This window comes from Kerstersia similis, from assembly GCF_965139615.1.
Classification (GTDB): domain Bacteria; phylum Pseudomonadota; class Gammaproteobacteria; order Burkholderiales; family Burkholderiaceae_B; genus Kerstersia; species Kerstersia similis.
The window spans coordinates 110,663-152,045 of record NZ_CBCSIQ010000006.1 but is presented as its reverse complement, the minus strand read 5'-3'; the positions used below and the strand labels follow the sequence as shown (position 1 = coordinate 152,045).

The window sequence follows — 41,383 nt, the reverse complement described above, 5'->3', positions numbered from 1 at the left end:
GGTCTTGCCGGGGGCGGGCGGCGATATTGCGGCGCTGATGGCCTATGACCATGCGCGCCGCGTCGTGAAAAACCCGGAAGTGCCGTTTGGCCAGGGCGCCTACGAAGGTATCGTGGCGCCGGAAACGGCGAACAACTCGGCCGTGCCTGCAGCCTACATCCCCATGCTGACCTTGGGCATTCCCGGCGACGCCGTGACCGCCATCATCATCGGCGCCTTGTATATCCACGGCCTCAAGCCGGGCCCCATGCTGATGATCGAAACACCGCACCTGTTCTGGTTCACGGTGGGCAGTCTGGTGCTGGCCAATATCTTTCTGCTGATTTTCGGTCTGTCCGGTATCAAGCTCTTCGCCAAGGTGGTGGAAACGCCCAAGCGCATCCTGCTGCCTATCATCCTGGTGTTGTCGGTCGTTGGCGCATACTCGATCAACAACAATCCGATGGATGTGTACTGGATGCTGGGTTTTGGCGTTCTGGGCTATTTCCTGAAGATCTATGGTTTCCAGGTGGGGCCGGTGATTCTGGGCATGGTGCTGGGGCCGTTGATGGATCGCTCCTATCGTCAGGCCATGTTGTCGGCGGGTGAAAATCCGGGCGAATTCCTGATGGGCTTCGTGACTTCGCCGCTCTCGGCGGGGATTACCTTGGCGCTTCTTTTCACCATCGTGTCGCAGACGCAGTGGTGGAAGCGGCGCCGCAGCGGCCATCGTCCGCAACCGGCCTGAGCGCCCGGCCGGGCCACTGCCGCCGGTGTCGGGGCGGCAGTGGCGTCCTTGCCACGCTCGACGCGTCCGGCAAGGGGCTTGCCTTGTGAGGATATCCACACGCCTGCTAAGATATCCACATGCAGCAGCCGCCCATTGCCTATAAGCGCAATCTTGGCGGCTGTGTGGTTTCTGGCTGTGTGGTCTTTGCTCCCGGCTTTCATCTTTTCCTTTTGCTCCGTCCGGTTCCCGTGTCTGCGCTTGCGGTTCGCCGCTCTACGATCTCGTTGAAACATCGTTATGCCGGTCGTGGCAGGTTCACGCCCGGCGTTGTTGCGCAAACCCGTTGGTGGCCTCTGGATCCCCAGGAACTGGCTTTCCGTTCCCTTTTTGCCCGTGCCAAACCCGGCTGATAGGCCGCGTGTTTCCTGCGGCGCTGTCGTTCAGGCGCCGCTCTTCTGATTCGCTGCCGCTGGCCTGCCAGCCGGATCCGGCCGCGTGTTTCCGCAAGCACATCTATGGCTGCCGCTGCCGACAGACGCGGCTGGCCAGCACGGGCATCATGCAACTCACCAAGAATTTCGTTAAGGCCAAGCAACCTTGCGCTGCTGGCTACCGCTGGTTCATTCGCGATCACAATGGGCAAGGGGAATACCAGCAATTGCTGGATGCATTGGTCGCTGCCAACCGCATCGAGGATGCTTGCTGGCTGCTGGATCAGTTCGGCCCCATAGACGCTATCCGCCAGGTGGATGCGGTGGAGGCCAATGCGATGATTTTCGCGGGCGAGCTGGTGGTGCGGCAGGGTATCGAGGTCGATGCGATCGTGCGTACCGGACGCAGCATCCGTACACAAGGCAGTATCCGGGCGGATATCGTCCAGGCCGGGGGCGATGTGAGCGCGGAGGGCGGGATTCGCTGCACGGGAGATTTGCGTGCTGGCGGCGATGTGCTGGCAGGTTGGGGGCTGGATGTGGGCGGCAAGCTCCAGTGTGGCGGACAACTACGTGCGCAGTGGGATCTTGTCGTGGTCGGCGAGGCCCAGGTAGGCGGCAATCTGCATGTCGGGGCGAATCTGGAGGCCCAGGCCAGTCTGGTGTGCCAGCAAGGCGTCAAGGTCGGGGGCAGCATTGCCGTAGCGGGTTCCCTGAAAATCACCCGTGGCCTGATTGCCGGTGGCGGCGTCGTCATCGAGGATTACCTGGATTCGGGTTGGGGCATCAAGGCGGGTGACGATATCCGTGCGGGCAGCGCGATCCGGGCGGGCGAAGGCATAGAAACGCCCGGGTTGCTGGAGGCCGGCGAGGGTCACGGCGTGTATGCCGGGCTGGGCGTGCGTTTCGATGCCTGGGAGGTATCGGCGCGTGTGCAGGCCCGGCAGCGCCCCGCTGAATTGATCAGCGGCTATTGGGTGGAGCTGGCGGAGGCCTGAGCGCCATACCGGCGCCGGGTCAGAGTTCGGCTCGCCTGGCGGCCCAGCGCACATAGCCCCGCGCCCGCAAGGTGCAGGCCGGGCAACTGCCGCAACCGTAGCCCCAGCAATGCAGGGTGTCGCGCGTTCCCAGATAGCAGGTGTGGGACGCTTCGCGTATGGTCTCCACCAGGGTATCGCCGCCCAGCCGCCAGGCCAGTTCCCAGATTTCGGTCTTATCCAGCCACATCAGTGGGGTTTCGATGGTGAGCTGGCGATCTATTCCCAGGCTGAGCGCGACTTGCAGGGCCTTCATGGTGTTGTCGCGGCAATCCGGGTAGCCGGAGTAATCGGCTTCGGTCATGCCGCCAATCAATACATTCAGGTCGCGCCGGTAGGCCAGGGCGGCAGCGAATGTCAGGAATACCAGGTTACGGCCGGGAACGAAGGTATTCGGCAGGCCATCAGCCTGCATGGTAATGGCGACATCGTCGGTCATGGCGGTCGCGCCCAGGTGCCGGAAAGCATCCACGGGCAGGAGATGATCGTCCGCCAGGCGGCCCGCCCATTCCGGTTTCATGCCGGCGACCAGCGTTCGCAGGCGTGTGCGGCAGTCCAGCTCGACGCGGTGGCGCTGCCCGTAGTCAAAGCCCAGGGTCTCCACTCTCCCATAGCGGTTCAGCGCCCATGCCAGGCAAGTGGCTGAATCCTGACCCCCGGAAAAAAGAACCAGCGCACGTTTTTCCCTGAGTGGGATCATGGTATTCATCCTATGTTTTTATTCACATTTTTTAGTCTATTTTAGCTGAAACTGTTTTTGCGGATGGCATTTCCAGGATCGCAGGGCAGCTGGCGGGCGTCGCATCTCGCAGTGGCTGGGCGGGGGGCGCTGACAGCGCTGCGCGGGTTTTGCGCTTCGTGGTGTAATGGCCCTGTTTTCCAGGCAGGAGTGGCCCAGGGCACGCTGGCGGGGAAAACCAACCAGAGGACATCGGCAGTACGCCCGGTGCGGCTGCCAGGCTGCCGTCGTGGGGCAGCCGCTGTCCTGGGCAGGTTCCATCAAGGCGACGTACATGGTTCTTTATATTCTCAAACGGCTCTTGCAGGCCATACCGACGCTGCTGCTGGTCATTACGCTGTCCTTCTTCCTGATGCGGCTGGCACCGGGCGGGCCTTTCGATAGCGAAATTCAGGCGCCGCCGGAAATCGAGGCCAATCTGAAGGCGGCCTATCATCTGGACCAGCCGCTACTGACGCAGTATTTCATCTATTTGGGCAATCTGGCCCAGGGTGATCTCGGGCCCTCTTTCAAGTACCGTGACCGCAGTGTCAATGACCTGATTGCGACCGGTTTTCCGGTCAGTGCGCGGCTGGGGCTCTGGGCCATGGCGCTGGCGTTGCTGATCGGCGTGCCGCTGGGGATCTGGGCAGCCATGCGGCATAACCGCGCAACCGACCATGCGGTCATGGGTGTGGCGCTGGCGGGCATTGCCATTCCGAATTTCGTTGTGGCGCCGGTGCTGGCGCTGCTGTTCAGCGTGACGTTGGGGTGGTTGCCGGCCGGCGGCTGGGGCGATGGCCAGTGGCGCTACATCCTCTTGCCGGTCGTGGCGCTGGCGATACCGCAGGTGGCGTACATTGCCCGGCTGATGCGTGGCAGCATGATAGAAACCATGAGCAGTCCGCATATCCGCACGGCGCGGGCCAAGGGGCTGTCTGCGCTTGAAGTGGTGCTGCATCATGCCTTGCGACCGGCATTGACGCCGCTGCTGTCCTATCTGGGGCCGGCCATGGTGGGCATCGTTACCGGGTCGGTGGTGATCGAGCAGATTTTCGGCCTGCCTGGTATCGGGCGCTATTTTGTTCAGGCGGCCTTGAGCCGCGATTACACGCTGGTGATGGGCGTCGTGGTGTTCTACGGCGTCCTCATCGTGGTGTTCAACCTGTTGGTGGATTTGCTGTATGGCTGGCTCAATCCGCAAATACGCTACGAGGACTGACGGACATGATGGCCAATGATTCCGCACGCCGGGAGGGCGTGCTGCCACCGGCGCCACCGGGCCGCAGTCTGGCGTACGACGCCTGGCGGCGCTTGCGCGCCAACCGCGCAGCCATGGTGAGTCTGACGCTGCTGGCCGTCATCGCGTTGAGCTGTCTGCTGGGGCCCTGGCTGACGGGCTGGCAGCTCGATGAGGTGGATTGGTCGGCGTTCCGGGCGCCGCCATCCTGGGAGAGCGGCCATCTGGCAGGCACCGACGCCAATGGACGGGATTTGCTGACGCGGACTTTCTATGGCGGGCAGGTGTCCTTATCGGTGGCTCTGGTGGCCAGCGTCGTGGCGCTGGTCGTCGGGGTGCTGTATGGCGCGGTGGCGGGTTTTGCTGGTGGCCGCGTGGATACGCTGATGATGCGTTTTGTCGATATCCTGTATTCGCTGCCCTTCCTGTTTTTGGTCATTCTGATGATGGTCGTGTTCGGCCGCAATATCCTGTTGATCTACGTTGCCATTGGCGCGGTGGAGTGGCTGGATATGGCGCGTATCGTGCGCGGCCAGACCCTGGCGCTCAAACGTCGGGAGTTTGTCGAAGCGGCGCAGGCACTGGGGGTGCGCAGCCGCGATATCGTGCTGCGCCATATCATTCCCAACTTGCTCGGCCCGGTCATGATCTACCTGACGCTGACGGTGCCCAAGGTCATCCTGCTGGAAAGCTTTTTGTCGTTCCTGGGCCTGGGTGTGCAGGAGCCGTTGACCAGCTGGGGGGCGCTGATCAGTGAAGGCAAGGACATGATGGCGCGTGCGCCCTGGATGCTGCTGGTGCCGTCCGCCTTCCTGACGACGACGCTGTTCTGCCTCAATTTTCTCGGGGATGGCCTGCGCGACGCGCTGGACCCTCGCAGCCGCTGATGGAGCCGGGAGCAACGATGATGAACCGGAACCATGAGCATGCCGGGCGGAGCGGGCAGGTTGCCGCCGATGAGGTCTTGATGCGTGTGCGCGGGCTGGGCGTGACGTTCAGCACGGCAGATGGCCCGGTGCAGGCCGTGCGTTCCGTTGGCTTTGATTTGCGCGCGGGCCGGACGCTGGCGCTGGTCGGCGAGTCCGGGTCAGGCAAGTCCGTGACGGCCTATGCGCTGATGCGTTTGCTGCCGGATAGCGCGGTGGTGACGGGGCGTATCGAGTACCAGGGCGAGCTGTTGCTGAAATTGCCGGAAAAACGGATGCGGCAATTGCGTGGCAACGAAATCGCCATGGTGTTCCAGGAGCCCATGACGGCGCTTAACCCGATGATGCGCATCGGCCTGCAGATCCGTGAATCGTTGTACCGGCATACGGTTTTGCGGGGGCGGGCGGCTCGTGACAAGGTGATCGAACTGCTGCGCCAGGTTGGCATTCCGGAGCCGGAACGGCGCTACCGCAGCTACCCCCATGAGTTGTCCGGAGGCCAGCGCCAGCGCGTGGTGATTGCCATGGCGCTGGCCTGTAGCCCCAAGGTACTGGTGGCCGATGAGCCGACCACGGCGCTCGATGTCACGGTACAGGCCCAGATTCTGGCCTTGCTGCGCGATTTGCAGCAACGTCTGGGGCTGGCGGTGCTGCTGATTACGCATGACTTGGGCATGGTGCGTCATGTGGCCGACACCGTGTGCGTCATGCGCGGTGGCGAGATGGTCGAACAGGGGCCATGCGCGCAGGTGTTTGCCCGGCCGCGCGAGGCATACACGCGCATGCTGCTGGCAGCCGAGCCGCGCGGCACCAAGCCCCCGGTGGCTGCGGATGCGCCGGTGCTGCTGGCGGCGCGCGATGTCGAAGTGAGTTTTCCCGTCCGGCGCAGCGTATGGCGCCGCCCGGAGCGATTCGTGGCCGTGCACGGCGTCAGTCTGGATGTGCGCCGGGGGGAAACCGTCGGTATTGTGGGCGAATCCGGTTCCGGTAAATCGACGCTGGGGCGGGCGTTGCTGAACCTGTTGCCGGCGCAGGGCAGCCGGCGTTTTGATGACCTGGATCTGACGCACCTGGGCCCGGCGGCCATGCGGCCCTTGCGCCGGCGCATGCAAATCGTGTTCCAGGATCCGTTCGGCGCTTTGTCGCCGCGCATGACGGTGGGCGATATTATCGGCGAGGGCTTGCGCGTGCATGAGCCACAGCTGGGGCGTGGCGAGCGGGAAAGCCTCATTGCCCAGGCCATGGCGGATGTGAGCCTGGATCCGGGCATGCGCAATCGTTATCCCCATGAGTTTTCCGGTGGGCAGCGCCAGCGCATCGCCATCGCCCGGGCGGTGATTCTGCGGCCGGAATTCCTGCTGCTGGATGAACCGACGTCGGCGCTGGATCGCTCCGTGCAGGCGGGCGTGCTGGATTTGCTGCGTGACCTGCAGCAGCGCTATCAGATGTCCTATCTGTTCATCAGTCATGATCTGGCCGTGGTGCGTGCCATGGCCGATACCTTGCTGGTCATGCATGCTGGCGAGGTCGTCGAGCAGGGGCCGGCGCAGGCCATCTTTGCGGCGCCAGCCCACCCTTACACGCAAGCCTTGCTGGCTGCAGCCTTCTGGCGTGACGGCGGCCATCATCCGGTACCAGACCCGGCACCAGACCGTTTACCCGAGCATGAGGCATAGAGAGAGATGGAGTGTCGTTCTGATTGCGGCGCCTGTTGCACCGCGCCGTCCATTACCAGCCCGATTCCCGGCATGCCGCAAGGCAAGCCTGCGGGCGTCCGCTGTATCCAGCTGGATGAGCATGAACGCTGCCGGATCTTCGGGCAGCCGGGCCGTCCGGAGGTCTGCGCGTCGCTGTCGCCCAGCGCCCAAATGTGTGGCACTTCACGCGAATCTGCCATGCAATGGCTCAGCTGGCTGGAAAACGAAACCAGGCCGTCCTGTACGGCCTGAATGGCGGCAGTTGCTGGCTGGCTGCATGATAAATAACTGAAAAACCTGGGGAATACATATTCCTGCCAGTGTTGGCTGGCTGGCGCATCTTTCTTCCATCTAGGTGTTTCCGATAGGAGGAATGACGCGATTTTCCGTCAAATATCGCTTCCCAAACCCGGTGGGCCTGATTAACCTATTAACAACATCAAAAAACAGCCGGTTGCCTTCGGATACAGAAGCGCGCAAGCCGGTACAGGAGACAAAAATCATGCGTAAGCCATTCACTATGCAGGCGGCTGCGGCCGCGATTTTCCTGAGTCTGCCCATGCTTGCGAGCGCGCAGGTCAAAGTGGGCGTCACGGTATCGAGCACCGGCCCGGCCGCATCGCTGGGGATTCCCGAACGCAATACCGTGGCGCTGCTGCCCAAGGAAGTGGCTGGCCAGAAAATTGAATGGATTGTGCTGGACGATGCCACCGACACCACGCAGTCGGTGAAGAACTCGCGCAAGCTGGTGTCCGAAGACAAGGTGGATGTGCTGGTGGGCACGTCGGTCACGCCGGGCTCGTTGGCCATGGTCGATGTGGCGGCTGAATCTCAGGTGCCGATGATCAGTGTGGCCGCAAGCGCCAAGATCGTCGAACCGCAGGACGACAAGCGCCGCTGGGTTTTCAAGACCCCGCAGAACGATGCGCTGATGGCTGAGGCTCTGGCTGATGCCATGGTGAAGGCGAACGTCAAAACGTTGGGCTTCATCGGCTTTGCCGATGCCTACGGCGATGGCTGGCTGGATGTGATGAAGCAGGCGGCTGAAGCCAAGGGGATCAAGCTGACGGCGGTCGAGAAATATGGCCGTACCGATACCAGTGTGACGGGCCAGGTGCTCAAGCTGGTTGGCGCCCGCCCGGATGCCATCCTGATTGCAGGTGCCGGCACGCCGTCGGCGCTGCCGCAGAAGGAACTGCGCACGCGCAACTACGGTGGTCAGATCTACCAGACGCACGGCGCCGCCAATAACGATGTGCTGCGTGTGTGCGGCAAGGATTGCGACGGCATGCTGCTGCCCAGCGGCCCGCTGCTGGTGGCAGCGCAATTGCCCGATAGCAATCCGGTCAAGCAGACGGCGCTGGCCTATACCCAAGCGTATGAGCAGGCGCATGGCGCCGGCACCACCAACACCTTTGGCGGCCATATGTGGGATGCCGGCCAGTTGATCGTCGCTGCCGTGCCCGAAGCGCTCAAGAGCGGTGCCAAGCCGGGTACCCCTGAGTTCCGTGCCGCCCTGCGCGATGCGCTGGAAAACATCAAGGATCTGCCGGTTTCCCAGGGCGTCTTCAATATGTCGCCCACCGATCACGCCGGCTTTGACGAGCGCGCACGCGTGATCGTCAAGGTGGAAGACGGCAAGTGGGTTTACCAGCCGGATCTGTAAGGCAGCAAGCGTCCGGGCCGGGTGTCCTGGCTGGCCGATAAGGCGCCAGACGCCGGCCGGGCGCGTCGTTTTCACGGGGGTCGGGATAGATCCGGCCGCCGGGCTTCACAAGGTGGTTCTAGATGGATTCCACAATTGCGCTGATCCTGCTGCAGGATGGCATTGTTAACGGCGCTATCTATGCCCTGTTGGGCATGGCGCTGGTTCTGGTGTTCGCGGTCACCCGCGTCATTTTCATTCCCCAAGGCGAATTCGTGGCATTCGGCGCGCTGACGCTGGCCATGCTGGGTGACGGCCGCGTGCCGGGCACCGCCTATCTGCTGCCCTTGCTGGGCGGCCTGGCCTTTATCCTGGAAGTGCTGCGCGCCATACGCACCAGCAACTATGCCGGGTTGGGGCGTTCTGCTGTCACTTTCCTGGCTGTGCCGCTGCTGCTGCTGTGGCTCACGCTCAATTATGTGGCGCCTGACAACTCGTTGTGGCTGAACATGCTGCTGACGCTGGTGCTGGTCACGCCCATGGGCTCCATGATCTATCGCATCGTCTATCAGCCGCTGGCAGAAGCTTCTGTGCTGGTGCTGCTGATCGTGTCCGTGGCGGTGCACTTCGCATTGACCGGCCTGGCGCTGGTGTTCTTTGGCGCCGAGGGCTGGCGTACACCGGCGTTCGTCAACGGTGTGGTGGATCTTGGCTTCACCACCGTATCGGCGCAAAGCCTGTTCGTTGTCGGCACCTGCGCGGTGCTCATCGTGGCGCTGTGGCTGTTTTTCGGCAAGACGCTGTATGGCCGCGCGCTGCGTGCCACGGCTGTCAATCGCCGTGGCGCCCGTTTGGTGGGCATCAGCACGAATATGTCGGGTAGCCTGACCTTCACGCTGGCCGTTGCCATCGGGGCGATGTCGGGCATGCTGATTGCGCCCATCACCACGGTGTACTACGACACCGGGTTCCTGATTGGCCTGAAGGGTTTCGTCGGCGCCATCATCGGCGGCCTGGCCAGCTATCCGGTGGCTGCCGCCGGTTCCTTGCTGGTGGGCGTGCTGGAAGCATTCTCGTCATTCTGGGCCAGTGCCTACAAGGAGGTAATCGTATTTACGCTGATCATCCCGGTACTGGTTTGGCGTTCGCTTTCCAGCCACCACACGGATGATGAGGAGTAAGGCCATGAATCGAGTTCTTCTTGCCATCTTCCTCGTGGTGCTGGCGGCGCTGCCCATGCTGGGCGCGACCCCGGAGTTCTGGATTACCCAGCTCAATTACATTGGCCTGGCCAGCCTGGTCGTGCTGGGGCTGGTGCTGCTGACGGGCGTAGGCGGCCTGACGTCTTTCGGACAGGCGGCCTTTGTCGGGATCGGCGCCTACACCACGGCTTTGCTGACCGTGACCTACGACTGGTCGCCCTGGCTGACGCTGCCTGTCGGCCTGGTGCTGACAGCGGCCATCGCCTGGCTGCTGGGCGCAATCACCCTGCGTCTCTCGGGGCACTTCCTGCCGCTGGGCACGATCGCCTGGGGCCTGTCGCTGTACTTCCTGTTCGGCAACATCGACGCGCTGGGCAAGCATGACGGCATTGCCGGTATCGAGCCCATCAGCCTGTTCGGCGTTTCGCTGGCCAATGGGCGCTACATGTACTACCTGATCTGGGTGGTCGTGCTGCTGGCGCTGTGGGCCACGCGCAACCTGCTGTCCTCGCGGCCGGGCCGTGCCATCCGGGCGCTGAAAAGCGGCGCCGGCATGGCGGAGTCCATGGGGGTGAATACCGCAGGCTACAAGGTCGTGATTTTTGTCTGGGCCGCTCTGCTGGCTTGCATCTCGGGTTGGCTCTACGCCCATATGCAGCGCGCAGTCAGCCCCAGTCCCTTCGGCCTGAACTACGGTATCGAGTATCTGTTCATGGCAGTGATCGGGGGCGCAGGCTATGTCTGGGGGGCCATTCTGGGCTCGGCCGTGATTCTGTTGCTGCGCGATCAACTGCAGAACTGGTTGCCGCGTCTGCTGGACACCACCGTCAACTTCGAGATGATCGTTTTTGGCGTCCTGATGATCCTGATGCTGCAATATGCCCGCGATGGCCTGTGGCCCATCCTGGCAGGATGGTGGGGGCAGATCACCGGTGCGGCGCGTTCGCGGCGTCAGCTGGCGCCGCCGCCGCAAGCCGCGCGGCTGCCGCAGCGCGACAAGCCCAAGGCTGGCGAAGTGGTGCTGGAGGTGGATGCCATCCGCAAGCAGTTCGGCGGCCTGGTGGCGGTCAACGACATCAGCTTTACGGTGCGGGCAGGGGAGATCATGGGTTTGATCGGCCCCAATGGCGCCGGCAAGAGTACGACTTTCAACCTGATCAGTGGCGTTTTGCCGCTGACGCGTGGCGAAGTGCGTTTCATGGGGGAGCGCATCGACAGCAAACCGGCGCGCACCATCGCCCGCATGGGCGTTGGCCGTACCTTCCAGCACGTGCAGTTGCTGCCGGGCATGACCGTACTGGAAAACGTCGCCTTGGGGGCGCACCTGCGCTCGGATGTCAGCGTGATGGCAGGTGCTTTGCATACCGACCGCGAACGCGAAGCCCAGTTGCTGCATGAGGCGGCCGAACAGCTCAAGCGCGTGGGGCTGGGCGATTACCTCTATGAACAGGCCGGCAATCTGGCGCTGGGCCAGCAACGTATCCTGGAAATCGCCCGGGCGCTGGCCTGCGATCCGGTCTTGCTGCTGCTCGACGAGCCGGCGGCAGGCCTGCGCTACAAGGAAAAGCAGGAGCTGGCCCAGGTGCTGGAAAATCTGCGCAGCGAGGGCATGAGCATTCTGCTGGTGGAACACGATATGGACTTTGTGATGCGGCTGACCGATCACCTGGTAGTGATGGATTTCGGTACCAAGCTGGCTGAAGGCCTGCCGGCGGATGTACAGCAGAACCCGGCGGTGCTGGAAGCCTACCTGGGTGGCATTGATGATGATTTGCCCGAGGAAATCCAGGGTGCGCAGGCTGCAGGAGGTGTGCAATGAGTACCGCGCCCATTCTTGAAGTCAGCGACCTCTCGGCCCGCTATGGCAAGGTAGGCGCCCTGGCGGGGGCGACGCTGAGCGTACCGCGGGGCAGCATTGTGACCGTGATCGGCGCCAATGGCGCTGGCAAGTCAACCATGCTCAATGCCGTCATGGGGGCACTGCCGCAGACCGGCCATGCGGCCGGTGTGGTGCGCTACGACGGCAAAGATGTGTCAGGCTGGCAGGTCGAGCGTCGTGTGGCAGCCGGCATGTCGCTGGTGCCGGAACGGCGCGAGCTGTTTGGCAGCATGTCGGTGGAGGATAACCTGTTGCTGGGCGGTTTCCGGCGCTATCGCGCGCGTGAGGCTGGCTGGCGCGGCACGCTCGATGAGGTGTTCGAGCTGTTTCCGCGTCTGCGCGAACGCCGTGCGCAGCAGGCCGGAACCCTGTCGGGCGGCGAGCGTCAGATGCTGGCCGTGGGCCGTGCGTTGATGGCGCGGCCTGCGCTGCTGATGCTGGACGAACCCAGCCTGGGCCTGGCGCCGCGCATTGTGCGCGAAATCTTCCACATCATCGCCCGTTTGCGTGAAACCGGTGTGGCGATTCTTCTGGTCGAGCAAAATGCCCGGGCCGCCCTGCAGGTGGCCGATTACGGCTATGTGCTGGAAACCGGCGAAATCAGCCTGCACGGGCCTGCGCGTGAACTGGCCAATGATCCGCGGGTGATAGAAAGCTATCTGGGCCTGGGACGCGAACGCAAGGAATAGCTGTTCTTCAGCAGCAAACGAGCCGGTGTGCCTGGGCGCAGGCACACCGGCTTTTTTGTCTGGCTGGAATTCCAGTTATAAAGAAGACTGGTATAGATAGTCGGAAATTGTATTGGCCCGCCTGCGCCATTCATGTATTAATCGACGCTTGTCCTGTGCGGCGCTACCAGCCCGGGCCCGTGTCTAACACTCTGCGATCACGAGGTGACTGATGAAACGTTTTTCCCTTGCCGCCATGTCGCTGGCGCTTGCGGCACTGGCCGCGCCCTTGCAGGCTCAAACCCTGAAAGTCGGTATCATCGGCGACCCCGCGTCGCTCAGCCCCACGCGCATTACCGGCGGCGTCTGGGAAGAGGACGTGCTGCGTGACCTGTTTGCCGGCCTGGTGGAAGTGTCGGCCGACGGCAAGGTCGTGCCAGGTGTCGCAACGGCCTGGACCTTGTCCGACGACGGCAAAACATACACGTTTGACCTGCGCGATTCCAAGTGGTCGGATGGCACGCCTTTGACGGCGGATGACTTCGTCTATTCCTGGCGCTATGTGCTGGACCCGCAGAATGCCGTCAGCACCGCGCACCGTTTGTATCCCATTGCCAATGCCGAAGCCATTGCCAAGGGCGAACAAAAGCCGGAAGCGCTGGGCGTGCGTTCGCTCGATGGCGGCAAGAAACTGGAAGTGACGCTCAAGGAGCCGTCCACCTATTTCCTCAGCACACTGGTCCTGCCGGTGTTCTATCCCTTGCCGCGCCAGGCCATCGAGAAGCATGGCAAGAATTGGAGCGAGGTCGATAACATCGTCGTCAACGGCCCCTTCGTGCCGACGCGCTGGATCACCGGCAGCGAACTCAATACCAAGAAGAACCCGAATTACTATGACGCGGCCGAGGTCAAGATCGACGGCGTGACCTTCTTCCCCATCGAGGATCGCGATAGCGGCATTACGCGTTTTCGCGCCGGGGATCTTGATGTGCTGCGCGACTACCCGGCTTCGCAGTATGAGTTCCTGAAGACCGAACTGCCGGCCGCTACCCGCCTGTCGCCGCGCCTGGGCAGTTACTACCTGTCCTTCAACCTGCGCGACGGGCATCCCACCAGCGACCCGCGTGTGCGGGAAGCGCTTAGTCTGGCGATCAACCGCGACGTCATTGCCCAGCAATTGCTGGAGAATGCTGTCCTGCCGCTGAACTCCTTCCTGCCCACCGGGCTGGACAACTACGAGCCGCAATATGAACAGGTACTGGCGCAACCGTACCCGGAACGGCTCAAGCGTGCCACGGAGCTATTGCGCCAGGCCGGCTACGGGCCGGGCAAACCGCTCAAGCTGGGCTTGAGCTTCAACAGCGGCAGCGAGCACCAGCGCATTGCCGTGGCAGTGGCCGCACAGTGGAAGCCATTGGGGGTGCAGGCAGAGCTGAACAACGCCGAGGCCAATGTGCATTACGCCAACCTGCGCGCCGGCAGCTACGACGTCGGCCGCGCCGCCTGGCTGTCGAGCTATGACGACCCGCAGAACTTCCTGCAGTTGCTGTACACGCCGACCAATAACTACGGCGCATACAGCGATGCGGAATTCAACAAGCTGTATGAGCAGGCCAACCTGGAAAGCGACCCGGCCCGCCGCCGCGGCTTGCTGCAGCAGGCCGAAGCCCGCCTGGCGAAAGCCTGGCCCGTTGCCCCGATCTATGAATATGCATCGCGCAATCTGGTCAATCCGAAGCTGAAGGGCTGGGAAGACAACGCGCTGGATATCCACCCGTCGCGCACGGTGTCGTTCCAGTAACGGATGGTCGGCCGGGGTGTTGCCCGGCCGCACTAAAGCCCCATGGGCAGCGAGGCAGGGCTTGCTGGCGGGTGAACTCATTCACTAAAATGAGGTTCATTTTCATTCTTGATACTTGCCGCAGGGCGGGTGTCCTCCGCTACGCCATGCCCGCTCCCGCTCCATCGCCTGCGCACGCCCTTTATAGCGACCATCATGGTTGGCTGCATGCCTGGTTGCGCAAGAAACTTGGCAGTTCCCCGGATGCGGCGGATCTGGCGCATGATACGTTTGTCCGCATCCTGGCGCGTGAGCAGATCGCTGGCATGCGTGAACCGCGTGCCTTCTTGATGACTGTCGCCCAGGGGCTTTTGTCCAACCTGCGGCGGCGGCGCAAGGTGGAGCAGGCGTATCTTGATGCCTTGGCCGCGCTGCCGGTGCCGAGCCACCCGGACCCTGAAGCCTGCGCGCTGGTACTGGAAGCCCTGCTGGAAATAGACCGTCTGCTCGATGGCCTGCCGCATCGTGCACGGCAGGTCTTCCTGATGGCGCAGGTCGATGGCATGACACAGGCGGCTATTGCCGAGGAACTGGGGATATCGCTGCCTACGGTACGGCGTGATCTGGTTCGCGCCATTGCCCATTGCAGTTTTGCGGACTAGTCATGACTGATATTCCAGCCAGCGTTCGCATGCAGGCCGCCCAATGGCTGGTTGACCTTCAGGATCCTGACAGCCCGCCAGCCGTGCGCGAAGCCTGGCAGCAGTGGCTGAATGCCCATCCTGACCATGCCTTGGCATGGAGCAAGGTGGAGGCGCTGGCCTGTAAGACCAGCGCCCTGCCGGCAGGAATCGGGCGCGCTGCATTGTTGCCAGCACGGCCAATGCGTCGGCAGGTGCTGGCCGTGACCCTTGCAGGAGCGGCTGGCGCGGGGATCTGGCAGCTATCCAGCAATATCGGCAGTTCGGGGCGACTGCAGACTGCCACCGGCGAACGGCTTGAACAATATCTGGCGGATGGCTCTCGCCTGATGCTCAACACGCAGACGCAGGTGCGCGTTCAGTTCGACGGTGCGCAGCGGCTGCTGGCGCTGGATCGTGGGGAGTTGATGGTCGAGACTGCCCCGGACAGCTTCCAGCCTGCCAGACCGTTCCATGTCCGGACGAGTGCTGGCGATATGCAGGCGATCGGTACGCGCTTCATTGTCAGGCAGCAGCAGGATACTTTGCTGCATGTCCTGGAGGGCGCCGTCGATGTCCGGCGCCTGGGTGCCCCCGATATGCCGGTCAGGGTGCATGCATCACACCAGCTGCAGTTTTCTGCCGACAGACAGGGGGAGATCCGGCGCGCGACAGAGACGGATGCGGCCTGGATCAACGGTATGCTGTTGGTGGCCGACATGCCCTTGCCCGACTTCATCGAAGAACTGGGACGTTATCGTCCGGGCATGCTGGATTGCGACCCGGAGCTGGCCCACCTGCGTGTGTCCGGGACGTTCCCCCTGGATGATACGGACCGCGTGCTGGCCATGTTGCAACAAGTGCTGCCGGTGCAGGTGCAGCGCTGGACGCGGTACTGGGTTCGCGTCCAGCCTTGGTCCTCTAGCAAAACCAAAGTATTTGGCAGTGCCTGAACCCGCGGTGTTGGGGCAGTAGCGCTGCAGCCTGACGCATGCGTCTCTGTGGTGGGGGGGCGTGTGTCCGACGGGTGTGGCGGCCTGGGCGGGCAAGCAGGAGTCAGCCTGCTGCGGCCATACAATTTTGTAACAGCAGCCCAAATCTGTTTTCTTTTTTCCCGGGTTGAGTGGCATGGAAGATGAGAACGCAAATTCTTAAATTTTCCATGAACGAGGGAAATCGGCGATGGATTCAGGTTCACAGGCGGCACGGATGCACCGTGTACGCACAAGATCACGTGTCTGGCAGCCTATGCTGCTGACGACTTTATTGTTGGTCATGCTGGTGCCGTTGATGCCGGCCTCTGTTATGGCTCAGGCCGCAGGTGTTCCGGCGGCGCGCCAATATGACATTCCTGCGGGCCGTTTGGCCGATGTGCTGAACCGTTTGGGAGGCGAGGCGCGCATCCTTTTGATGTATCCCGCCACGTTGGTCAACGGCGTGAACAGTCCGGGCGTGCAGGGGATGAAGGATGGTGCCGCTGCCTTGCGCGACGCTTTGCGCGGCACGGGCCTGGAAGCCATTCCCACGGCTGATGGCTACACCTTGCGGCGCTTACCGCAGGACAGCGTGGCGACGCTGAGCGCAGTGGAAGTGACCGGCGCTGCCTATGACCCCAAGGATGAGGTGTTCTATGCCCTGGGATCTGTCGGTGTGGTGACGCGGGAGTCACTGGACCGCGTACCGGTGACTAGCGCCCGCGATATCTTCCAGGGCGAACCCGGGGTGTATGTGATGGACGGGAACCAGGATCCTGGCATCAACAACATCAATATCCGGGGCATCCAGGGGCCGGGCCGCATCAATATGATGGTCGATGGCACGCGCCAGAACGCGTCGAACTACGCCGGCTATGGCGGACAGATGTCGCGTGTGTACATTGACCCGGAACTCTTGGCGGGCGTGGATATCGAGAAGGGGCCCACTGGCGGCATGTACGGGGCCGGCGTGACGGGTGGCGTGGTGAACCTGCGCACCTTGAATGCCGATGATCTGCTCCAGGGCGATGCCAGCCGTGGCGGGCGCCTGCGAGTGATCCACGGCGACAATGGCTACAACACTGCCGGCATGGCGGCAGGTGCTGTCCGGCTTGAGAATGGCCTGGCGCTGACAGGCGGCGTCTCGCGCCGCAAGAGTGACAACTATCACACGGGCAAGCACAGCGTACCGGAAGGTGGCTATCCGTATTGCAACTCGCGCGGGCAGGACATCAACGATTGCAGCAGTGAAGTACCGCTGACCCATCAGGACATGGTGTCCGGCCTGTTCAAGGCGCAGTACAGGATCAATGCTGCACACAGCCTGGAGGCCGGTGCGACGTACTACCGCAATGAATTCGTCAGCTGGGCGCGCGGGGCTGCGGCGGACGAAGAACTTGGTTTTCCCGAGCAGCATGTCAGTGCCAATACGCTGTCGCTGCGCTATCAGTGGAATCCGGTGGACAACCCTTGGTGGGATGTCCGCGCCAACCTCTGGCGGGCAGCCAACCGGACGTCCTATGAGATGTTCGGCGAGCATTACGACATGCATACCGTGGGTACCGAGATCAGCAATACGGCGCGTCTTCCGCTGGGCGACAACCTGCTGACGCTGAACGTCGGCGGGGAGTTTTACCAGGACAAGGCCGATACGCATTCCAGCGGCGTGACGACCGACCCGAGAACCGGTCTGGGTCGGGAAGGCCTGACGGCCAACGGCAAACGTAATATCGGCGGCTGGTTCGCGCAGGCGAGCCTGGCCTATCACGAGTGGCTGCAACTCGACGCCGGCCTGCGTGCCGACTACTTCGGCCTGCGCTCCGAAGGCACGTATGCTTCGCGCTATGTGGGGCAGGGCGTGAACACCTTGTCGCTGAACCGCAGTGGTGGCCGGGTAAATCCCAGCGCGGCGCTAGGCATCACTCCGGTGGAGGGTATGCAGTTCTTCGCGCGCTATGCGGAAGGCCAGCGGGCGCCGACCTTGTCGGAAACGGCAGGCGGGGGCGCGGTATGGGGCATCTATCATCTGCCCAATCCCTATCTGCGGCCCGAGGTGGCGCGTACGCACGAATTCGGCCTGAACCTGATCATGGATGACTGGTTGCCCAGCGAGGGCAAGCTGCGGCTGAAAGTGGCGCGCTTCGATTCGCGCTATGACGACTACATCCTGCGCAATGCCTTCCGCTATCGTGCTGATTACGCCTATTCGTACCAGTTCGCCAACATCGACCGGGCCACGCTGCGCGGTGTTGAATTGCAGGCCCAGCTGGACCTGGGCTATCTGTTCGCCGAATTCAGTTTCAACCAGTTCGACCGCATGCTGTTCTGCGATGCCGGCGTCTGCAGCAGCGACCCGGGCCGCGACAATATCAACGTCACCACGCCGTTCATCCCGCCCAAGCGCAGTATTGCCGCCACTGTGGGCGTACGGCTGCTGGAGCGCAAGCTGGTGCTGGGCGCACGCCTGCGCGCCGACACGCGTCGCGGCATGACCGATGCCAACCAGTACAACGACGGCGTGTACTGGAAACCCTATGAAATCGTTGATCTGTTCGGCAGCTACGACGCCACGCGCCACCTGAACCTGGGCATCAGCGTAGAGAACATCGCCGACAAGTATTACATCGGCGCCATGAACTTCAATGGCCTGCCTTCGCCGGGACGCAGTATCAAGGGCTCCCTGACCTACAACTTCTGACCAAACGCCGCTGTGCCGGTCTCGCCCAGCAGGGGCGGAGGCCGGCACAGCATGCGCAAACAAGGAAACCCCATCATGCATGACATAACGTCATCCTGCCGCCGGTCCGGACGCGTAGCCGGCCTGAGCCTGGCGCTGTTGCTGGGCGGCATGGGTGCTGCCAGCGCGGCGCCCACTGTCTATGAAGTCCGTCATCACTTCGACGCCGTCAACACATCTGGCAGCAGTGTATTGACGGGTTCACTGGCCCCGACGCTGGGGCGCGACGGCAAACTCTACGGGCTGAAAATCAAATTTTCAGGCACGGCGGACGGCGGTGTTCGTCTTCTCGTCAGTTGCGCCCTGTACCGGCATGACCCTGCCAGCGGCGTCCAGGAAGAGCTGGGCAGCGTTCAGGCCAGTGGCAGCGGCCTGCCGGTCAGCCGCGGCTCCGATCTTGGGTCGATGTGTTCGGCACCCGTGGAAGACGCCCGGGGCGACTGGTACTGGAACACGTTCTTCGGCGGCGCGGAACAGGCGGGCCAACTGTTGCGCTACCGGCCCGGCCAGGGCATAGAAACCGTATTTTCGTTCCCTGCCGCCGCCGACAGCCCGGTCGGCAGTTATCCCCAATCGGTACTGACACTGGCGCCGGACGGCACGTTCTATGGCACCACGGCGCGTGGCGGTGCTGCCGGCAACGGCACGATCTTCGCGTTCGTGCCGGAGCAGGGTGTGCGGCTGCTGCATGCGCTGGAACGTGATCCCGTCCTGGATCTCGGCACCATCCGGCTGGGCGGGACGCTGGTGCTGTCGGAGGATGGCAAATCACTGTTCGGGGCGTTCAGCAATGAGGTTGGCAACCATGCCGTCGCCAACGCTGGCGACACGCTGTATGTAGTGGATCGCAGTACCGGTGTCCTGACGCGCCTGGCGCGCACGGACAGCCGCAGCTACATCACCAACCTGTACCGCCAGGCTGGCAGCGATGATCTTGTTTTTACTCATTTGAATGCCCAGCACGCCGGGCAGGATGGCTTCGGCGCGACGTTCAACCGCTATCTCGCGGCGGAGCGGCGCATGATGCAGACGGATTATGTCCTGCCGAACAATGATCCCGGCGGCGGCACTACGCCTATCGGTTTGACGCCAGGTGCCGATGGCAATCTCTATGGCGTATTTCCGAGTGGTGGTTCGAACCAGGCCAGCGCAACCAGCAGGACAGGCTCTATCTACCGCCTGAAGGGCGATGGCACCTACGAAGTCATTCATATGCTGGCAGGCCTGTCCAACGGCAAGTTGATGGAAGGGGCTGCGCCAGGGGGAGGCCTGACGCTGGCGCCGGATGGCCGCCTGTATGGCGTGACCGATACTGGCGGCGATTCCGGCCAGGGAACGCTGTTCGCCGTCACGCCTGGCGACGCCATTGCGCCGATGCTGACCTTCACGCTGGTCGCCTCGGGTGATAAAGGCAGCACCGTGGTGAACTTTCCAGAGCCGCACACGATTGTGGCTGGCCAATGGGCCAAGTTCCGCTGGGCCACGGTTCAGGCGGACGACTGCGAAGGCGGCGGCGACTGGCCGGCGCCGGGCGCGATCCCGGCCAGCGGCGAGCTGGAAGTCATGCCCGCCACGCCGGGCGAATACCGCTATGTCGTGTCCTGCCGCAATACTGCCGAACCAACGCAGCGTTTCACAGCGGCCCAGTATCTGAATGTGGTACCGACGACCGGCGAACACATCGAAGCCGGCAACGGTGGCGGCGCGCTTGCCTGGCCCGTGCTGCTGCTGGCATTGCTGGGTCTGACGGGCAATCGCAACCCGTTGGCCACGCGCCATACCGGTAGCCGCCGCAGGTCCGAGTAAATATAGACAGGGAATTGATATGACGAGATTACGCATTGCCTGCGCTGCGCTTGCCGTCTGCGCATGGATGGTGGGCGCATCGGTGGTGCAGGCGCAGCAGGTCAGCGTCACGCATCTCCATGCCTTCAAGCATGAAAGTGGCGCCTCACAGACGGTTGGCAGCGTGCATCTGGGCCGCGACGGCAAGCTGCATGGTCTGGCCGAAGGGCTGGTCTGGGAAATGGCCGTTGATGGCAGTGGCTACACGACATACGCGCTGCCCAGCGGCATCATGACGCATCAGTATGGCTTGCCGAATATGGCGACCTCGACGGTCGCAGATCAGAATGGCAATATTTACGGCGCGACTTATATCGGTGGCGGTACCAGCATGGGGCTGATGTTCCGTTTCGATGAGAGTGGCACGGCCTCGGAAGTGCTGGCGCCGACCCAGGTGGACCGGCCGGCAAAAATCAGTCAGGCGACCGGCAATATGGCGGTGGATGCTGCCGGCAACGTGTATGTGCTGGATCGTGGGAGTTCCGTCGGTACCGGTTTGCGCGAAGGCGCAATCAAACGGCTGTCGGCTGATCAATCGGCGTTCACGGTCGTGCATCAGATGAACCCGGCGACCGGCAGCAATGCGGCGGTAGTCATCGTCGGTTCGGATGGTTGGCTTTATGGCGTGGCTGGCCAGGGCGGCGACAACAACGTGGGCACGATTTTCCGTCTGCGGCCCAATGGGGCGGACTTCCAGGTGCTGCATCATTTCACCGCCGAGCAGGGGCAGCCTGCCCAATACCGGTCTGTCATTCCTGACTATGGCAGCCCACGCAATGCGGCAGGCCTGGCGGAAAGCGGCGCCTGGTTGATCGGCAGCACGTCGATGCAGGGGCCGAATGGAAATGGCGCGCTGTACCGCATCCGCAAGGATGGCACGGGTTTTCAGATTCTGCATGGCTTCAATGATGCGGCCAGCCAGGATGGCAAGATTGCAACGGGAAGCTTGGTGACCGGGCCTGACGGCAACATATATGGCACGACGGCTGCGGGCGGCGCTCATGGCGACGGGACGCTGTTCCGTATCGTCACGACCCGGATGGATGAGCCAAACGGTGGCTTCGAGTCCCTGCATGCCTTCAAGGCGGATGTAGATGGCAAGACGCCGTTCAACCTGACGCTGGGCCACGACGGCAAGTTGTATGGCAATACGGCCGGGGAGTGGGGCGGGGTGTATCAGGGCACCGTTTATGCTGTGGATACCGGTTATGTGCCGCCAGCCGATCCCCCGGTCATTACGCTGTTCCGCGCGGCGCCCGATCGCATCGACCTGGGCCAGTACACCACCTTGGCCTGGGCGGCCAATAATGTTGCGGCTTGCACGGCGGGCGGTGCCTGGCAAGGCGAGCGGGGTAGCAGCGGTACCGAGGTGATCACGCCGCCCACGCCCGGATTCAATACCTTCACGCTCAGTTGCACCGGCCACGATGGCAGTACCGTGCAGGAAAGTGCGACGGTGGAAGTGGTGCCGCCTGCCGATGCGGTGATCCAATCGTTCACTGCCACACCGGTGGTGGCGCCGTTGGGTAGCCGCATTACCCTGGACTGGAAAACCGCCGATGCCCTGGGCTGCACGGCCTCCGGGGACTGGAGTGGCGATAAACCCGGCATTGGCAGCGAAAGCGTGGCGCCGGCGGAAGGGGGCGAGTTCACCTTCCACCTGGATTGCCGTGGCGCGGGGGCCGATGCCAGCGCCAGCGTGCAGGTTCGCATTACCTTGCCTGCCGTGATCGAGCAGTTTGCTGCCGATGCGGCCAACCTGGCACCAGGCGCCAGCACCATGTTGCGCTGGCGTGTGCGTGATGCTTCCCAATGTCAGGCCAGCGGCGCCTGGAGCGGTGAACAGGCGGCTACGGGCGAACTGTCTATCCAGCCTGCCGAGGGCGAGCACAACTACACGCTGCGTTGCACGGGGGAAGGCGGTAATGCCTTGTCCACGGTGCGGGTCGTTGTGGCCGCGCCGGTAACCGAGCCCGATGGCGGTAATGGCGGCGCGTTGGCGCTGGGCCTGTTGCCATTGCTGGCTGCGCTGGGGTGGCGCAGGCGCAGTCAACCGGCCTGATGACGGATGTTGGTTGTGCACCTGCCGGTCTGTGGGCCGGCAGGCGCTGGCAGGCGATCCGGCACGAAATGTGGTCAAGTGTGGTTATGCGCGCTGGTGCGCGTGACGAGGCGGGCCTGTCATGGCCAAAGCCTGGCCCTTTTCCCGTGATCGTGTTACCCTGAATAGCAATCTTTTTGTCTGATCGAGCATCGCTCGCCCGGGCGCCGCCTGTATCCCCTGGCTCATCCAGGGGGATCTGATACAGCCTGCGAGCAGTCACTGGGTATTTCTTGCGATGCGTTCGGCTTCTGTTCCGGCGGCGCTGCCTGCGACCGCGCCGCCGCGACGACCAGACAGCGGCATGTTGCCGCACGCGTGGGTTTGCCAGCCGCGCCTGTTCGCCAGTTCCTGGTGTCGGCGTGTTTTCCATTTTCTTCTGCCTGTGACGGCCTGGAGCCGGGTGTAGGGTTTGTTGCCTTGCATGCCGTTGCCATTGGCCGAACACTGTATTTGCCGTTGATGCCGGGAATGGCTGCGCTGACAGCGCGCCCGTCGCAGTCGTTTTATTTCTGAAGGAGTCCTGCCATGGCCAAGGAAGAGCTGATTGAATTGAATGGTGTCGTGGGCGAAGTCCTGCCGGACAGCCGCTACCGCGTGACACTGGACAATGGGGTCGAGGTTTCCGCCTATGCTTCCGGACGTATGCGCAAGCACCGTATCCGTATTCTTGCCGGTGATCGGGTGACGCTGGAAATGTCCCCGTATGACCTGACCAAGGGCCGTATCAATTTCCGCCACAAGGATGAACGCAGCGCGCCGCCCCGGCCCGCCGGCAACTTCCATCATCGTTGATCGCGTGCCGCCGGGCGGGGAATGTCCGGCCCGGCGGCACAGGTTCGACCAGCATGAAAATCTATCTCGCAGGTTTTGATGTCTTTCGTCCCGACGCCGTGGTGTACGGCGCCAGCCTCAAGGCGGCTTGCGCCGACCTGGGGCTGGAGGGGCTGTACCCGCTCGATAATCAGGCGCCTGCAGACCTGTCCGGCCTGGCCCTGGCGCAATGGATTTGTGCCGCCAATCTCGCCCTGATCGACGCGGCGGACATGGTCATGGCCAATCTCAACCCTTTCCGCGGCCATGAGCCGGATTCCGGCACGGTGTTCGAAACGGGCTATGCCGTGGCGCAAGGCAAGCCGGTATGGGGCTATACCCACGAGAGTTCGCCCTTGCTGGGGCAGATTCCTGGGCAACTCGATGAAGCCGGCCGGCATCTCGACGCCCAAGGCTATGTCATCGAGGATTTCGGCCTGCCGCTGAATCTGATGCTGGCTTGCCGGATACAGATCGTTCATGGCGATGCCAGGGAATGCCTGCAGCGTATTGCGCAGGCGGTAGGCAGCGCCGGCTGAGGCGCGCCTGCGCCTGGCTGAGTGGTCCGCTGTGGCGGGGCACCAGAAACGGGGCAGGGTCTGGCAGCATCCATGACAAACGGCATGGATGTCCGGAATGGCGTGAAAGCGCCCGGATGGGTCGGGATGCGCGATATTCCCGGAAATTCTAGGCTTGCCAGGCTTTAATGAAAAATCGTTATGAACATATATGGCACTTTCCGGTTGCCATCTGGCCTGGCTTTGAGCAAGATGCGGGTTTGTACGGCAGCTGTCGCCTGATAACCTGTCAGGGATAAGGCGGGGATGGCAGCCGTGTTCGCATAGACCGGAGACTATCCTTCATGAGCCAGCAGTCCGATAACTGGAAGTTTGAAACCATTGCCGTCCACGCCGGCTACACGCCGGAGCCGACCACGCATGCCGTGGCCGTGCCCATCTACCAGACGGTCGCCTATTCCTTCGACGATACCCAGCATGGTGCGGATCTCTTCGACCTGAAGGTCAAGGGCAATATCTACACCCGCATCATGAACCCCACCACGGATGTGCTGGAACAGCGCGTGGCTGCCCTGGAAGGCGGTATTGCCGCGCTGGCGCTGGCGTCGGGCCAGGCTGCGGTCACCTATGCGATCCAGACCATCGCCGAGGCTGGCGACAACATCATTTCCGCGTCCACCCTGTATGGCGGCACCTACAACCTGTTCGCGCATACCCTGCCGCAGCTGGGCATTACGACCCGCTTCGCCAATGGTGCCGACCCCGATTCCTTCGCCGGCCTGATCGACGAGCGCACCAAGGCCATTTTCGTCGAGTCCGTGGGCAACCCGCTGGGCAATATCACCGATATCGCCGCCATTGCCGAAGTGGCCCACCGCCATGGCCTGCCGCTGATCGTCGATAACACCGTGCCGTCCCCCTACCTGCTGCGTCCGATCGAACACGGCGCAGACATCGTGGTGCAGTCGCTCACCAAATACCTGGGCGGCCACGGCACCTCGCTGGGCGGCGCAATCATCGACTCGGGCAAGTTCCCCTGGGCCGAGCACAAAGAACGCTTCCGCCGTCTGAACGAGCCGGATGTCAGCTATCACGGCGTGGTCTATACCGAGGCCCTGGGGGCAGCAGCCTATATCGGCCGTGCTCGTGTCGTGCCGCTGCGCAATACCGGCGCCGCGATCTCCCCCTTCAATGCGTTCCTGATCCTGCAAGGCATCGAAACCGTCGCGCTGCGCGTGGACCGCATCGTCGATAACGCGCTGGCCGTTGCCCGCTTCCTGAAGCAGCATCCGAAGGTGGAATGGGTCAACTATGCCGGCCTGGAAGATCATCCGGATCATGCCCTGGCGCAGAAATACCTGAAGGGCCGCGTGCCTGGCCTGATGACCTTCGGCGTCCAGGGTGGCCGCGATGGCGGCGCCCGTTTCCAGGATGCGCTCAAGCTGTTCACGCGCCTGGTCAATATCGGTGACGCCAAGTCGCTGGCCACGCACCCGGCGTCCACCACGCACCGTCAGTTGAACCCTGAAGAATTGGCCAAGGCTGGTGTACGCGAAGAAACCGTGCGCTTGTCCATTGGCATCGAACACATCGACGATCTGCTCGCCGATCTGGAACAGGCGCTGGCCGCGGTTTAAGCCCGGTACACCTGAACTTTCATCCTGCCTCTCTCCGACGGTTGGCGGAGCGGGGCAGGAAACAAACAGGCCCCTGATTTTCCTGGCACGCCATGCATGCCGGGAGAGTCAGGGGCCTGTGGTTTATGTGGCCGGGCAGAGGGGGCAGGCAAGCTGCCCAGGCAAGCAGGGATTCAGGGAATATCCAGGAATAGATCGAAGCCGGCAGCCCGGCGCAGAATTTTCCAGGTTCCCTGTTCCAGGCGGAACTCGTCGTGGAAATGGCCAACCAGTTCCCGTCCACGGGCCGGGCGGCCGAATGGCCCGGGGCTGTCGGTGGCGAGCGCGTTCCAGAGCTGTACCTGGGTAATGGCGCAGGCATGGGTCGCATGGACTTCGGTAAAGCGCGTGCCGAGGATCAGATGCATGCTGATGCGTTCCGCAGGCCGGGTCAGGTAGGAATCCAAAATAGCCTGGCGGCCCTGCAAGGGTTCGCCACCGGGGCGTTGCAGGACGGCATCCTTGGAAAACTGTTCGGCCATGGCGGCAAAATCGCCTTGGTCAGCCAGGGCGGCGGTGTGCAGCACCAGCTCGCGACAGGCGGTTTTGACCAGTAACTGATCCATCGGCTTCAAGGCGGGTTGGGTCATTTTTTTGTCTCCTGGGTGGTGGAACTGGGCCGTTGCCGGGAAAACCGACCTGGCCCGCAAGGACGTCAGGCTGGCTGCGCCAGAATCCAGCGCAGGGTTTTTTCCATGTCGCCAAACGGGAAGAAATGCAGTCGCACGATACCGTGACGTTCGGGCTCCAGGCCGGCGGCCAGCGCGCGCAGCAGCAACTCGGGGCCGGCGGTATCGAACAGGCGGCTCAGTGAAACGCCATATTTGCGCAGGATACCAGCAGAAGCGCCCACGCCACAGGCGGCGGCATAACGCAGCAGCTTGTGGACGCCCACGGGCCCCGCTACGCCGATGCGCACCGGGGCCGTAATGCCTTCCTGGCGCAATCGTTCCAGCCACGCCAGGACAGGCGCGGCTTCGAAGCCGAACTGGGTAATGATTTCGTAGTCATGGCCCTGCTGTGACAAGGCGCGATGCTTATCGTGCAGGGCGGCCCAGAGCTGGGCATCCGGAATGCCGGGGTGGCCATCCGGGTAGCCGCTGATGTTGACCTGCCGGATACCGTATTCGGCCAGCAGCCCGGTCTGTATCAAGGCCAAGGCATCGGCATAAGGGCCGGCCGGTTGCGGAGGATCGCCTGCAATGACAAAGACACGCTGGATGTCTGCCTGTTCGCGCAACCGGGACAGGTAGCTGCGCAGCGCGGTTTCGGAAGGAATGCGGCGTGCGGCCAGATGCGGCACGGGCAGCAGGCCCTGCGAATGCGCCTGGATGGCGGCTTGCAGACGGGCACTGTCCTGTTCATTGGGCAGGAAGGTGATGTTGATCGGTGTGCCGGGTGCTGCCAGTGTACGCAGGGCTGCGAGGGAGCGTATTTCCTTGGCAGTCATTTCCAGGGAATATTCTTGCAGCAGAGTGTTGGCAGAGACGGCAGGAGCCGCAGAAGAACAGGAAGGCTGCGTCATGGAAGGGTCATCTGTGAAGCGCTGAAACAATCTGTCAAGATACTTCGAGGTAATAAAGGATAAGCTGGAGATAGTGTCAGATTTTGAAATAAGCGGTCACGGACGGTTTTGTGTTGTGAACCTTGTGAAGCGCTTGTTTGCACGTGGCGGCCGGTGAGCGGCCAGCTTTGGCGTGCCGTGGCGGTATGTGCATGGTAACGCGCATGCGGCGTGTGAAACGGGCAGGAATGGAAGTTTGCATGGCGAAGCCGGCAATAGACGAGGAGCAGGACGGATGTATTTGTCGCATGCAGTGAATGGGCAAAGGCTTGCCGCCCGCATGGGCGGACGACAAGAGCCGCATTCCGGGTCTTGCCGCTGCGGCTGCGTGAGCGCTGTGGCGCGCTGGGCCTACCGGCGCATGGCGGCGGACATGACATACCGGGTGGCCGCGAATGGTCCGGCCGCGAGCGCTGCTCCGTTTCTCAAGTTTCGCGCAAATAGCGCCTTCTCGGATCAACCCCGCCAGAGCCAGCGTCCTGTTGTGCTGACCAATCTGCGTTTGTTCGATGGCATGACGGCGGCGCTGCGCGACGGCCTGCATGTCAGGATCGTGGGCGATCGCATCCAGGCCATCGTGCCGGCTGGCGAAGCGCTGGGCGATGACGTCGAGGTCATAGATTGTGGCGGGCGGGTCGTCATGCCCGGTTTGATCGACGCGCATTGGCATTCGACCCTGTGCGGCGTGTCGCAACTCGAAGCGATGACGGCCGATGTGGCGTTCCTGCACCTGGTCGCGGCCCGCGAAGCCCAGAATACCTTGATGCGCGGCTTCACCACGGTACGCGATGCCGGCGGCCCCAGCTTTGCCTTGAAACGCGCCATCGACGAAGGCGTGGTCTTTGGACCGCGCATTTTTCCCTCGGGCGCGATGATTTCCCAGACCTCCGGTCATGGTGATTTCCGTATGCGCTATGACATTACCGAAAACGTAGGGCTGCCCAGCCATGTCGAGCGTGCCGGCATGTCGGTGCTGGCCGATGGCGCGGACGCCGTGCTGCGCCGGGCGCGTGAGCAGCTGATGCTGGGGGCATCGCAGCTGAAGCTGATGGCTGGCGGGGGCGTCACCTCGGTGTACGACCCGCTGGAAAGCCTGCAATTCACCGATGCGGAACTGCGTGCCGGTGTGGCGGCTGCGCGTGATTGGGGCACCTACGTCATGGTGCATGTCTATACCGCAGCCGGTATAGAACGTGCGGTACAGGCGGGGGTGCGCTCCATCGAGCACGGCCAGCTGAACGATGAAAAGACGGCGAAACTGATGGCCGACAATGGTGTCTGGTGGAGCCTGCAGCCTTTCCTGGGGGACGAGGACGCCAACCCGCACGCCGACCCGCGCAGCCATGCCAAGCAGATGATGGTGGCGCAGGGAACCGTTCGCGCCTATGAGTTCGCCCAACGCCTGAAGGTGAATACGGCCTGGGGGACGGACATTCTGTTTTCGCCCGAGAACCTGCCCAAGCACGGGCACATGCTCGCCAAGATGACGCGTTTTTACGCACCGCTGGAAGCCCTGCGTATTGCGACCGGCCAGAACGGCGAGCTGGTCGGCATGTCCGGTGCGCGCAATACCTATCAGGGCAAGGTTGGCGTGTTGGCGCAGGATGCCATGGCCGATCTGCTGGTGGTTGACGGCGATCCGTCAGCCAGCCTGGACTTTCTGACGCAGCCGGAGCAGTCGCTCAGGCTCATTATGAAGGACGGCAAGATTTTCAAGAGTTCTTTGTAGCACCCGTTGTTGTTCCCCAGGATGGAAGTCGTGGCTTTGCCTTCGCAGGGCCGGAGTCCTGGGTTGCTGTAATCCGCTGGCCGTTGTCGCTGTACCCGGTGCCAAGTGTCGGGAGATATTCGGTGACAAGTGTCTTCAATCCATTTTGCTGAGAGGTAGCTATGCCCTTGCATGAAAAAAACACTGTGCGTGAAACGCTGTTGGATGATGTGTACGCTTCCACGGATTTATCCGTTGCTATGCCGAAGTACAAGCTTCCCACCAAGGAACATGCCCCCCGGCACGCCTATCAGGTCGTTCATGACGAACTGATGCTGGATGGAAACTCCCGTCAGAACCTGGCAACGTTTTGCCAGACCTGGGTGGATGACGAAATCCACAAGCTGATGGATGAGTCGATCGACAAGAACATGATCGACAAGGATGAATATCCGCAGACGGCAGAGATCGAAGCACGTTGCGTTCACATTATCGCCGACCTGTGGAATTCGCCCGATGCGGCCAATACCCTGGGCTGCTCGACGACGGGTTCGTCCGAAGCCGCCATGCTGGGTGGCCTGGCACTGAAGTGGGCTTGGCGCAAGAAACGCCTGGCAGCAGGCAAGTCGGCAGACAAGCCGAACCTGATCTGCGGCCCGGTGCAGATTTGCTGGCACAAGTTTGCGCGCTACTTCGACGTCGAACTGCGCGAGATCCCGATGGAAAACGGCCGTCTCATCATGTCGCCGGAAGAAGTGCTCAAGCGTGTCGATGAAAATACCATCGGTGTGGTGCCGACGCTGGGCGTGACCTTCTCGTGCGATTACGAGCCGGTCAAGGCCGTGCATGATGCGCTCGACAAGCTGCAGAAGGATACCGGGCTGGATATCCCCATCCACGTCGATGGCGCCAGCGGCGGCTTCCTGGCACCGTTCTGCGCACCGGAACTGGAGTGGGACTTCCGTCTGCCGCGCGTCGTCTCCATCAATACGTCCGGCCACAAGTTCGGCCTGGCGCCGCTGGGGGTGGGTTGGGTTGTGTGGCGTGACGCCGCGCACCTGCCCGAGGAACTGATTTTCAACGTGAACTACCTGGGCGGCAACATGCCCACCTTCGCGCTGAACTTCTCGCGTCCGGGCGGCCAGATCGTGGCGCAGTACTACAACTTCCTGCGCCTGGGCCGCGAAGGCTATACCCGGGTACAGACCGCTTGCTATGACACGGCCCAGTATCTGGCCGCGGAAATTGGCAAGATGGGTCCGTTTGAAATCATTTTCGACGGCAACCCCAAGAAAGGTATTCCCGCACTGTGCTGGAAGCTGAAGGATGGCCAGAAGAACCTGGGCTACAACCTTTACGATCTGGCAGATCGCCTGCGTTCGCGTGGCTGGCAGGTTCCGGCATATTCCATGCCTGCCAACCGTGAGGATCTGGTGGTGCAGCGTATCCTGGTGCGTCACGGCGTGAGCCGCGACCTGGCCTCGCTGCTGCTGGAAGACTTCCGCCGCTGCCTGGATTACTTTGCCAAGCATCCGGTGTCGGTGCCGGGTGAGCAGGACGATTCCGGCGGTTTCCACCACTAATCAAGCAACAGTCCCGCAGTAGTTCCGCTGTCTGTTAGCATTCCCTGGCTCGTTTTGACGGGCCAGGGTTTTCCATTCCTGAATGGCGAAAAGGAAGCTTGATCATGATGTTGTGGACATGGTTTACAGATACCTTGCGGTCATATCCAGAGCTGGCGATTTTCCTCGCATTGGCGCTGGGTTTCTGGATAGGCTCCTGGAAGTTGGGGGGATTTAGTCTGGGTGCGGTGACGGGCACCTTGCTTGCCGGTGTCGTGATCGGCCAGCTGGGGATAGATATATCGCCACAGATCAAGTCCATTTTCTTCATTATGTTCCTGTTTGCCGTCGGCTTCGGGGTCGGACCACAGTTTGTGCGCGGGGTGGCCAGTGATGGTCTGCCGCAAGCGGTATTTGCCGTGGTGATCTCTTGCCTGTGCTTGCTATCGGTGTATGTCGCATCGCTGCTGGCAGGCTATGGTCCGGGTCTGGCAACCGGCTTGCTGGCAGGTTCGCAGACCATTTCGGCGTCCATCGGGTTGGCTACCGATGCACTGAATCGAATGGGAGAGTCGGCGTCGGTCATTCAGGCCGAGCTGGATCAGATCCCGGTCGCCTACGCGGTGACGTATCTGTTCGGTACGGTTGGTACCGGCTGGATCGTCGCATTTCTTGGACCCAAGCTGCTGGGCATCAATATTCAGGCAGAGTGCCAGCGCTATGAAAAAGAGATGTCCGTGGGCGAACCCGATGAGGGGATCGAGTCGGCCTGGCACCAGTTCGCCATGCGCGCATTCCGTCTGCATAAGGATGGTGTCATTGCAGGCAAGACGGTCGGTGTGGCGCAGGGTGAGTATGGTTCGGCCGAACGGTTGGTGCTGGAGCGTCTGCAGCGCAACGGTAAGCTCATAGATTTCGATGACGATACCTTGCTGCAAGTGGGCGATGTCCTGGTGGTTTCAGGGCCGCACGAGGCGCTGATTGCCTGGTCCAACCAGTCCGAAGAGGTTGCGGACAAAGACCTGCTGAACATCCCCATGGAGCGCGTGGATGTGATTGTCACGCAGAAGGCCGTCGATGGCCGTACGCTGATTGATCTCTCCAAAGAGCGGTTTGCGCGCGGGGTGTATGTCCACCGTATCCGTCGTGGCTCCATGGGGGTGGATATCCCTGTGCAGGCCCAGACCAAGCTGCAACGTGGCGACATCCTTACCATCAGCGGTGGCAAGAAGCATGTGCAGGCCGTGGCGGTCGCGGTGGGCTATGCCGACCGTCCCACCAGTGTCACGGATATGGTGCTGCTGGGTTCCGGTATCGTGCTTGGTGGCCTGGTTGGCGCCATCGTGATTCCGGTTGGCGGAGTGCCGATTACCCTGTCCACCTCGGGCGGCGCGTTGATCTCCGGTCTGATCTTCGGCTGGCTGCGCAGTTTCACGCCCAAGTTGGGCAGCGTGCCCAGCGCGACGGTCTGGTTCATGAACTCGGTCGGCTTGAATGTGTTCATTGCCGTTGTGGGTATCTCTGCCGGCCCGACGTTTATCTCAGGCTTGCAGCAGATCGGGGTGGAGATGTTCCTGTGGGGCTTGTTCGCCACGGGTGTGCCCATGATTCTGGCTCCCTTGATCGGCAAGTACATCTTCCGTTTCGATCCGGCCATCAATCTGGGTTGCTGCGGCGGTGCCCGTACCAGTACGGCTTCGGTGGCCATGGTGGCTGAAGTGGCCAAGAGCAATGTGCCGATGTTGGGCTATACCGTGCCGTATGCGGTCAGCAATACTCTGCTGACCCTGTGGGGCATGGTCATCGTCCTGCTTATCGGTATTTGATGTTCGCGCGCCGGTAACAGCGCGCAAAAAAAAGGCCGGCTGCCTGTCAGGGCAGCCGGCCTTTTTCAATGGATTCAGACGGTGGCGTGCTGGGCGATGACGGCCAGGACACCGTCGATGACGAATTGCACCCCCATGCAAACCATCAGGAAGCCCATGATGCGGGAGATGGCATCCACGCCGCTGCCGCCGATCAGTGTGAAAAGCTTGCTGGAGAAACGCAGGCACAGCCAGAACAGCAGGCCAATCAGCAGGGCCACTACCACCGGCGCCGTATGAATGGCCCAGGCCGGGTAATGGGTGCTGCCGTGCATGCGCGCGGCCAGGCTGATGACCACTGCGATGGCGCCTGGCCCGGCGGTACCGGGCATGGCCAGCGGCACGAAGGCAATGCTGGGCTGCGTGGCCTGGCGCTGTTCTTCCCGGGTCTTGTCCGCTTCGGGGATGTCCGTCACGGAATTGGACGGGAACAGCATGGTGAAGCCCAGGAACGTGATGATGAGGCCGCCGGCGATGCGCATGCCGGGAACCGAGATGCCGAAGGAGTGCATGATCCATGAGCCGGCATAGTAGGCAACGCACAGGATGGCGACGACATAGATCGTTGCCAACCGGATTTCGCGCATCCGATCCTGGTAAGACAGGCGCTTGCCCAGTGCCAGCAGCAGCGACATGGATGTCAGCGGGTTGGCGATTGGCAGCAGCAACACCAGGCCCAGGCTGACCAGCTGGAAAAAATCGCGGATTTCATTCATTGAACATGGCTCCTCAGTGCGTCGGCGTCAGCCGGATTTCTGCGCTGTTCAGTTGCCCCAGGGCAAATGCCAGCGATGCGGCGGCAATCTGTGCTGCCGCCTGGGCATCGGCTTGGGCACTGCGTGCGATCAGCAGGCCATTGGCGGCTTCGGTGGCGGCGGTGACCGTGCCCAGGCCGAATTTGTAGGCTTCCAGCGTGGCGTTATAGGTGACGCCGGCAGTTTCCACCAGGGTAGAGGCGGCGGCATGGGATTGCAAAGCGGTGTCCAGCGCGTTGGCGGCCAGGGCAATTTCGCGCATGGAGGTATTGCGCAGCTTTTCCAGCGCGGCGCGGGCGACCTGTACGCCTTCTTCCGCCTGGCGCAGCCTCGAAGTGCGCAGCCCGCCGTCATAGAGCGGGATGGACACGCCCACCAGAATGCTGCGTGACGGGCCTTGCTGGTTCAGCGCCGGCAGCTTGCCGACATCCAGGTTGGCTGTGCCATTGGCATAGCTGGCCGCCATGAATATCTTGGGCATGAACGCGGCACGCGCGCCATCAATCGCATTTTCGGCGGCCTTGAGCGAGGCAATGCTGGCCATGATGTCAGGCCGATTGGCCAGGGCACGGCGCAGGACGGCGCCATCCGGCATGTCCTGTGCGGCCGGAAGCGGCAGATGGGCGCTGCTGCTGACCTGCAGCTCGGCGTCCGGCTCCAGGTTGAGCACGCTCATCATGGCTTGCCGGGCATTGCTGACGGCACCTGCCGTACTGACGACGGCCAGGCGCGCTTGTGCAACTTGCTGGCGTGCCTGGGCTTCTTCGACGGTCGTGGCCAGGCCGGCCTGGCGCTTGGCCTGGACGGCGGCTTCCACCGCCAGGCTGTTTTGCAATGTTTCCTGGGCGATGTCATGGCGCTCGCGTGCCGTACCGTACTGGTAGTAGGCATTCATGACCTCGAGGATGACGGTCTGGTGCACGCTGTTGAACAGGAAATTGCTGCCGATAGCCAGGTTGCGTGCGGTGTCCCGCGCGGCGGCGCGTTCACCGAAGTCGAACAGCAGCCACTCCAGGGCAACCAGCGGCACGACGCCGCTGACGCTGGCATCGAGATGGAAGGTCTGGTTGAGGATTTCCGGCAGGCGGCGGCGGGTGGATTGATAGCCGCCCACGACATAGGCCGTGATCATCGGCAGGAAGGTGGCGTCGGTGATGCCTATCGTATTGGCCGCTTGCCGGGCCTGGCTCCAGGCCAGCCGGGTAGCAGGATTATTGCGTTGCGCCAGGTCGATCAGATCCGGCAGATCGTAAATCTGTGTTGGATCCGGTGCGATCAGGCCGGCCAGGGGTTGGTCCGTCCGGGGCTGCGCGGGATCCTCTGCGACCCGTTCCGGATTCGGCCCGTGCATGGCCAGTTCGCGCCAGGAACCGTCGGGCTGCGGGGCCTGCCATTCCCGCGCGGCGTCGGGTGGCGCATAGTCGGTGGTGTTGGCGCAGGCGCCCAGCAGCGCAGTGCTGGCCAGCAGGGCCAGCCGCCAGGGGCGGTGCCGGGATGCGGGCGCATGGTTAACGGCCATTGATCAAAGTCTCCAATCGTTGCACGTTGCGTTCCAGACTGCGGGCTTCGCCGGGTGCTGCGCCAGGGGGCGGCCGCGGTAGCTCAGGCCGTTGCAAGGAGATGTCGGCCGCCTGTTTGGATAGTGTTTCCAGGCGCTCGCCCAGCGCTGGGTCGGCACTGGGTTGCAGCAGCATATCCAGGCAGGCATTGCGCATGGCTTGCGAGGTCTTGGCCAGGCGGCGGATTTCCGTGCTGGACAGGCGCAGCGAATTGGGTTCATAGCCGGCGAGTTCCAGCGAGTAACGGGTATCGGCTACCTTGGTGGCCATGCTGGCGGCTTCGGCCAGCATGGCGCTGTGCTCCTGCTCGGCGGGCTGGCCGGGGCGGGGCATGCGGGCCATGCGGGCCAGGCCGCCCAGTGCCCGGCTGGTGTTGTCCCAGACCCGTTGAGAGACGCTGACGGGCCAGAACTGGGTGAACATGAAGTACACCACGAAGTTGCCCAGCAACACGCCGATAATCCGATCCAGGGCGGCGTCCATATCGGTACTGGGGCCGTAGCCGCTCAGCACCGTGAGGAGGAAGGCCAGGGCGATCTGCACGCCGGCGTAGGAAACGCGGTCGCTGCCGACGGCGACCCAGGCGGCAATGAAAGTGCCGCAGAATACCAGCAGCATCACCGCACCGATGGAGGTCATGTGCGGGATGAGGAACAGGATGGAGCCGACGCCCAGCGCTGCACCGATCAGACAGCCCGTGATCCGCAGGATGAGTTTGTGGGTGGTTTCGGCGACGGACCCCAGGGCGATGACGTAGCAGGTAATCATCGCAGTATGGATGCCTTGCCAATCCAGCGCGGTATAGGTGCAGTAGCAAATGATGGCTGCGGCCGTGGTTTTGATGGCGTAGCGCAGGTGTTCCGGGTTGCTGCGGGCATCCGGGCGCATGAAGGATTCGGCCGGGGCAGTGGCAAGCGGGTGGTCGGGCGTGCCTACCATGGCCAGCAGGGCGTGCCAACCTTGCACCAGCGGTGCGGAGGCATCGGCGGGCAGCTCACCTTCGGGGGCCGGCACAGGCTCGCCTGCTGCCAGTGCACGGGCGGCAATCCTGGCTTGTTGTGCAATGGCCTGGCGTGCTTCTGGATGGGCGTCAGGATCCTGCGCCAGCATGATGAAGGCCAGGCGGTAACTGTCTTGCAGCGCGATGCCCAGGCGGCGGGATTCATCACGCCGCGCCAGTGCGAACAGACGTGTGATGCCCCAGCGTTTCATGTGATCTTCCTGGCCTTCCCAGATCTGGTCGCGCAGCCGGGCACGATTTTCCGGGGTGGCCCGCTCCAGCCAGTCAGCGATGATTTCCAGGCGTTCGGAAACTGTCTGGCGCAGCAGGGGTAGGGGTTTGCGGCCAATGGTGAGGGAGACGATCGCAATCCACAGCATGGGCATGACACCCATGAGCCAGGCGAACAGGATGCCGCGCGTGGCGAGTTCGCCGAACGGAACGTCGCTGAGCAGGGTCAGGCCGAAAGCGAGAATCAGCGCAATGATGCCGCCCAGCGCGCCGAGCTTGCTGGCGGAGGCCAGATACAGGAAGACCAGCGAGGTCAGTGCAATGGCCAGGATGCGCATGGGCGGGACTTGTATCGTCCAGCGCGTCAGGAGGAACAGCAGCGAGATGACGCCCATGGTCAGGAAGCACATGGAAAGCGCCAGCAGCACGCTTTCAGCGGCATCGGGCTTCATGACGAAGAACACCAGATAACAGCTGATGGCGGCTTCCGGGATGCCATATACCATGGACATCATGCAGGTCAGGGCGCAGACCAGCGCCATGCGCCAGGTTTGCGCCATACGCCCGGGAAAGGGCGCCAGGTCTTCCTTCAGCTGCCGCCAGAAGCGCTGCCGGGAGATCTCAGCACTGTTTGCCATGATCGACGATGACGGAAGCGGAGGCGCCGACGCGCATTAGGTCTTCGGGCGGCGCATCCAGCAGGATACGCACCGGGAAGCGTTGGCCGACTCGTACCCAGTTCAATGCCTTGGGTACATAGGGCAGACTGCGCGGCAGGTTGATGAGATCCTCGGAAATCACGCCCCAGCCGATGGATTCGACCACGCCCCGCAATGGCCGCGAGCGGTCGGCTGCCACATAGACGGTGGCGCAGTCGCCGGGCTGGATGGAGCCCAGTTCGGTTTCAAGAAAGGTGGCGGAGGCGTACCAGTGCGTTGAATCTATCAGTGAAAAGGCGGATTGCGCAGGCACCAGGTAATCGCCCATCGCGATTTCGAGCCCGGAGACCCAGCCGTCGTTGGGCGCATATACCTCAGTGTCACGCAGTTGGCGTTCCGCCATGGCCAGAGCGGCCCGGCTTTGCAGCACCATTGCCGTGGCCGCGTCGTTGTTGCCGACCAGCGAGTCGGCGGCAGCTTGTTGCGCCAGCGCTTCCCGCAGGCTGGTTTCTGCATTGCGCTTGAGCGTGCTGGCGTCTTCGAGCTGCTGGGTCGTGACATAGCCTTGCGGATGCAGCGACTGCAGGCGTTTGAGCGTTTGCGTGCTCTGGGACAGGTTGATGCGGGCACGTTGCACTTGCTCGGCAGCGATGACGGCATTGGATTTTTCCGCCGAAGTGGTGCGGTTGCGCGTGTCCATGCCGGCTTCGGCCACCTGGACGGCGGCACGCGCCTGTTCCACCTGCAGGCGGAAGATTTCCGGGTCCAGGGCAAACAACAGTTCGCCCTTTTCTACCTTGCTGTTTTCCTTGACGTTGAGCTGGATGACGCGGCCCGGTACCGCGGGCGCGATATTGGCGATTTCCGCCGTGATGACGGCATCTTCGGACAAAGGCTGATTTGCCAGGCGTTTGACATAGGCCCAGCCGGTGACGACGGCCAGCACCAGGAAAGCAATGGTGATGAGTACCGCGGGCAAGCGCCGCGTAGCGGGAGCGGGTTTGGCGTTCGGCATGTCAGCGGGAGAAAATCAACAGTGAGGAAAGGAACATGACGGCCAGCGCGAAAGCCACGTAGGTCAGGAAGCGGAAAGGCAGGTGCTCGTCGATGCCGATGCGGATCAGGCCGAATCGTAAGACGACAGCTGCGATGCAGCCGAACGTGGCGCAAGCGATCCACGAGGGAAAATAGGATTCGAAAAGGACAATATAGGGAGCTTGCTGTATGCCGCATCCAGTCAGCAGGAGACAAGCCAGAACAGCCAGCCGGGAATAGGTAACAGCCATGAGCGCCTTGCGTCTGGGGTCGGAATCTTTACGGGGAAAACAGTGCCCGCGGTCGGTGCCGCTGTGCTGTGATATGAGCTGCGGTATGAACGTCACACACGCAATCAGATTATCCTGAAATTTATACTACAGTTCGCTTGTCACGGGCTTGCTTGGGCAGGTAAGAGATTGACATTTCTCTATGGCAGGCGCGATTGTGTGGCAGCCAGGGCCGATCGCTGCGCTGCGCTGGTATGGAGCATGTCGAGGCGCTGCAATGTGTTTGCCCGTGGTTTTCGTTCCCTGGTTGGTTTCCTCCGGTTCACCTTCATGTCTGCCTCTTATTCCCAGCTCAAAGCGTTTCATGCCGTGGCGGTGCACGGCGGTTTCAGTCGTGCGGCGGAAAAACTGTGTCTGTCGCAGCCGGCTATTTCCGACCAGGTACGCAAACTGGAAGCACACTTCGAGGTGGCGTTGTTTCATCGCAATCGCCGGCAGGTACAGCTGACCGAACCCGGGCGGGAATTGCTGGCGATCACGCAGCGTATGTTTGCTGCCGAAGCGGAGGCGGATGAACTGTTGCGCAGCCATGGCGCCTTGCAGCGTGGCAGCCTTGCCTTGAGCGTCGATTCGGCCGTGCACCTGTTGCCGGCGCTGGCCTGCTTCAGCCGCGCCTATCCCGGTATCCGGCTCAAGCTGGCGGCAGGCAATTCCAGCCAGTCGCTCACGCGCCTGTTCGATTACCAGGCCGATCTGGCGGTAGTCGGCTGGCACCCGGACGATGGCAGGCTGCTGAGCATGAAACTGGCGGAACATCCTATCGTCGCTTTTGCGGCGGCCGGGCATCCCTGGGCCGCGCGCCGGCAGCTGTCCCTGGTGGACTTGGCCGGCCTGCCCCTGATTCTGCGCGAGCAGGGTTCGCATACCCGTCAGGTGCTGGAAGAAGAAATGCAGCGGGCCGGGCTCGGCATCGAACAGGCGATTGAGGTCGAGGGCCGCGAGGCCGTCAGCGAATTGGTGGCAGCGGGCGTGGGCGTGGGGATCGTATCGGCTGCCGAGCTGGGGGGCGACACGCGGCTGTGTGCCATCGAGATTCGCGATTGCACGCGCCGCATGCCGGAATATCTGGTAACGCTGCGCGAGCATGAATCGCGCAGCGCCATTCGTGCGTTCCTGGCATCGGTGCGGCAGGCGCAGCCGGTGTCCTGAGTGCTGCTGCCGGTGTGCGTCAGGCCAGGGTGCCGATAGCGCGGGGCGCGCAGGTTTGCGGCATCTCGCCCGCCTGCAGGCGCTGTTCGATATCGGTAATCACTGCCGGCAGATCGGCGATGGTGTCTATCATGTAGTGCGGGCAGGCGGGCGCCAGGGCAGCGCCTATGCGTTCGCGTGCTGCCTCGCGCTCCGTTTCCGGCATGGACAGGTATTGTTCATGGGTGACCCCCAGCGCATTGCCGGACAGCAGCAGGGCCACGCTCCACATGCCGGCAGCCCGGCCCTCGATGATGCCGGGGGCGGTGTCATCCACCTTGACGCAGGCGGCAACATCGCGGGCGCCCAGGGCGACGGCGCTGGCCAGCGCCTGGGAAGGAAAGGGACGCCCGTGCGGCACTTCATCGGCGGCCACGATGTGATCGGCCGCATAGCCCTTGGCCAAGGCGCTGGCCGCCACGCGATCCATGACGATCCTGGGATACCCGGAGCAGGAACCGATGGCGATTCCCTGTGCGCGCAAGGTTGCGATGGTGTCCAGCGTTCCCGGGATCAGATCCGAGTACTGACCGATTTTCTCGATCTGCAGCGGCATGAAGCGTTCATAGATGCGGGTGACCGCGGCATCGTCAGGGGCCTGCCCATGATGCGCCGCATAGCGTGCCGCGATGGCAGGGTCGTCGCATAGCGCGCGGATGTGGTCCCATTTGCCCCGGCCCATGGGGCCGCGCGCTTCATCCAGCGTAATCGGTACGCCGAATTCAGCGAAGGCTTCGACGAAGACCTGTGTGGGCGCGAACGAGCCGAAATCGACGGTGGTGCCGGCCCAGTCAAGAACGACGCATTCAATTTTCCGGGGTGCCTGGTAGTGTGGGGCTTGGGCCATATCGGTTCCATGCAGAGTGAGAGAACGGCGGCTATCTCACCAGATTTGAACAGGCGGGGGAAATCGTTTTTTCGGATATCAGACATAAGTCCCAGTGGCAGGATGGCGGCGGTTTTTTCATGGAACTGTCTGATAGTTAAATGAAAAAATCGGTTTTTCTGGGGGGCGGTCCAGCTCGGAAATGCCCGTTCCGTCATCGGGCTGTCATGAATAATTCATGTTGGCGTCATGGTTCGGGCGTGGGGGCTGCGCATGCGGACGGCGGTTCCACGATAATGCGCGTGTGCCGGTGGCGGGATTGCGTGCCGCCACGTTTGCCTGGGGAGAGATATGCCTGGAGTGTCATGGCCCGGTCTGTGTGCCGGGATGGGGGCGGCGATATGCGCTGCGGTGTTGGCGGGGTGCGGCGTGTCTGGCGGCGTAGCGGGCGGGGCGAATGCCGCGCAGGCCGTGAGCCTGCCCAACCCGGCCTCGGTCTATTGCGAGGAAAAGGGTGGCACGGTAACGGTTGAATCCACGCCGGCGGGCCAGGCCGGCATTTGCCTGCTGCCTGATGGCCGCAGGATCGACGAATGGGCGTTATACCGCCGCGATTTTCCTGAAGTCGTGGAGATCGACAAACCCTGAGGCCGGCCGGATACGTGCAGGCGTCAGCTTGAGCCGCGCGAATGCTGCCGCTCAGCCTGCCCGGGCAGATGCTGCCAATATCCGAATGCCCGCCATTTCCCCGCTCTCCCTAATTCCAAGCACTCCTCACAATCACCCGCCAGGTCTTTTCTGCTGCGCCTGGTTTCCTCAGGTTCCGATTGACAGGCTACCTATCGGTAGGTAGTATGCGCGCCGCAACGTGTCGTTGCACAACAGGAAACATCGGGGACGCTAGGGGAATCATCATGTCTGAACGGACACCTGCGGCAGAACGAATCTGTCAGGCCGCCGTCGAGCACTTTGCCGAACGCGGCTATGACGCCGCCTCACTCAATGACATTGCCGAAGCCGTGGCGATCCGGAAGGCGTCCCTGTATTCGCATTTCTCCGGCAAGGATGAGTTGTATCTGGTGATTTTCGATGACGCCATCCAGCTGGAAAGCGACTATGCCTTGCGTTGCCTGGCGGCGGAGCAAGGCAGCGAATTGCCGGGAGCCAGGTATTGCGCCGGCATGGCGCGGCGCTATGTCCAGTCTGCGCATCTGCGCTTTCTATTGAAGGCGGCCTATTTGTCGCCCAGGCACTTGCAGGCGCGCCTGGATGCCAGCTATGAGCGTTATCTGGGGCTATTGCTGGAAGGGTTCAAGCAGCGCCTGAAGGTGTGGGCCGGCGGGCAGGCACTGGCGCCAGCCAGGGTGCGTTTGTATGGCCAGGCCTACCTGGGCATTGTCGATAGCCTGCATGTCAGGCTGGTCTATGCCGGCAGCGATAAGTTCGCCGCGCGCTGGCAGGCCATGAAGCATATTTTCGAGCATACGCTGCGGCAGGCCGTGGCGACGCAACCGTAGTCGGAGTTCATCATGCAACGTTCATCACAACCGGCGCAGGGCGCCACCATTGGCATGGCGTTGGTGGTCCTGCTGGCCATGCTGACGGCCCTGGATGCCATGGCCATCGACATGTACTTGCCCGGGATGCCCGCCATCGGGGCCGAGCTGGGCATTTCCGATGGCGAAGTGCAGCAGACGCTGGCGATTTTCCTGATCGGTCTGGCCTTCGGCCAGGGGCTGTACGGGCCGCTGCTGGATAGCTACGGACGGCGTGTGCCCTTGCTGGCGGGGGTGCTGTTGTTTGTATTCGGCTCCATCGTGGCGGCCTTGGCGCCGTCTATCGAGTGGTTGATGGCGGCACGCTTC

General features: G+C 62.5%; 37 protein-coding genes (1 of these 37 only partly in view). 27 read left to right on the top strand and 10 right to left on the bottom strand.

All coding sequences use genetic code 11. From position 1 onward, the window contains the following. From ACNA1V_RS06140 to ACNA1V_RS06130, 3 genes are all read left to right on the top strand, one after another. A partial coding sequence (locus ACNA1V_RS06140) for a tripartite tricarboxylate transporter permease (RefSeq protein ID WP_415832707.1) occupies positions 1-727 on the top strand: 727 nt, incomplete at its 5' end. A gap of 119 nt (positions 728-846) precedes the next feature. Further along, positions 847-1,119, top strand: coding sequence for a hypothetical protein (locus tag ACNA1V_RS06135; RefSeq protein ID WP_415832706.1), 273 nt, complete (start codon positions 847-849; stop codon positions 1,117-1,119). A gap of 149 nt (positions 1,120-1,268) precedes the next feature. After that, the gene (locus ACNA1V_RS06130) at positions 1,269-2,138 is read left to right on the top strand and encodes a hypothetical protein (RefSeq protein ID WP_415832705.1); all 870 of its coding nucleotides are present in this window, start codon (positions 1,269-1,271) and stop codon (positions 2,136-2,138) included. A gap of 19 nt (positions 2,139-2,157) precedes the next feature. Here the strand turns inward: ACNA1V_RS06130 and queC are convergent, their stop codons facing one another. After that, positions 2,158-2,877, bottom strand: a complete 720-nt coding sequence (queC, locus tag ACNA1V_RS06125) for a 7-cyano-7-deazaguanine synthase QueC (RefSeq protein ID WP_415832704.1) — start codon at positions 2,875-2,877, stop codon at positions 2,158-2,160. A gap of 313 nt (positions 2,878-3,190) precedes the next feature. Here queC and oppB point away from each other — a divergent pair, with 313 nt between their 5' ends. The 14 genes from oppB (at position 3,191) to ACNA1V_RS06055 (ending at position 22,230) form a co-directional block, all read left to right on the top strand. Continuing rightward, positions 3,191-4,117 (top strand): oligopeptide ABC transporter permease OppB, encoded by a 927-nt coding sequence (oppB, locus tag ACNA1V_RS06120; RefSeq protein ID WP_415832703.1) that lies wholly within the window; start codon positions 3,191-3,193, stop codon positions 4,115-4,117. A gap of 5 nt (positions 4,118-4,122) precedes the next feature. Then, entirely contained in the window at positions 4,123-5,022 is a 900-nt protein-coding gene (locus ACNA1V_RS06115; protein WP_415832702.1) for an ABC transporter permease subunit, read from the top strand. A gap of 17 nt (positions 5,023-5,039) precedes the next feature. After that, positions 5,040-6,737: an ABC transporter ATP-binding protein gene (locus tag ACNA1V_RS06110; protein ID WP_415832701.1), complete on the top strand. Its 1,698-nt coding sequence runs from the start codon at positions 5,040-5,042 to the stop codon at positions 6,735-6,737. Positions 6,738-6,743: 6 nt separating this feature from the next. After that, on the top strand, positions 6,744-7,010 hold the full coding sequence (locus ACNA1V_RS06105; protein ID WP_415832700.1) for a YkgJ family cysteine cluster protein: 267 nt from the start codon (positions 6,744-6,746) through the stop codon (positions 7,008-7,010). Between the two features lie 250 nt (positions 7,011-7,260). Beyond that, on the top strand, positions 7,261-8,424 hold the full coding sequence (locus tag ACNA1V_RS06100) for an ABC transporter substrate-binding protein (protein ID WP_415832699.1): 1,164 nt from the start codon (positions 7,261-7,263) through the stop codon (positions 8,422-8,424). 122 nt (positions 8,425-8,546) lie between these two features. Continuing rightward, entirely contained in the window at positions 8,547-9,584 is a 1,038-nt protein-coding gene (locus tag ACNA1V_RS06095; RefSeq protein WP_415832698.1) for a branched-chain amino acid ABC transporter permease, read from the top strand. A 4-nt stretch (positions 9,585-9,588) separates the two neighbouring features. Further along, positions 9,589-11,424 (top strand): branched-chain amino acid ABC transporter ATP-binding protein/permease, encoded by a 1,836-nt coding sequence (locus ACNA1V_RS06090; protein ID WP_415832697.1) that lies wholly within the window; start codon positions 9,589-9,591, stop codon positions 11,422-11,424. Next, the gene (locus ACNA1V_RS06085) at positions 11,421-12,173 is read left to right on the top strand and encodes an ABC transporter ATP-binding protein (RefSeq protein WP_415832696.1); all 753 of its coding nucleotides are present in this window, start codon (positions 11,421-11,423) and stop codon (positions 12,171-12,173) included. The genes ACNA1V_RS06090 and ACNA1V_RS06085 overlap by 4 nt, the downstream gene beginning before the upstream one ends. 211 nt (positions 12,174-12,384) lie before the next feature. Further along, positions 12,385-13,953: a peptide ABC transporter substrate-binding protein gene (locus ACNA1V_RS06080; RefSeq protein WP_415832695.1), complete on the top strand. Its 1,569-nt coding sequence runs from the start codon at positions 12,385-12,387 to the stop codon at positions 13,951-13,953. Between the two features lie 146 nt (positions 13,954-14,099). Further along, positions 14,100-14,594 (top strand): sigma-70 family RNA polymerase sigma factor, encoded by a 495-nt coding sequence (locus ACNA1V_RS06075; RefSeq protein ID WP_415832693.1) that lies wholly within the window; start codon positions 14,100-14,102, stop codon positions 14,592-14,594. Between the two features lie 2 nt (positions 14,595-14,596). Then, a complete protein-coding gene (locus ACNA1V_RS06070; protein ID WP_415832692.1) occupies positions 14,597-15,565 on the top strand; it encodes a FecR domain-containing protein in 969 nt (322 codons plus the stop codon). 295 nt (positions 15,566-15,860) lie between these two features. Further along, positions 15,861-18,284, top strand: a complete 2,424-nt coding sequence (locus ACNA1V_RS06065) for a TonB-dependent receptor (protein WP_415832691.1) — start codon at positions 15,861-15,863, stop codon at positions 18,282-18,284. 75 nt (positions 18,285-18,359) lie between these two features. Next, complete coding sequence (locus tag ACNA1V_RS06060; protein ID WP_415832690.1) at positions 18,360-20,129, top strand: choice-of-anchor tandem repeat GloVer-containing protein; 1,770 nt, start codon at positions 18,360-18,362, stop codon at positions 20,127-20,129. Positions 20,130-20,148: 19 nt separating this feature from the next. Further along, the gene (locus ACNA1V_RS06055) at positions 20,149-22,230 is read left to right on the top strand and encodes a choice-of-anchor tandem repeat GloVer-containing protein (protein ID WP_415832689.1); all 2,082 of its coding nucleotides are present in this window, start codon (positions 20,149-20,151) and stop codon (positions 22,228-22,230) included. Between the two features lie 258 nt (positions 22,231-22,488). On the opposite strand, the gene ACNA1V_RS06050 is transcribed toward ACNA1V_RS06055, so the two are convergent. Further along, entirely contained in the window at positions 22,489-22,695 is a 207-nt protein-coding gene (locus ACNA1V_RS06050; RefSeq protein ID WP_415832688.1) for a hypothetical protein, read from the bottom strand. A gap of 102 nt (positions 22,696-22,797) precedes the next feature. On the opposite strand from ACNA1V_RS06050, the gene infA reads away from it, so the two are divergent. The 3 genes from infA (at position 22,798) to ACNA1V_RS06035 (ending at position 25,237) form a co-directional block, all read left to right on the top strand. Beyond that, a complete protein-coding gene (gene infA, locus ACNA1V_RS06045) occupies positions 22,798-23,064 on the top strand; it encodes a translation initiation factor IF-1 (protein ID WP_415832687.1) in 267 nt (88 codons plus the stop codon). Positions 23,065-23,117: 53 nt separating this feature from the next. Beyond that, complete coding sequence (locus ACNA1V_RS06040; RefSeq protein WP_415832686.1) at positions 23,118-23,621, top strand: nucleoside 2-deoxyribosyltransferase; 504 nt, start codon at positions 23,118-23,120, stop codon at positions 23,619-23,621. Positions 23,622-23,944: 323 nt separating this feature from the next. Next, positions 23,945-25,237, top strand: coding sequence for an O-acetylhomoserine aminocarboxypropyltransferase/cysteine synthase family protein (locus tag ACNA1V_RS06035; RefSeq protein ID WP_415832685.1), 1,293 nt, complete (start codon positions 23,945-23,947; stop codon positions 25,235-25,237). Between the two features lie 173 nt (positions 25,238-25,410). On the opposite strand, the gene ACNA1V_RS06030 is transcribed toward ACNA1V_RS06035, so the two are convergent. After that, a complete protein-coding gene (locus ACNA1V_RS06030; protein ID WP_415832684.1) occupies positions 25,411-25,866 on the bottom strand; it encodes a nuclear transport factor 2 family protein in 456 nt (151 codons plus the stop codon). 65 nt (positions 25,867-25,931) lie between these two features. After that, positions 25,932-26,801, bottom strand: coding sequence for a methylenetetrahydrofolate reductase (locus ACNA1V_RS06025; RefSeq protein WP_415832683.1), 870 nt, complete (start codon positions 26,799-26,801; stop codon positions 25,932-25,934). A 319-nt stretch (positions 26,802-27,120) separates the two neighbouring features. Between ACNA1V_RS06025 and ACNA1V_RS06020 the strand changes: the two genes are divergently transcribed. From ACNA1V_RS06020 to aspT, 3 genes are all read left to right on the top strand, one after another. Beyond that, the gene (locus tag ACNA1V_RS06020; RefSeq protein ID WP_415832682.1) at positions 27,121-28,569 is read left to right on the top strand and encodes a metal-dependent hydrolase family protein; all 1,449 of its coding nucleotides are present in this window, start codon (positions 27,121-27,123) and stop codon (positions 28,567-28,569) included. Between the two features lie 185 nt (positions 28,570-28,754). Continuing rightward, complete coding sequence (locus ACNA1V_RS06015; RefSeq protein ID WP_462937399.1) at positions 28,755-30,131, top strand: glutamate decarboxylase; 1,377 nt, start codon at positions 28,755-28,757, stop codon at positions 30,129-30,131. A gap of 104 nt (positions 30,132-30,235) precedes the next feature. Continuing rightward, entirely contained in the window at positions 30,236-31,936 is a 1,701-nt protein-coding gene (gene aspT / locus ACNA1V_RS06010; RefSeq protein WP_415832680.1) for an aspartate-alanine antiporter, read from the top strand. A gap of 74 nt (positions 31,937-32,010) precedes the next feature. Here the strand turns inward: aspT and ACNA1V_RS06005 are convergent, their stop codons facing one another. The 5 genes from ACNA1V_RS06005 to ACNA1V_RS05985 are packed head-to-tail and all read right to left on the bottom strand — an operon-like array spanning position 32,011 to position 37,465. Next, positions 32,011-32,691, bottom strand: a complete 681-nt coding sequence (locus ACNA1V_RS06005) for a MarC family NAAT transporter (RefSeq protein ID WP_415832679.1) — start codon at positions 32,689-32,691, stop codon at positions 32,011-32,013. A gap of 13 nt (positions 32,692-32,704) precedes the next feature. After that, on the bottom strand, positions 32,705-34,249 hold the full coding sequence (locus tag ACNA1V_RS06000; protein WP_415832678.1) for a TolC family protein: 1,545 nt from the start codon (positions 34,247-34,249) through the stop codon (positions 32,705-32,707). Further along, complete coding sequence (locus ACNA1V_RS05995; protein WP_415832677.1) at positions 34,239-36,158, bottom strand: FUSC family protein; 1,920 nt, start codon at positions 36,156-36,158, stop codon at positions 34,239-34,241. The genes ACNA1V_RS06000 and ACNA1V_RS05995 overlap by 11 nt, the downstream gene beginning before the upstream one ends. Then, positions 36,142-37,194, bottom strand: coding sequence for a multidrug transporter subunit MdtN (gene mdtN, locus ACNA1V_RS05990; protein ID WP_415832676.1), 1,053 nt, complete (start codon positions 37,192-37,194; stop codon positions 36,142-36,144). Before mdtN ends, ACNA1V_RS05995 begins: the two co-directional genes overlap by 17 nt. 1 nt (position 37,195) lies before the next feature. Beyond that, the gene (locus tag ACNA1V_RS05985; protein WP_415832675.1) at positions 37,196-37,465 is read right to left on the bottom strand and encodes a hypothetical protein; all 270 of its coding nucleotides are present in this window, start codon (positions 37,463-37,465) and stop codon (positions 37,196-37,198) included. Positions 37,466-37,774: 309 nt separating this feature from the next. Here ACNA1V_RS05985 and ACNA1V_RS05980 point away from each other — a divergent pair, with 309 nt between their 5' ends. After that, entirely contained in the window at positions 37,775-38,653 is an 879-nt protein-coding gene (locus ACNA1V_RS05980) for a LysR substrate-binding domain-containing protein (RefSeq protein WP_415832674.1), read from the top strand. Positions 38,654-38,672: 19 nt separating this feature from the next. On the opposite strand, the gene phnX is transcribed toward ACNA1V_RS05980, so the two are convergent. Next, positions 38,673-39,539, bottom strand: coding sequence for a phosphonoacetaldehyde hydrolase (gene phnX, locus ACNA1V_RS05975; protein WP_415832673.1), 867 nt, complete (start codon positions 39,537-39,539; stop codon positions 38,673-38,675). Positions 39,540-39,869: 330 nt separating this feature from the next. Here phnX and ACNA1V_RS05970 point away from each other — a divergent pair, with 330 nt between their 5' ends. The 3 genes from ACNA1V_RS05970 to ACNA1V_RS05960 form a co-directional block, all read left to right on the top strand. After that, positions 39,870-40,166: a DUF333 domain-containing protein gene (locus ACNA1V_RS05970; protein ID WP_415832672.1), complete on the top strand. Its 297-nt coding sequence runs from the start codon at positions 39,870-39,872 to the stop codon at positions 40,164-40,166. Between the two features lie 266 nt (positions 40,167-40,432). Next, entirely contained in the window at positions 40,433-41,035 is a 603-nt protein-coding gene (locus tag ACNA1V_RS05965) for a TetR/AcrR family transcriptional regulator (RefSeq protein ID WP_415832671.1), read from the top strand. A gap of 12 nt (positions 41,036-41,047) precedes the next feature. Next, a protein-coding gene (locus ACNA1V_RS05960) for a multidrug effflux MFS transporter (protein WP_415832670.1) crosses the window boundary here: on the top strand, positions 41,048-41,383 show its start. The gene runs 906 nt beyond the window's last position; 336 of the gene's 1,242 nt are visible here — the first part of the coding sequence; it begins with the start codon at positions 41,048-41,050; its stop codon lies off the right edge, out of view.

Excerpts from the sequence above, each read along its gene's own strand:
- ACNA1V_RS06135 (WP_415832706.1), top strand. The coding sequence starts at position 847 with ATGCAGCAGCCGCCCATTGCCTATAAGCGCAATCTTGGCGGCTGTGTG.
- ACNA1V_RS06130 (WP_415832705.1), top strand. The coding sequence starts at position 1,269 with ATGCAACTCACCAAGAATTTCGTTAAGGCCAAGCAACCTTGCGCTGCT.
- queC (WP_415832704.1), bottom strand. The coding sequence starts at position 2,877 with ATGATCCCACTCAGGGAAAAACGTGCGCTGGTTCTTTTTTCCGGGGGT.
- oppB (WP_415832703.1), top strand. The coding sequence starts at position 3,191 with ATGGTTCTTTATATTCTCAAACGGCTCTTGCAGGCCATACCGACGCTG.
- ACNA1V_RS06115 (WP_415832702.1), top strand. The coding sequence starts at position 4,123 with ATGATGGCCAATGATTCCGCACGCCGGGAGGGCGTGCTGCCACCGGCG.
- ACNA1V_RS06110 (WP_415832701.1), top strand. The coding sequence starts at position 5,040 with ATGATGAACCGGAACCATGAGCATGCCGGGCGGAGCGGGCAGGTTGCC.
- ACNA1V_RS06105 (WP_415832700.1), top strand. The coding sequence starts at position 6,744 with ATGGAGTGTCGTTCTGATTGCGGCGCCTGTTGCACCGCGCCGTCCATT.
- ACNA1V_RS06100 (WP_415832699.1), top strand. The coding sequence starts at position 7,261 with ATGCGTAAGCCATTCACTATGCAGGCGGCTGCGGCCGCGATTTTCCTG.
- ACNA1V_RS06095 (WP_415832698.1), top strand. The coding sequence starts at position 8,547 with ATGGATTCCACAATTGCGCTGATCCTGCTGCAGGATGGCATTGTTAAC.
- ACNA1V_RS06090 (WP_415832697.1), top strand. The coding sequence starts at position 9,589 with ATGAATCGAGTTCTTCTTGCCATCTTCCTCGTGGTGCTGGCGGCGCTG.
- ACNA1V_RS06085 (WP_415832696.1), top strand. The coding sequence starts at position 11,421 with ATGAGTACCGCGCCCATTCTTGAAGTCAGCGACCTCTCGGCCCGCTAT.
- ACNA1V_RS06080 (WP_415832695.1), top strand. The coding sequence starts at position 12,385 with ATGAAACGTTTTTCCCTTGCCGCCATGTCGCTGGCGCTTGCGGCACTG.
- ACNA1V_RS06075 (WP_415832693.1), top strand. The coding sequence starts at position 14,100 with ATGCCCGCTCCCGCTCCATCGCCTGCGCACGCCCTTTATAGCGACCAT.
- ACNA1V_RS06070 (WP_415832692.1), top strand. The coding sequence starts at position 14,597 with ATGACTGATATTCCAGCCAGCGTTCGCATGCAGGCCGCCCAATGGCTG.
- ACNA1V_RS06065 (WP_415832691.1), top strand. The coding sequence starts at position 15,861 with ATGCTGCTGACGACTTTATTGTTGGTCATGCTGGTGCCGTTGATGCCG.
- ACNA1V_RS06060 (WP_415832690.1), top strand. The coding sequence starts at position 18,360 with ATGCATGACATAACGTCATCCTGCCGCCGGTCCGGACGCGTAGCCGGC.
- ACNA1V_RS06055 (WP_415832689.1), top strand. The coding sequence starts at position 20,149 with ATGACGAGATTACGCATTGCCTGCGCTGCGCTTGCCGTCTGCGCATGG.
- ACNA1V_RS06050 (WP_415832688.1), bottom strand. The coding sequence starts at position 22,695 with ATGCAAGGCAACAAACCCTACACCCGGCTCCAGGCCGTCACAGGCAGA.
- infA (WP_415832687.1), top strand. The coding sequence starts at position 22,798 with ATGGCCAAGGAAGAGCTGATTGAATTGAATGGTGTCGTGGGCGAAGTC.
- ACNA1V_RS06040 (WP_415832686.1), top strand. The coding sequence starts at position 23,118 with ATGAAAATCTATCTCGCAGGTTTTGATGTCTTTCGTCCCGACGCCGTG.
- ACNA1V_RS06035 (WP_415832685.1), top strand. The coding sequence starts at position 23,945 with ATGAGCCAGCAGTCCGATAACTGGAAGTTTGAAACCATTGCCGTCCAC.
- ACNA1V_RS06030 (WP_415832684.1), bottom strand. The coding sequence starts at position 25,866 with ATGACCCAACCCGCCTTGAAGCCGATGGATCAGTTACTGGTCAAAACC.
- ACNA1V_RS06025 (WP_415832683.1), bottom strand. The coding sequence starts at position 26,801 with ATGACGCAGCCTTCCTGTTCTTCTGCGGCTCCTGCCGTCTCTGCCAAC.
- ACNA1V_RS06020 (WP_415832682.1), top strand. The coding sequence starts at position 27,121 with ATGGGCGGACGACAAGAGCCGCATTCCGGGTCTTGCCGCTGCGGCTGC.
- aspT (WP_415832680.1), top strand. The coding sequence starts at position 30,236 with ATGATGTTGTGGACATGGTTTACAGATACCTTGCGGTCATATCCAGAG.
- ACNA1V_RS06005 (WP_415832679.1), bottom strand. The coding sequence starts at position 32,691 with ATGAATGAAATCCGCGATTTTTTCCAGCTGGTCAGCCTGGGCCTGGTG.
- ACNA1V_RS06000 (WP_415832678.1), bottom strand. The coding sequence starts at position 34,249 with ATGGCCGTTAACCATGCGCCCGCATCCCGGCACCGCCCCTGGCGGCTG.
- ACNA1V_RS05995 (WP_415832677.1), bottom strand. The coding sequence starts at position 36,158 with ATGGCAAACAGTGCTGAGATCTCCCGGCAGCGCTTCTGGCGGCAGCTG.
- mdtN (WP_415832676.1), bottom strand. The coding sequence starts at position 37,194 with ATGCCGAACGCCAAACCCGCTCCCGCTACGCGGCGCTTGCCCGCGGTA.
- ACNA1V_RS05985 (WP_415832675.1), bottom strand. The coding sequence starts at position 37,465 with ATGGCTGTTACCTATTCCCGGCTGGCTGTTCTGGCTTGTCTCCTGCTG.
- ACNA1V_RS05980 (WP_415832674.1), top strand. The coding sequence starts at position 37,775 with ATGTCTGCCTCTTATTCCCAGCTCAAAGCGTTTCATGCCGTGGCGGTG.
- phnX (WP_415832673.1), bottom strand. The coding sequence starts at position 39,539 with ATGGCCCAAGCCCCACACTACCAGGCACCCCGGAAAATTGAATGCGTC.
- ACNA1V_RS05970 (WP_415832672.1), top strand. The coding sequence starts at position 39,870 with ATGCCTGGAGTGTCATGGCCCGGTCTGTGTGCCGGGATGGGGGCGGCG.
- ACNA1V_RS05965 (WP_415832671.1), top strand. The coding sequence starts at position 40,433 with ATGTCTGAACGGACACCTGCGGCAGAACGAATCTGTCAGGCCGCCGTC.